Source organism: Streptomyces sp. NPDC004542 (assembly GCF_040610035.1).
Lineage (GTDB): Bacteria > Actinomycetota > Actinomycetes > Streptomycetales > Streptomycetaceae > Streptomyces.
On record NZ_JBEXLP010000022.1, the window covers coordinates 1 to 57,671 of the forward strand.

Sequence of the window (57,671 nt, forward strand, 5' to 3'; positions counted from 1 at the left end):
GGAGACGGTTCTCTTGGTCGAAAACCCATCTACCAGGGGCTTCACCATGTTGTCAGCCCAACGCCGCACCCAACAGCCAGGTTGGAAAGGGCTCACTGTCAAGCCGCCCGAAAAATGTGAACTGGCACATGGCCGGCGTACGTGTCATGCAGGGACGGCCGAGCGGAGTCCGAGACAGGGTCCGCACGCAGTCCGTCCAGACCTGTCAGCCTTTACGCAGAAGCTGAAATGCGCCTGCGCCCAAGGAGGAAACCGAAGTGGCCGAGCTGTTCTACGACGCCGACGCCGACCTGTCCATCATCCAGGGCCGCAAGGTCGCGGTCATCGGCTACGGCAGCCAGGGCCACGCCCACGCGCTGTCGCTGCGCGACTCGGGTGTCGACGTACGGGTCGGCCTGCACGAGGGCTCCAAGTCCAAGGCCAAGGCCGAGGAGCAGGGCCTGCGCGTGGTCACCCCGGCGGAGGCCGCCGCCGAAGCCGACGTCATCATGATCCTGGTACCGGACCCGATCCAGGCCCAGGTCTACGCGGAGTCCATCAAGGACAACCTCCAGGACGGCGACGCGCTGTTCTTCGGCCACGGCCTGAACATCCGCTTCGGCTTCATCAAGCCCCCGGCCGGCGTGGACGTCTGCATGGTCGCCCCGAAGGGCCCGGGCCACCTGGTCCGCCGTCAGTACGAGGAGGGCCGCGGCGTTCCGTGTCTCGCCGCCGTCGAGCAGGACGCTTCCGGCAACGCCTTCGCGCTCGCCCTGTCGTATGCCAAGGGCATCGGCGGCACCCGCGCCGGCGTCATCAAGACCACCTTCACCGAGGAGACCGAGACCGACCTCTTCGGTGAGCAGGCCGTCCTCGCCGGTGGCGCCTCCGCCCTGGTCAAGGCGGGCTTCGAGACGCTGACCGAGGCGGGTTACCAGCCGGAGATCGCCTACTTCGAGTGCCTGCACGAGCTGAAGCTGATCGTGGACCTCATGTACGAGGGCGGCCTGGAGAAGATGCGCTGGTCCATCTCCGAGACCGCCGAGTGGGGCGACTACGTCACCGGCCCGCGCATCATCACCGACGCCACCAAGGCCGAGATGAAGCAGGTCCTCGCAGAGATCCAGGACGGCACCTTCGCCCAGCAGTGGATGGACGAGTACCACGGGGGCCTGAAGAAGTACAACGAGTACAAGCAGCAGGACTCCGAGCACCTGCTGGAGACCACCGGCAAGCAGCTCCGCAAGCTCATGTCATGGGTCAGCGGAAACGAGTAGCCTTCCGCCCGGGATTGAGAAAGGCAAGTACAGAAGCCACGTTCCGAGCTCTTCGGGTCGCCTCAGGGCCGTCGCACGGTCATCCCGTCCGTGCGCAGACGGCCGGCTGGCTGCGGTCCTGCTTGCGGGAGGCCTGCTTGCGGGAGGCCTTGGTGGCGATGGCCGCACCGGCCTCCGCGGCGGCTGCCTGTCCCCAGGGACAGGTGGTCGGACAGCAGTGACTCACGAGAACGCCAGTGGGTCGAGGAGCGCGCCGGTGGAGGGACGGGGGCCACGGTGAACGTCGTGGATGACGCAGCCGTCGTACGGGGCGACAGACACTCGACGGACACGAACAGGCCAGCCGATCATGACCACCGCAAGCGGACGACACGACACCGACGGCCGTCGGAGCGGAGACGACGGCAGGGCGGTCCGGGAGTTCGTCGCCGCCCCGAAGGAGTTCCTGCGGAGCAACATGGTGTTGCTGCGGATGGCGGACGGCATGCGCGCGAGGAGCGCGTCGGGGCCGGGAGGTTCGGGGGACGCGGGGAGTTCGACGGTGGCCCGGGAGATGGATCACGCGGCCTTTCTGCGCTGGATGGACAAGCAGAACCGCCACTGGTTCACCCTGACAGCGCGTACGGCACCGGGAGACGGCCCCGGAAGCACGGGATACGTGCTGACGCCGGCCGTGGAGAAGTACGCCGAGGCGTTCCCTGGCGACCCGACTCTGGGCGCGCTGCTCCAGGGGCACTCCCTTCCCCCGGTCGGTCCCGCCGAGGACTACATCCCGGCGCACTACGTCCCTTACCTGCAAGGGAGTTCGGCGAACCCGGAACAGAACGTGGGCCATACCGTCGTACCGCTGGTGTCGTCGGCGGACTTCCGCGCGGACTTCGTCTTCACGGCAGCGATGAACGGATGCGCCCTCGCCGTCACCAAGGAGGGCGAGCGGGACGACTTCACCGCGTGGCACTACCAGTCCCCCTCGTCGAACCGTGCGGCGGCGGAGCAGTTCCGGTCGGAGGCAGGACCGGTCGACTGGTTCGGGGACGGGGAGTACCAGAGTCTGCGGCTGGAAGCGATCCCCGAGTCGACGAACCTGCTCTGGCGAGGTGGGCAGGGCTGGGAGTTCCTCAGCCAGGAGAACCACGCGGATTTCAGGAACTACGGCGACGTCCGCACCCATGGGACGACAAGCCGTCCGGTCCGACTCGAACCGGGAGAGGAGTGGCGGTACGTGGCACGGCACTACCTGCGCACCGTGGAGGAACATCTGGAGACGCTGCGGCGAGTTGAGCGAGACTATGTCGCCAAGTTGGGCGGGAGTACGGCCGATCTGCTGCTCAAGTCGTCGTTCGATCTGCTGAAGATGCGAACGGAGCGCGATGTGAGGTCCCTTCGAGGGGTGGGCGACGCGCGGCAACTGGCGCAGACCGCCGTGGAAATCCGGAACGACCACGAAGGCACCCGACGTGTGATGGCCCACTTCGACGACCAGCGAGTCAAAGCGGAGGAGAACACGCCGAAGGCGACTTCCTGGTTCCGCAGGCCGGCGAAAGGTACCAGGCCCGAGGCACAGTCCCGCCGGGCGAAGGTGAGCGGCTTCGTCTCCCGGCTGAGTGACGACGCCTGGATCTCGGCGCTGACCCGAGAGGCCCACGCCCTCACGACCCGCGCAGCTCCTTCCCGCCCCTCGTCGGCGCAGGCCGCCCCCGCGCAGAGCATCGCCGACGCGGCCCGCCGCCAGGTCCACGGCACCCAGCAGTCTCCCACCTCACAGCCGCCTCGGTCTCCGACCGCGCCCTGGGCGGGCAGCGGGGCCGCGGTCGGAAAGAGCCGGACCAGAGGGTTGTAGGCCGTCGCTGTTCCGACCGTCCGTCGTTACGGTTTGGCCGTATTCGGCCTCCGCCCCCACCGCGATCCCACCACCGGAAGTTCGTCCGCGAGCATCCACACACGGTGGCGGGCGCGGCGGTCGGCGCGTACCTCGGTGCCCCCGCCGGCCCCTGGGGATGGTGGGCGGCGCCCTGGTGGGCGCCGTGGTCGGTGCCGGGGCGCATGCCTACCTGGAGCGGCACGCAGCAAGCACGCCGGACACCAGGTCGGTACGGCGGTTCGGGGAGCCCGAGGAGCTGTGCGGACGTACGGCGTCCTGCCCGTGGCGGGCGGGGGAGCCGGATCCCGGGTTCCGGGCACCGGCGTGGCCGTCGGGCCGTGTCGCCGGCCTTCGGAGATGTCCTGGGGAGGACTCTGCGCCTCCGTGTGCTCCCCGGCGGCCACCTACGGCCGCAGCTCCGCCGACAGTTCACTCCCGGCTCCCGGATCCAGTTGATCGAAATTGAACTGCTGCGGCAGTGGGAGCCGTTGCCGAGCACGAAGAGAACCGTTCCCGGCGCCCGGGCGCGGGGACGGCCGTCGGGAGAGGTGGGAACGGTGAGCGGGAGCGTGGGTGACACCGAGAGGGACGGGCCCCGAGGGCATGGGGATCGCTGTGGAGGCCGGCGCGGAGGTGGGCGGCCGGGGCTGTCTGCTGTCCCTCGTCGCCATGGCCGTGGCGATCTCCTCCCCGCCAAGATCACCGGCATCATCCAGGGCGACCGGAACGGCGAGTTCGACCCGAAGTAGGTACCGGAGGGCATGGCTGACCCCATCAGCGAGGCGGGCGCGCTCCGCGTCGGCATCGGCCCGGCGGTCATCGCCGTCCACATCGACCAAGAGTCCGGCTTCCAGCACGAGTTCGCCACCCAGTGACGGTACTTCCCTGACGCCAGGCCACCTCTTTCGGAACACCCGCCCCGGACAGAAGTGGCCACGCGCGATTGCGCCGGGGACGGAACGCGAGTGACCAGGAGCGGCAGCACATGAGCAGAAGTGAGATGAAGGGGTACAGCGGCAGGACGGGAAGGCCGTTCGGAGTCCTGCTGGGGATGACAGCCGCCCTGCTGTTCGCCCTCATCGGCTGCCAGAAACCGCCCGCCGACACCCCGCGGGGGGTGGGCGAGTTCACCGAACCGGAGCCCTGGTCCTCGTCGGACATGGCTGCGGCCACCCCCTACGACATGCCGCTGCCCGACAAGGGCGACATCGACCCGAGGGAGTCCGATCCGGAGCCGAAGGCCGTCCCGGCACAGCCCGAACAGGCGCCCTACGTCGAGAACGCCGCCGTCCTGGGCAAGGTGTTCTTCGACACCCCGGGAGGCCACCGGGTCTGCTCCGGGACCGCAGTGACAGACCCTGGGGACCCCGGCGCATCGAGCCTGGTGTGGACGGCGGGCCACTGTGTGCACACCGGTCGGAGCGGCGCCTTCTACCGGAACATCGTGTTCGTGCCGTCATACAACAATGAGGCGCTGTCCGGGGTGAGCGGCACGGACAAGGACACGGGTGAGATCTCTCCGCTGGGTGTCTGGTGGGCGGACCGGGCAGCCGTCTCCACCGGCTGGGCACGGGAGGGGGAGGAGATCGGCGGGGCGGGCGCGGCCTACGACTACGCGGTCCTGCACGTCCGTCGCGCGGACGACCCCACGGCGTCCCTGGAGAAGGCCATCGGCTACGCGATCCCGGTGGCGCTCGACGCGCCGGCCATCGCCAAGATCCCCACCCTCAAGATCTGGGGGTATCCGGCGGAGGCACCGTTCGACGGCAACCTGCTTTTCTCCTGCCAGGACCGGCCGGGCCGATTCAACGTCGCCGAGAAGGACCCGACGCTGTACCGGATCGGTTGCACGATGAACGGCGGTGCGTCCGGGGGCGGTTGGTTAATCGGGCGGAACGACGGCACGCTCGCCCTCGTCAGCAACACCTCGGTCGGCCCGAGCAGCGCGCAGTGGCTTGCGGGACCCCGCCTCGGTGCCGAGGCGAAGAAGTTGCTCACCACCGTCGGCGCGGGCGCGGCGGATGCGAACGCGGGCTGAATTCGCCGAAAGGAGAGGGCACCGATAAGAGCGGGAGACCGTCCGCCGACAGCAAGGGCGAGGAGCAGCCGTGCCGCGGCGCCGGTAGCCCGGCCACCGACTGAGCACTACGTCGACCTGATCGCTCGTCGGTGTCGGACAAACCCAGTGCCGGCGCGCCGGGGAATACGTCCATGGGAATGGTCCCGCGTGGTCACACTGCCACCTTCCGCAGCTGAACATCATTGCCGGGCCTGCCCACATACACCTTGCGCAGGACCTTCAGCGCGTGATGCGCACGGGACTTGACCGTCCCCTCCGGGATACCCAGCCGGACCGCGGCCTCCGCCGCGCTGCGCCCGTGATAGTAGACAGCAATCTCGTCCGGAGTCACACACTCCCAACGCCACACCGAGCCCGGAAGACTCGCATCACCACAACCGACCTGACCAAGCACTACCAGGGGTGTGCGGTACGGTCCCGGGCGGCAGCCAGGTGCGGGATGGCCCGGGAGCTGTGGCCCTTGTCGCCCAGCACGTGCGCGGGGCCGTCCGGGGCCAACGCGGGGTAGGCCGGGACTGCGGGCGGTCGAAGATGCCGTCCAGCGCCCACCGGGGAGAGCGGGTGGGCAGCGTGGCCCACGGGCCGTACCGCTCTGGCACGTCCCGCCAGGCCGTCCACAAACTCCCCCTGGGCACTGGACGGTTCATGGCGACGAATCACCCGACCGTGATCCACCACCTGAGGTCATCGGAAGACACTGCCTACCGCGACTGCGCCCAGTCGTAGAGGCGGTGGGCGCTGTCACCGAGGCGCGTGGCGTAGAGCGTGGGGGCCGGTCCGCCCGCGAGTTCCTCGGTGGTGGTGGTGATGCCCACGACGGTGCCGGTGCCGGTGCGGGTGTCGAAGTGGGCCAGGTGAGGTCCACCGCTCGACCCGGCCGACATGTCGCAGGTCTCACCCCACAGCAGCGGGACCTTGGAACCAGGATGGCTCGTGCCCGCGCAGTGGATCATGCGGGATCCGACATACTTGTCCCCGGGGTCGTTGAGTCCGTAGTTCGGGTATCCGAAGGCATGGATGAACTCGTCCTCGACGGGCTGGCCGAACTCGATGTTTTGGCTTCCGGTGATGTCCGCGATCGGTTGTCCCCCGGCAGCCGGGTTCGCCACGAGGAGTCCCGCGTCGTAACCGGCAGCAGCGACGTCCGACGATTCCGTGGTGTCCGGATCTGCGTCCCAGCGGGAAGAGGTGGCCATGGTCCTGATGCTGAAGCCGCCGAGTGGCTTCGTCCCGTTGCGATAGCCGGGCACGAAGTAGAAATTGTGGTTCCAGGTGTCGTCGTCGGAAGGCGCGCCGACGCCTCTCAGACAGTGTGCTGCCGTGATGACGGTACTGCGGTTGGCGCTCGTGACGACCGTCGCGGTGCAGCTGCCGTCGTAGCCGTCGGCGAAGGTGAAGAACAGGCGGCCGACGTTCTTCTCCACCGCCCCGCCGTGAGTCCACACGGATCCGGAGTCCGGGGTGTTCGCCGGAAGCGGCCGCGGGTCGTCCGGCGTGTCGTCGTCCTCGGGTAGGGGGGTGATCTCGGGGACCATGGCGCCCGCCAGCTTCATCCGCTCAGGGCTCCAGTAGGCGTCGATCCGGTTGCGCTCTTGTGCGGTCGTGGCACCGGCGTGCGTGGTGGTGTCCGGTCCTGCCGCGCCACCGCTGCTGGACGACGGGTCGTGGGGTGCGGCGTTGGCGGCCGCGGACGGCGTGAACAGTGCGACGACGGCCGCCGACACTGTGACGGTGGTCCCGATCGCGCGGCGGAGGTTCCTGCTGGTACTGCCCTGCTGGCCGCATGGGCGATGACATGGTAGGGGCATGCGCCGGACAGTAGTCACGCAATGTCGGGAAGCGGTCAGGGAAGTGTGCAGACGGCGTCAGGCACAGCGCCGTTGCTTTATGGGGGTCTTGAGCTCGGCGAAGACCGCTTCCGCTCATCTGCTGACCGGCCCCGGCGCCGCCTGACGGCCACCGGTGATCCGTCGCAGCAACACCTCCGCGGGCCCGTAACGTACACGTCGCAACGGGCCTGCGCTGAGAGCGAGTTGGGCTGCCCACAGCGCCACGCAGCCGCAGGCCAGCGCGGCCGGGCCGACGGTACCGTAGCGGGCGAGGCCGTAGCCGGTGAAGACAAAGGCCAGGACTGCGGACTGGCAGAGGTAGTGCGACAGGGTCATGCGGCCCGCCGGTGCGAGTACCGCGGCGATCACCGGGCCCCGCCTGCCACGCAGCAGCGAGAGCAGTACCGTCGCGTAGGCGGCGCTGAGCAGGGGCGCGGTGAGGATGTCCATTGCCTGGCCGAGGTAGTAGTAGCGGGCGTCGAAGGGGCCGTTGCTGCACATCGCCGTGAGAACGCCTCCCGACAGTCCGATCAGCAGACCTACGGCGAGCCAACGACGGCAAACGGGTGACTTTGGCGTGCGGCGCGCGGGGTCCAGCCAGCCCCGGCGGCCCGCGGCGAGGCCGGTGAGCATGGCGGTGAAGAGATGCGGGCCGTAGAGGAGGGCGCCGGTGAACGCCTGCCGGTAGGCGGCGACGTTCGCGTGCACGATCGCACCGGCATCACCCCGGTACCAAGAGGTCTGGCGGGCCACGAGGAGCTGGTCGGCGGCCTGTCCGGGGTCGTCGAGGCTCAGCGCCAGTACGCCGACGACGGTGAACACCGCGGTGAGGAAGAGGACCAGGGCCCCGGCCGTGTACAGCAGGGCCCGTGTGCCGAGCCCCCGCAGGACGTAGAGGAGCGCGCCGAGAACGGCGTACGTCATGAGGATGTCGCCGGGGTAGAGCAGGACGGCGTGGGCGAGGCCCAGCAGGAACAGGCCCGCCAGACGGCGGGCGTGACGGCGGGCGAAGGGCACGCCGTCGTGGGCCGCCGCCTCCTGGAAGACGAAGCTGTAGCCGAAGAGGAACGCGAAGAGCAGATAGAACTTGGTCGTGAACAGGGCCGTGATGAGCCAGGTGGCCGTCCGGTCCCATGGGGGCACGGCCGGTCCCGCCGTCAAGGTCCACACTCCGGCGAGGACCGGGGCGTTGACCATGCAGATGCCGAGCAGGGCGAAGCCACGCAACACGTCGATGTGCGGCAACCGTGGCGGGGAGACGGTTCGTGTCAGGGTGCCTCTCATGGCAACCACCTACGGCTGCGGCTCGGCGCGCGGTTCACTCAGGCACGCGGGCCGCGCGCGGATGGGGGGATCGACGTCACCCCCGTCGACCTGGACGCCGCGCACATCCGCACGCGAAGAAGTCGAGTCGGTGAACGACTCGGCCGCCGCGGTGGGGATCGAGTGCACCACGTCCTGGCTGTCCGGCTACCGGCACCTGATCCCTCGCTGCGAGAGAACCCTCGCGACTACCTCGCGATCTCCTGTACCCGCGGGAAATCCGTCCTGCCGGTCTCTCAGCCGGTTCCGCTGCGGTGGCCCTCGCTGATTGCCAGCCGGTCACGGAGGGATTCGGCATCGGCGTGGCCGACCTCGTCCATGATGGTGAGGGCCTCGGTCCAGGCTCTGCGGGCTGCGACCGGGTCGTCCGCGCTGTGGTAGGTGTCGCCCAAGCGGGTCAGGGTGCCTGCGGTGAACCAGGGCAGGTCGCCCTGACGCCGGTACAGGCCGAGGGCGCGCTCGAAGGCGGTAACGGCCTCGGCGTACTGCCCGAGGTGGTGATGGGCGTGGCCGATGCTGTCCCAGGTGTGGGCCGCGTTGAGGTCGTCGCCCAGTTCCAGGCACAGGGTCAGCGCTTCCCGGCAGTGATCGAGGGCTTGGCGGTGTTGGCCGAGCAGCACGTGGTTCCAGCCGACGGCGTTGAGCGCCGACGCGATCGACGTGCGGACGCGTGCTCTGTCGGATGCCTGGCCCTCACACACGCGGAAGAGTTTGAGGGACTGCTGGGCGGCGTCCAGGGCGGCGTCCAGGTCACCGCTTTGCTCCACCGCCCAGGCCAGAGTGCGGTAGCTCTCGGCGGCTGCTCGCACGTCGCCGACATCGGTGAAGAGTTCGATGGCTCGCCGAGCTTCGGCCGCCGCCTGGCCGAAGTCCCCGAGGCCGGCTGTGGCCAGGCCTAGGCCGCGATGGGCGTAAGCCTGGGCGGCCGGGTCCGCCAGTCTGCGCGCTGAGTCGAGGGCAGCTCGCTGCATGGCTTCCTCGTCGTGCCAGCGGCCCCGCAGATGGAAGTGGTTGGCGACGGCCCAGGCAAGTTGCCACGTGTGGGTGTCGTGGTGGTGGGTGGCTGCCTGCGTCACGGCTGTGGTGAGGACCGCCTCTTCGGCGGTGAGCCAGGCCGTCGCCTTCGCCCCGTCGCCGCCGAAGTCCTCGGGTTCCACTCCCTCGGTTACCGGTGACAGCGGGATGAGCACGCGGGCACGGTTGGTGAGTCCGGCGGCCCCATGGGCGGTGTGGAGGTAGTGGTCGAGCACTCGGTGCCGGGCGGCCCGGACGTTCATGGGACGTTCGACGGACTCGGCGAGTTCGGCGGCATAGGCGCGGAGCAGGTCGTGGGAGGTGTAGCGGCCGGGTACGGACTCGTCGAGGAGATTGGCCTGGACGAGCTGGGTGATCAGGCGCCGGGTGTGCGCGAGGGGGCGGCCGACGAGGCTCGCGGCCGCGGGCGCGGTGATGTCGGGGCCGGAGTGCACGGCGAGGAGGCGGAACAGGCGCGCCGCCTCGGGGGCGAGAGCTTGGTACGACCACGAGAACACGGCGCGCACGTCGGCCGCGGTGTCGCTCTCGTCCTGAAAGGCGTCCAGGTCAGCCGCGCTTGCGCGGAGTTCGGCCACGAGGGCTGCGAGGGGGAGATCGGTGCGGACGGCTGCGCGGGCGGCGGTGACGGCGAGGGCGAGCGGGAGGCGCGCGCAGCGGATGATCATCTCGTCGATGGCGTCCGGCTCCGCTTCCACTCGGGCGGCGCCAAGGCGTCGGGCGAGCAGGGCACGTGCCTGGGCGGGGGTGAGGACGTCGAGGTGGAGAGGGTGAGCGCCGTCGATGGCGACGAGGCCGGTGAGTTGGTTGCGGCTGGTGACGATCGCAAGGCAGCCTGCGGCTGCCGGCAGCAGGGGACGTACCTGGGTGGCGTCCCGGGCATTGTCGAGAAGCAGGAGCAGCCTGCGGCCCGCGAGATGCGTGCGGTAGGCGGCGGCGAGGGCGTCGAGATCCTGGGGCAAGGTACGGAGGTCGACGCCGAGGGATGCCAGAAGGGTACGCAATGCCTCCTCGGAGGAGAGGGGCGCACCGACGGGGTCGAAACCGCGCAGGTTCAGGTAGAGCCTTCCGTCGGGGAAGCGGTGGGCGACGCGGTGGGCCCAGTGCACGGCGAACGCGGTCTTGCCGACGCCGGCCGTGCCGGCGATCGCGCTGACGACGACGGTGCCGTGGGGTGACAGCGATGTCGCCTGAGCGAGCTCGGCTTCTCTGCCGACGAACACCGGCAGCGGCGGAGGTAGCTGGGAGGGGGCCGGAGCGGCGGGCGGAGCGGGCGCGGACGTCGGGCCGGGCTGGGACGGTGGGTCGAAGAGGCCGGGGTCAGCTCGAAGAATGCGCTGGTGAAGGGTCCGCAGTGCCGGGCCGGGATCGACGCCCAGTTCTTCGGCGAGCAGGGTTCGTGCCTCCTGGTAGGTGTCCAATGCTGCGGCCTGTCGTCCCGAGCGGTAGTAGGCGAGCATGAGCAGTTCACGGAAGCGCTCGTCCAGAGGGTGTTCGACGACCAGTTCGGCCAGTTCGGCAGCTACCTGCACGGAGGTACCGATGTCCAGCTCAGCGGTGAGGCGGGCCGCCGTGACGGACAGCCACATCTCGGTGAGACGGTGACGCTGCCGCTGGATGTGCTCGCCGCGGAGTCCGGCCAGCGCGGTGCCGTGCCAGAGGGCCGCCGCCTCCCTGAAGAGGTTCGCCGCCCCCGCGAGGTCGCCCTCGCCCCGAGCACGTTCGGCCCCGATACTCAGTTCCCGGAACCGACGCAGATCAAAGTCGCCCGGGATGGGCAGCTGGTAGCCGTCTCGGACGGAACGGATCAGGGGTTCCGCAGAGTGTGCGCCTGCCTCGAGGGCTTTACGAAGCCGGTGGATATAGGTACGCAGGACGGCTGAGGCGGAGGGCGGCGCGTCGGTTCCCCACAGGGCGTCCGACAGACCGACGGTCGAAACCTGCGCGCCCTCCGCCAGCAGTAGTACGGCGAGCACGGCGCGCTGCTGCGGCGAGCCGAGCGGGATTTCGGTCAGGCCGCGCCAGGCCCGGACAGGGCCCAACACCGAGAACCGCAATGGCTGTTCCACCGTCGAAGTCTCTTCCCGATCGCCGTGCACGAGGTTCAGTCTCTCAAGCCGGGGAGCCTACCGAGCCGAGAGGTTGGGCGATCCGAAGGGCGAGGACCGGAAGGGGGCGCCGAACGCGACGGCGGTCAGCGTCCTGGCCCCACTCTTCAGCCGTCAACAGGTCATCAACGGCACGTATACAGGCGGCTGGTTGCCTTGGTCGAGCCATGACGACCGCCGAAGTCGGCGGCGTCGCCGTTCCGCCCCAGAAACTCGATGAACATGCCTGACGCGGCACTCGCGAACCCCGCCCTCGGTCCCAGCATGCTGGACGACCTGATGGTCAAGCATTCCTCCGCCGTCATCGCCTACGCGGAGAAGATTCTCCGGGACCGGCATCTCGCGGAAGACATCGCCCAGGAGGCGTTCATCCGGGCCTGGCCGCACATGGAGCGACTCTGTTCCACCGCGGGGTCCATCCGCGGGTGGCTGCTGACGGTGACACGTCACCTGATCATCGATCGGTCACGGAGTTCCATGGTGCGCAACGAGGTCGTCGGTGCGGACGAAACACGTGCCACGGACCACCGGGCGGAGGTGCTGCCGGACCATGCCGAATCCGTGGCCACGTCCATACATACACTCGCGCTCCTGCACGATCTCTCCCCCGAGCACCGGAGAGTGCTCCTCCACCTCTATGTGTTCGAGCACAGTCTCCGGGAAACCGCCGATCTGATCGGTATACCGGTCGGCACCGTGAAATCTCGGCACCACTACGCGCTCAGCGCCCTCCGCTCGAGGCTCGCCGCGGAGTGACAGACGCCCGTGTCGCCGAGCACCGCGCGCTGAAGACGGACGCTACGGACCACTGAACGCGGCCACAAGCCGCCGGTCGGACCGTGGCAGGTGGACGACAACGGCCGGCCCCAGGTGAGAGGCCAGGCCGAGAGACCTAAGCGGTCGGTTCCCTTGAGCTCTTGGTGGCGGCAAGTCGGTCGGTGACCTGAAATCCAGGTCAGGCCTCGACTTGCACATACTGTTCGCCTTTGTCATTTTCGACGGTCACGGACTTCACTCGGTCCAAAGGCACAGCCGCAGAGCCGGAAAGGTCCAGTTCCTCGCTCTGCGCCGACCCCTTCCGCTCTCCCACAACCCAACTGCCAGCGATCTCGCGCTCGCCGGACTTCGATCGGACGACCAGCCGGCACTTCTCGCCGGGCCGAAGACCGCCGACCGTCGCGTCGACCCGGACCCAGCCCGCAGCAGGTGTCAGGCTCACCTTCATCGTCGCCCGCGTCGCTGGGTCCGTCGTCGAGGCCGTCCACACCCCCTCCCCCGTGCCCTCGGCGGACCGAGACGCGAGCGTGTCGGATGACGTGTGCGCCTGGCCCACTACAAACCCGCCGGCAAGAAGTACCCCGGCCAGGGAGGCGACGGCGAGACCGATCACGACACCCCTTCGCCGGCGGTTCACCGCGTCCTCGGCGCGCACCTGACGCAGCGTTCGCTGCAGCAGCAGCTCACCGTCCTCGGGCGGACCCTCGAGAAAGAACTCGGGCGGCACCTCACCAAGTTCGGCCTCCAGGGCCTTCAGATCAGCCAGCTCCACTTGGCATACCTCGCACGCCTCGATCTGCTCTTCCAGCCTGGACTGCTCATCTGCGTCGAGAAGGCCCAGCGCATGCGCACCGAGGAGTACGTCATGGGAGTGCTCCTGCGTCGTCACACTGCCACCTTTCGAAGCTGAACATCGCTGCCGGGCTTGCCTACATACACCTTGCGCAGGGCCTTAAGAGCATGATGTGCCCGCGACTTGACCGTACCCTCCGGAATGCCCAGCCGAACCGCGGCCTCCGCCGCGCTGCGCCCGTGATAGTAAACCTCCATCAGCACGTTCCGCTGATCGGGTTTCAGCTGGGACAAAGCCTCCATCAGGACAACCGACTCCACCACGTTCTCCGCGTGGTCCTGCTGCACCGGGACCGTCGCCTCGCTCTCCCCCACCTCCGTCGGACGAGCCGCCTTCGCCCGATAGCGATCCGCGACGAGATTCCGTGTCACCGTGATCAACCAGCCCCTCAAGGAGCCCTGGGGGTCATTGACGACGTCTGGATGGCGCCAGGCACGTATCAGCGTCTCCTGCACGATGTCCTCCGCGATCAGCCTGTCCCCCGTCAGACGCGTCGCGTACGCCAGCAGCGCCTTCCCGTGCTCGACGTACAGGGCCCTGATGACCGCTTCATGACTCGTGGCCTTTGTGGCACGTGGTCGCAGGATCGCCATTCACTGTCTCCCATGTTTCCCCGCTGGTTTGATAGACACACCGAGTAGCTCGGCCCTGGGGTTCAACAGGTGCCGGTGATGTGGATCACTCGCCAACTGGTCCCTGACGGCAGGGTTGTGCCAGCTGACGAGTCTCTTGAGACACCCTCGGGAGCCGTCGATGTCGTAGGCCCATTGCTCGGGGCAGCGCCCTGGCCCGCTTCCGTCAGTACAGGACGGAAGCGGGCCACCGTCTTCCGGTCCCGGCAGGGGGGCCGGGCCATGAAGGGATGCCGGGGAGATGCGCCACCGTCCGCTGCGGGGGGGCTGGCCAGCAGCTCACCTCGGCAGACCGGCATCCATGCGCTACTACGGCGCCCAGGGCTTGACGGTTCGGTTCTCGTCCGAGCTGACCCGAAAGCAGCCACTTGACCAAATTCCGATGGTGCTCATCTCCATTCCCTGCAGCCCCCTGCGGCATCAAGTGAGCTTCGAATCCACGACGCCGCCCCCAGGTGGAGGGGTGCCCCTTCTCCTCTCGTCGGCGCTTCCTGGCGGTCATCGGGACAGCAGCCGGGCTTCCCTGCGGTCGCGTCCCGCGAAGTGGTGTAGCGACGTGGAGTTCACAACTCCGCAGGTCACAAGAGCCGACAGGGCCGACGCTCGAGCAGGGGCCGCTGCGGCGGCCGGGAACAGCATCGACGCCACCCGAGGGATCTCGACGGCGCTTGCCGAAGAAGCGGTCGCCGAGCGAGGTGGTCTCGCCGTGTCAGCTGCCCCATACCGGCCATCCACATCGCCCTGGCCTGCGACGTTCAGGACGGCAGCGGCGTAATGAACCCTGAGAGACGTCGCGCCGTAGAACGGATCGAGGATTCGGCTCGATGAATTGCGGAGGAATGGACGCCCATGACAGCTGAGGAAAACAGGGAGGTCGCGGAAAGGCCCGGCCGAGCCTATGGCCACGCAGTACCGGCGTACCCGTCGGCCCTCATTCCGTCGCGGCAGGCGTCACAGCGCCCGCAGGACGAGACCCCGAGAGCCGGAAGGCTTCCCCGGCCTGAGCAGGCAACCCCTTACATACCGCGACTACCCGACCCACAGGCTGTGGCACTCCCGTCCGCCCGGCAACCGATACGCGACGGCCCCGACCCCGTCAGGCGGTACCCTGCCTACGCCGAGAGGGCATACGCACTGCACGGCGCCCAGTACATCCCCCAGGTCGCGAACAACGGTAGCTACCGGACCGCAGCGCCTGCGGCCAGGACCGACCCGGTGACCAGTGTTCATGTCGCGGCACAGCAGGTACCGGTGGCCCGCCCAGCAGGAGCACGCCATGGCTCCCCGTCGGACGCACCCAAGCCGCATACCGAGTTCGTGGGCTCCTTGCAGCTGAGTGGGAACGACGTAGAGCAGGCTTTCAAGTCAATGGGGTTGGACCGTATAGAGAGTCCGCACCGTAGACAGCGGTAGCCGGTATCAGCAGGGGGCCTGCCCCCGAGAGGGACGCGCACACACCCGTCTCCAGCAACCGCCGGCTGCGGCCCGCGACCGTACGGCGTCACGGCCACCGCGGTCGCAGCACCACCCGGACCACAGCGGTTGCCTGGCGGGCAACTACCCCGGCTGACCACAACCACGATGACGTCCCGACAGGGGCTCCTTCCACTCACCCTTTCCAGGACACAGTTTCCGCAGGAGCCGAACGCGGTGCGCGCAATGAAGATCACTTTCCTCATACACAACGCCTACGGAATCGGAGGAACGATCACCACTACGTTCAATCTGGCCCGAGCGCTGGCCGACCGGCATGACGTGGAGATCATCTCCGCTCTCCGGCACCGGGAGCGTCCGAACCTGACACTCGACCCGCGCGTGAGGCTGCGCCCACTGGTGGACCTACGGCACGAGAAGGACGACCCCCGGCACCTGACACCGGCGAAGATCTTTCCCTCGTCCGAGTACCGCTACCGGCAGTACAGCGCTCTCACCGACGAACGTATAGGTGAAGCTTTGGCGTCACTCGACGCCGATGTCGTCGTGGGCACCCGCCCCGGTCTCAATGTCCACCTCGCTCTGCAGGCTCCCGCGCGGACAGTGCGGGTCGGACAAGAACACCTGACGCTCGGCAACCATCCGCCACGGCTTCGTAGCATGTTGCGGCGGGTGTATCCGCGCTTGGACGCCGTCACCACCGTCACGGAGGCCGATGCATCCGCGTACCGGCGCAGAATGCGGCTGCCGGGTGTACGGGTGCGGGCACTGCCCAATAGCGTCCCGGACCCCACTCTCCCGCCGTCGGACGGTCACGGGCGCGTTGTAGTGGCCGCTGGTCGGTTGGTGCCGGTGAAGCGCTTCGATCTGCTGATCGAGGCATTCGCCGCGGTCGTTGCCGAACATCCCGACTGGACGTTGCGCATCTACGGCAAGGGTGAGGAGCAGCCGCGGCTGCGCGCGCTCATCGACCGGCTCGGGCTGTACAACAACGTGTACCTGATGGGGGCGGTGACCCCGATGGAAGCCGAATGGGTGAAGGGTTCGCTCGCAGTGGCGACATCCAACTTCGAGCCGTTCGGCATGACCATCGTGGAGGCGATGCGCTGCGGTCTGCCCGTTGTGAGCACCGACTGCGCTTATGGTCCCGGTGAAATCATCACCCCCGGCCAGGACGGCCGACTGGTTCCCGTCGGAGACCGCAACGCGCTGTCTGCCGCCCTGCTGGATCTCGTACGCGACGACGGACTGCGCCGCCGAATGGGACGCAGGGCGCAGGAGAACTCTCGGCGTTACGCCCCAGCACCCGTGGTGGCGCAGGCAGAGCAACTGTTCGAGGAACTGATGGTGGCCCGCGACGAAGACCGATCGCCTGCCAGCCGAACAGACCACGCTCTGGTGAGCGCCGGTCACGCCCTCAAGGACACCGCGCTCGTCGCGGCCGGCAATGTCGTGAGAACCATGCGGAAGGCGCGGCGGTGACGGACGGTGGCCACAACGCCGTGGACGGAGCGGCGGAAGTGACAGAACAACCTCGTATGGACGTCTGTGCGGACGAGGGAGGACAACTGGTCGTACGCGTGCGCCTGCCGCTGCCTGCCCCGGTCCGCCCCCGTCTGATGCTGCAGCCGCGCCGGAGAAAGGGAGAGCCTCCGCGCGGCGGTCGTATCGTCGCGTTGGAGCCTACGGACCGGTACCACTGGCACGGCGTGCTGGGCACCGTCCCCGCCCTCGAGGAAGGCCGCTGGGACGCCTACCTCGTGGGTGCGTCGGAAGAGGACCGCACACCCTTGCTGCCGGGCCTACGCGAACTGCGAGCACTGGTAGCGGGCGGGGGAGACTCCCGTCCCGCGCCGCTGTCGGTCCGCATTCCCTACGTCACCAAGGACGGCCGCCTCGCCATACGTGCCTGGCATCGAGCCAGGCACGCGGAAGCCGGCCGGATCGTCGTCACAGACGGCTCGATCACCGTGGTGGCACGCCTCTTCGGCACCCGGCTCGGGGATGGCGCAGCAGTGTCGTTGAAGAGCCGGGGACCGGACACCGTCGTACAGCGGATCGCTCTACGGCCCGAAGGGGAACGGGACTTCTCCTTCACCATCAGCTGCCGGGAACTCGCGGCCGGCGGCGCGGAACCGGAAGCCGGGGCGGCGCCCACGGTATGGGATGTGTACGTCCACCCGTCTGCCGGGGCTCCGCGCATCAGGGTGGCTCGGCTGCTGGACGACCTCGCCGACCGCAAAGCGGTCTTCGTCTACCCGGCGGCCACACACGGCGAGGTGACGGCTCGCCCGTATTACACAGTCGACAACGACCTCTCACTGGAGGTCGCTTCGCCGTCCGTTCCATGAGCGCGGCCCACGCAACTCCTACTCGGCAGGTGGGCAGTCACGCCGTGCTGAGAGCCTCCGTCGGTGGGAGGCGGGCGGCGCGTACGGAAGGACAGCTCCCCGCGATGACGCCGATGGCCGTCGCGCGGCCCGTTCCCACAGCGAGGGCGGTCAGCGGGATCACCACCGGCCAGCCCTGGTAGGTGGCATAGGCGATGGCGGCGAGGGCACCCGTGCCCGTCCCCGCCACCCCGCCCAGCGGGGAGAGCACCACGGACTCCGTCATGAACTGGCCGCGGATCTGTCCGCGGTTGGCGCCCAGCGCTCGTCGCAGTCCGATATCGCCGCGGCGCTCCAGAACGGAGATGTACATGGTGTTGGCGACGCCTGTCCCGCCGACCAGCAGCGCCACTCCCGAGAGCGCCAGAAACAGCGCGGAGAGCGTGCTGTTGGCTGCACGTTTGGCGGCCAGTGCGTCGGACGGCCGGCTGACCTGCACAAGGCCGGGCAGCTGCGGGTACAAGGTGGCGGGCAGGACGTCGGCCACGGCTTCCATGGCGTCCTCGTCGGCCCGTATGTAGACGACTGTGGGGTGGCCGTCGAAGGCTAGTTCCCGCTTCGCTGCCGGCCAGCCGACCAGGACGGAGCGGTCGAGGTCTTGGGCCAGCGGTACCGGGTCGAGGATGCCGATGACGGTGAACCACGTGTGACCGATGACGACCTGTGACGGCTCCTGCCGGGAGGAGATTTCCGTGATGCCGAGCCGGGCCGCGGCCTGGTTCGCGCCCGGAAGGGCTCAAGCACGTCATGACGGCCAACGGCGGTTGGGTGCACCTCTCGCCGATCTTGAACCATGCCTCCAGCCTGGCGTCCTCCATGAAGTCCCGCCTTTCACGCGGGCTTTCCCGGCCAAGAACCTTCTGGGACACCGGCTCCGGGCGGCACGGTTCACAGATCAGTCACTGGTCGTCCACCGCGCCTGCGTAGCTTTAGGACCCGGACAGAAGCTTCCGCAGACGCTGCCGGCATGGCCGAGCCCCCGGCACAGCGCCAGGACCCGCATCAAGAACGAATTCATTTTCCCGGGAGACGCTATGACCAACAGCAAGGTGGCAGTCCAGCACCGCACCGCCACCGTAAAGGCGAGGAAGATTTTTTACCGCGAAGCGGGCGACCCGGACGCTCCGGCGATGGTGCTGCTGCATGGCTTTCCCGCATCGTCCCACATGTTCCGGAACCTCATTCCCGATCTGGCAGACCGCTATCACGTCATCGCACCCGATCACATCGGATTCGGGTTCTCCGACGCACCCCCTGTAGATGAGTTCGAGTACTCGTTCGAAAACCTGACCGCCCACACCCTGGAACTGCTCGACCAGCTCGGTCTCCAGGAGTTTGCCTTCTATATTCAGGACTACGGAGCTCCCATCGGGCTGCGTATCGCCAGTCGCAACCCCGACCGGGTCACAGCACTTGTCGTCCAGTCGGGAAACGCATACTTGGAAGGCTTCACATCCTTCGCAGACATTCTCATTGCATACACCCAGAATCGCCAGGAAAACGAGGCTGGGGCCCGTGAATACCTGAAGGCCGAGAAGACTCGGTGGCAGTACACGCACGGTGTCCCTGCCGATCGCCTGGACCGGGTCGCCCCGGACACGTGGACTCTCGACCAGGCATTGATGGACAGGCCTGGCAACAAGGAAGTTCAGCTCCAGATGTTCTGGGACTACCAGTTCAACCTCCCGCTTTACTCAGAATTTCAGGATTATTTCCGCAGATATCAGCCGGCCACGCTGATCGCTTGGGGAAAAAATGACGAGATCTTCGGCGCTGATGGCGCGCTCGCTTACAAGCGAGACCTGCCCGGGGCGGAGATCCACCTTCTCGACGCCGGGCACTTCGCTCTCGAATCCCATGGGCCCGAGATCGCCGCTCTGATCCGAGAGTTCCTTGGGCGAGTAATCGCTTGAGGCATCAGTGCTGTTGAATCAGCGCACGTGAAAAAAATGGTCAGAGATGTGTAGCGGCGAGTAGTCCATCCGATTCGTGTCCCGCCCGGACGAGGTTCGCTGAGGCGGGCAACATGCCGAGCGTGAGTAGCAGGCCGAGCCGCGACCGACGGGCCAACGAAATTAGACACCGCTTTCGAAGAAATTAGCTGCTGTCTTACATTTTTCGGAGTTCACGATGCCTGAATCCAACATGCCGACTTCTGCGAGGAAGGGCTCCACGCAAAAGCATACAGATGAAAGCTGGAGGTTCGCAGCGTCGGCGGATCATGAACCGGTAATTGTCCCGTCCGGGGCTGTATGGAGGCACAGCGCCCTGGAAGGGTTGCTGTCATGCGTCTTGCTGTTCGGAGTCACCAGCATCGTTCGGTGGTTCGTGGGTCCATCGTTCATCTCCAGTAAGATCGGCGGAGGACACCTGGGACTCTTGATTGTCGGATTGAGTGTGGGTCTGCTCATCTCTCTCCTCATTCTGAGTCGCCCAGGACGAATAAGCGGCGGTCATATGAATCCTGCAATTTCCTTCGCCATGTGGCGTTTCGGCATATTTCCTGGCCGTTTTGTTATCCCCTACGTCATCGCACAGTTTGGCGGCTCCATAGCCGGGGTGACAGTCGGCCGTCTCGTCTGGGGCGCGAGTGCCGAGAAGCCCCCTGTAAACTTTGCGGTGCTGCAGCCCGCAGCAGGTTGGACGCCGACCGGTTTGTTTGCCGTCGAGGCAGTGAGTACGGGCATCGTCATCTACGCCGTTGGGTACTTTCTGCAGTCCCCCCGACTTGCGCCCCTGGTCCCGTTGCTCGCAGGGCTGCTGATCGGAACGGCCATCGTGTTGCTGGGCAACGTCACAGGAGCTTCGATGAATCCGGTGCGCCAATTCGGGCCGGCACTGTTTTCCGCCGAGTACTCTTTTCTGTGGGTCTACTTGTTGGCGCCGATGGCGGGTGCCTTTGCAGCCGCCATTCTCCTAGGTACCACAAGAAGGCGTCGTGCCGTTCTGACACATCGTCTGTGCGGCACACAAGAGGACGGATCTTCCGTGTCCAGCAGTCATGCGGCGTAAATCAATGCGCGGGAACCCCCAGCCGCCATTCAGCGCTGACCCTCACATGCACAACCCGCAGGAGGCCGAGCCGAAGTCAGTACAAGGGACGTTGATTGCCGTTTCGTCGGTGAGCTGGCTGTCGCGCAGCATCGAGCTCATGGCAGCGAGCCCCCCTCGTGGTTGTCGGCCGGGTGGCCTCCGCACATGGTCACCTGCTCGTCTCCTTCGGTCTCTGACGTGGTCCCACTGTGGCACCTTCCAGTACGGCCGTCGGGTGATGTCACCGGGCCGGGTACGCGGCTCATGTGCGCCCCCGAGGGCTTCTGTCGTGGTGGGTAGCAGGGTCTTCGATGTCGGCGAGCAGAGTGATGCCGGGGTAGAGCTTGCGGTCGTTGTTCTTGATCATGTCAGCCGGTGAGGCGAGGCCGATTTCCTGGCGGATGCGGGAGGCGAACGCACGGGAGGTCGCGCGCTGGATGCCCTCATCAGCGCACCAGCGGCTGTAGGTCTCGTACAGCAGCTTCTGCTCCACGCGAAGTCTGGGATCGGGACGGCCTTCGTCGCCGGTGGAGCAGCGTTCGGTGAGGAAGCGGCCGATGTGGTCCTCGGTCTTCTCGTACGCCTCGGTGGCCAGTCGGACGGAGGCGGGGCCGGTCAGCGGGTCGCGGGTGGCCAGATAGCGGTGGGCGCCGTCGATCAGCCACTGCAGGATGCCTGGGCCTTCGTCGCGCACCAACTCGGCGGCAAGGTTGTCGATCTTGCGGTGGTCGGGGACCTTCCGCTCGAAAGGGATGAGCCGCATCCGCCGCCAGAACGCATATCCGCCGGTGCCGACCTCGGGTCGGTGGTTTCCCAGCAGCCACAGCTTGTGCGTGGGGTTGAAAGTGAAGAAGTCCTGGCGCATCCGGCGGGCCGTGATGGCATCTCCACCGGTCAGGAGCTTCACTCTGCTCTCGTTGAACTTGTCGTTGGGCTTCAGCTCACTGCAGACCACGATGCGCCGGCCGTGCAGCTCTGTCAGCTCGGTGGAGTGCTCGGCGAACTTCCCCTTCTCCATCAGGAATCCGGGAGGGGCGGCGTTGGCGTAGTCGCCGAGGATCTGCATCATGACATCCAGCAGTACGGACTTGCCGTTCGCACCGGAGCCGTAGAGGAAGGGCAGGACCTGGGCGCCGACATCGCCGGTGACCGAGTAGCCCAGCAGCAGGTGCAGGAACGCAATCGTCTCCGCACCCTTGTCGTCGTCTCCGAACGTGTCGGTCAGGAACTGGTGCCAGCGGGGCGTCGGCATGGCCTGCGGGGCGACGGTGGTGGCCCGGGAATGCATGTCGGTGAGGGGATCGGGCTTGCGCAGTTGACCGCCTTTGAGGTCGACCACCCCCGCCGGAGTACACAGGGCATAAATGTCGCCGTCCAGAACGTCCGGGTCCAGGCTCAGCCCAGGCGCAGCCTGAGCCTGTTGCAGTAAGGCCTTCAACCCTGCGGTGGACTGGGTACGGCGGCGGTGCGCCTGCAACTGTCCATTGCTGAACGTCCCCGACGGGTCGGTCAGCGGGATCTGTTCAGCCATGTCCCCGGCCGCCCACATGGCGGCCTTTTCACCACCGATACAGCGCCACCGGTAGACGTCCCAGGAGAACCAGCCAAGACCCTCCACATGGCGGAAGCGGTCACTGTACAGGCGGGCGAAGAGCTTGGCCATGGCGCGGTCGGTGAGTTCATCGGGGAACTGAGCTCTGTCGGAATCCACTTGAGCAGAGGAGACCTTCTCAGCCTGCTGGGCAGGAATCACCTGCGGTCCCACACCACCAAGCTGAAGACGCATCTGCTCAGCGACCCGCACCGGATCGAAGCCGCTCCGATCGAGACCGGTCATGAACGTCCTCGGGAAGCCGAGCGCCTGTCCGGGGCAAAGCATGCTGTCGGTGGCATGGAATGTCCTCAGGCCATAGTGGTCACCATCTGCTCCGCAGCAGGAAACTGCTGGTCAACGTACCGCAGCGCCTGCCAACGGGACTGACGGGACCGAAAAAGTTACTGTGCGTCGGCGAGACTAGCGCGCCGCGGGCAAGCCCGCGGCGGGGTGCGGTGTCCCGAAGTCTCAGTCCCGTCAGTCCCTAAGAACGGACCAGACCGCACGAACAGTTCACTGATGAGCGAAACAAAATCACCATCGTCGAGTCGATGTCCCAAAGGTGCTTCCCGCCGGCCGGCCGGCATCCTGGGGGCGGCCTTTACAGACGGCAGACCGGAACGCCGCAGTCGCACGCCGAGTGGTTTCCAGACCGGCCACAATCTCGACAGGATGTAGCGGATCCGGTCCCTTCAGTCCCTGGGTGTTGTGCCGTGTGCACCGAGGTCGAAGACAGGACCGGAGCGCAGCAGGAGGAGCCCGTGAGTCCCGCGGGTTTCAGTCCCGGCATCAGCCCGGCAGTAAACATGCAGGTCAGGCAACCTGCCTAACGGAGCACGGGACTGACGGGGCCAAACAATGCCGTTATATCCATCAGGTGCGTGTATGCGCGCACGCATGAACCCATCAACCTGGAGACCATAAGGGCGGCTGTCGGTCCCGTCAGTCCCGTTGACGTGACACGTGACCGTCTTGACGTGCAGTTTCCTCTCTGCGGGACTGACGGGACCGACTGCGAGCCGGGACCACAGAGGGCCATCGCCCGAAGGGCGGACGACAGTCCCGTCAGTCCCGTCAGCCACTGCGACGAGGTGACGCCGTTCCGGCGATGGTGACCGAGAGGACGGACTCCGCGTGTGCGGTAGTAACCTCCGGCGGATGGATCTCCGCGCATCGCTGTCCGTCCTGGGCAACCGCCCGTTCCGGGTCTTACTCCTGGCCAGGCTGATCTCGGCGAGTGGTTCGGCCATGGCCCCGGTCGCGCTGGCCTTCGCCGTCCTCGGGTTCGACGCCGGGCCGACTGCTCTGGCGATCGTGCTGGCGGGCAACACCCTGCCGCAGCTGGTGCTGCTGCTGGTGGGAGGAGTGATCGCGGACCGGGTCTCGCGTCGTGGGCTGATCGTCGCCGGCAATCTGGCGGCCGCGCTCTCCCAGGCCGGTGTCGCCGTCCTGGTCGCCGCCGACGCGGCCACCACCACCCGCGTGGCCCTGCTGGCCGCCGTCACGGGCGGCGCGAACGCGCTGATGAGTCCTGCGCTGAACAGTCTGCTGCCGCAGGTGGTGAACGCCGGCCAGCTGCAGGAAGCGAATGTGCTGCTGCGGCTTCCCACCAACTTCATCAAGATCCTCGCTCCTGCGGTCGGCGGCGGGATCGTCGCCCTGGCCGGTTCCCCGTGGGTGCTGGGCTGGGACGCCGCCAGCTTCGGCGTCGCGGCCCTGCTGTGCGCCCGCCTGGCCGTGCCCGGGCGCGCCGGCACGGGCCCTCGTACCTCGGTGCTGCACGACTTCCGCGGCGGCTGGCGGGAGTTCGCCCAGCGGCCGTGGCTGTGGTCCTACACGCTGTCCGGCACGGTCGTCGTCGCCCTGTGGCTCGGCGGGTACCAGCTCCTGGGACCCGTCGTCCTCGACAGCAACGGCCTGAACGCCGCCGCGTGGGGCACCGTGCAGGGCGGCTTCTCGGCAGGGCTCGTGCTGGGCGGTCTCATAGCCTTGCGGTGGAAGCCGGACCGGCTGATGGTCGCGTGTGTCGCCACCGGTCTGCCGCTGGCGCTGCCGCTCTTCGTGCTCGCCGGCAAACCGCATCTCCCCGTGCTCGCGGCGTCCGCGGTGCTGGCGGGGATCGGGCTGGATCTGTCGATCGTGTGCTGGACCACGGCGCTCCAGCAGCAGCTGGCGGACGAGGTCCTGGGCCGGGTCACCTCGTTCAGCTCCGTCGGGGAGCTCATGGCCGTCCCGCTCGGCTATCTCGTCGTCGGTCTGGCCGCCACCTCGGTCGGGGCGGCTCCCGTTCTGCTGGGCAGCGCCGTCCTCGTCGTCGTTTCATCGGTTGTCCTGTTCGCCGTGCCCGACCTGTGGAGGATCCGTCGCCTGCCTGTCCAGCCCGCTCCCGAGACCACTCCTGCGGGAAGATGACGAAAGGCGGTACCCCGCTCCTGGTTTCCGGCGGGTCACGAGGTACGGTGCTGTATAGTAGATCTTGAGGTCGCCGCTACAACAACGGGCGCCACTCGATGCGTTGGTGGTCCAAGGAAAGACGCCCCGCTTCCTGCGGGGAAATGCAGGTGCAAGGCCTGCCCGGCGCTCCGCGCGAAGAGACCCCGCTCCCGGGACACCGGGCGCGGGGTCTCTTCGCATCCAGTCACGTCACGGGAGTGCGGACGTCAGCATGGCGTTCACCGCGAAGGCTCTGGTCCCGCCCGCCGGGCAGGCGTGTTGTCAAGCAGTACCGAGATCGGCCTCAAGCGCCGCTGCTGGATCACGCTCAGCGGCTGAGTCGCTGAGCGAACCCTCAGGTCAGCAGGGATGCGCACGCCGCATCAGCGACTGAGGCGACTCAACCGCGGACTACGGCGTCGCGGACGCTATGGCAGTGGTGCGGCCCTGGGAGCGGTCGGTCTTGGCGCCGGGGTTCTTGGGCTGGATGGTCCGGGGGTCGACGGCCTCGCCGGGGGCGCCGACCGCGTAGGGGCCGTCCGGCTGGCTGTCCCGGTCGTGTGGGAGGAGGAAGAAGACGCGTCGCCGGTACAAGCCGCTGTCCGGATCGGGTTCGGCGTCGTCGTCGAGGACGGCGTAGCCGACCATGCGCCCGTCGCGTGCGTACCGGGGCTTGTTGGCACGTCGGGGGGTCTTGTCGATGGCCTGACGGACGTAGTCGAGCGCGTCGAGGCCGTCCTCCAGCCACACCACGTCCTGCTCGTGGGTGATCTCGCTTGCGTCCAACAGCGAGCTCATGGCCGCAGCCCCTCCTTCGTCAGCCGGCCCGTGTGACGGGGGGCCGGGTCTCCATCGTAGTTCGGCCGCGGACACGAGCGTAGCGCCGTGGGTGCGGTCGGGTGGGTCCGGTGGCTCGATCGGTGGCTCATTCGGTGGCCGCCAGGGCGAGGCCGGGGTAGTACTTGCGGCCGTTGGATTTGATCATTTCGGAGGGTGAGGTGAGGCCTACCTCCTGTCGGACACGGGTGGCGAAGGCGCGCGGGGTGGCGGGGCGGATACCTTCGCCGGACGCGCACCAGGCGCTGTACTCGGTGTAGAGCAGCCCCTGTTCGACACGCAGTTCGGTGTCGCCGTCCGTGCCGCGGGTGCAGCACTCGGCGAGGAACCGGCCGATGTGGTCTTCGGTGGTGGCGTACGCACTGGTGGCGATACGGACCCGGTCGGGGCCTTCCAGGGGATCCCGGGTGGTCAGGTAGCGGCGGGCGCCCTCGATGAGCCACTGCAGGATGCCGGGGCCTTCGTCACGGACGAGTTCGAAGGCGAGGTTGTCGATGCGGCGTTCGGCGGGAACGGTGCGGGTGAAGGGCACCAGGCGGATGCGCCGCCAGAAGGCGAAACCGCCGGTGGAGACCTCGGGGCGGTGGTTGCCGAGCAGCCACAGGTGGTGCGTGGGCGTGAAGGAGAAGTAGTCCTGCCGCATGCGACGGGCCTTGATCTTGTCACCGCCGGTGAGGAGACGTACGCGGGCCTCGTCGAACTTGTCGTTGGGCTTCAGCTCACTGCACACGATGAGGCGGCGCCCATGCAGTTCGGTGAGCTCGGTGGAGTGCTCGGCATACGCGCCGCGGTCCATCAGGAAGCCGGGGGGCGCGGCGTCCGCGTAGTCACCGAGGATCTGGATCATGGTGTCGAGCAGGACGCTCTTTCCGTTCTTTCCCTCACCGTGGAGGAAGGGCAGGACCTGGGCGCCGACGTCGCCGGTGAGGGAGTAGCCGAGCAGCAGGTGCAGGAAACCGATCATCTCGCGGCCTTCGGCGTCGTCGCCGAAGGTATCGGTAAGGAACCGGTCCCAGCGGGGCGTGGGCATCGACTGCGGCGCGACGGTGGTGGCCCTGGAGTGGAGGTCGTGCGCGGGATCCGGCTTGCGCAACTGTCCGGTGCAGAGGTCGACGACGCCCGCTGGAGTGCACAGGGCATGCGGGTCTCCGTCGAGGTCGTCGGGATCGACGGACAGGGCCGGAGCGGCCTTGGCCTGGGTGAGCAGGGCCTGCATCCCGGCGGTGGAGAGGGTCTTGCGCTTGTGCTGCGCGAGGGCACGGTCGCTGAAGACGCCGTGCGGATCGGTGGTGGGCATGTCCTCGGCCATTTCACCGGCCGCCCACAAGGCTGCCTTCTCTCCCCCGGTGCGCTTCCAGCGGTAGCCGTCCCACACGAACCAGCCCAGGCCTTCGGCGTGCCGGAACTGGTCACGGTAGAGCTGGATGAACAGCCGCGCGTTGCCGCGGTCGGAGAGCGAGGGCGGCAACGTCCCCATGGGGACCGGCCGGGGTGCGGCAGGGGCGTGCGGAACGCCGGTGGCCTGAGCGGGGAGCCGTGCGGCGGGCTCCTGGGTCGCCTCGAGGTCGAGCATCTGCTGGGCAGCGGCCTGTGCATCGAAACGCGGCATGTCGGCGCTGCTCATGAACGTCCTTGGGGGTGGAACGGGCGGGCGGATCCTGCGGCGAGAGCGGTGTCGACGATCTTCTCGTTGCGCCCGGTCTGCCACGGGCGGGCCTGGTGCGCGGCCTGGAGCAGGGGCGCGCGGGCGTCGGCCTCCGTCAGATGACCGGCCGCGACGAGTCCTCCGGCGGTGTAAGCGGCCCGGTTGAGCTTCTCGGTGAACCCAGTGCCTTCGGGAGCGGCCGCGCAGGCGGCGACCTGTTCCAGGAGCGGGGCGAGGACGGCGTTCGCCGCGGCAAGCCGGCGGCGGGGACGGCGGGCGGCGGGGACGGCCGGGAGGGACGGGGAAGGCGGAGGCGGCAGGGGTGCGATGAGGTGCCCGGTGCGCTCGAGTTCGTCGCGCAGCCAGCGTGGCAGGGGTGCGGGCTTCCGGACCGTTCCCTCCGCCTGATAACGACCGTCGGTGGTCCGGGTGGCCGGGGCGACGATGTAACCGCCGTCGGCCCGTACGTCGACCTGCCAGGCGAGGGCGACCTTGGTGCTCGAGCCGGTGGAGCAACGGAACCTCGTCTCCGGCCAGGGGTTGCGGTACCAGACGTGCAGCCCCCCGGAGGGGGTACGCACGCGCAGGGTCGACTCGTCGTGTGCCGGGTCGAGCTGACCCCGGTAGGCCGCGAGCAGCGCCAGGGTGTCGAAACCGGAGGCGAGCCCGGAGAGGTCCACGGCGGCCGGGATGGGGATCCCGGGCAGGAGCCGCGACCGGTCGGGGACGGTGGCGCGGTGGGCGTCGATGTCGATGACCACCAGGTCCGCCGGACCGCAGGCCACGCCCACGCCTGACGCCGGTTGGGCGCCCCACCACGCGTCGATGCGGCCGGGATCGGTCGTCGCCGCGTGGAAGCCGTGGCAGGGCCTCCCCGCGGGCAGGCAGGGGCAGCTCTTGGGCTCATGGTGCCGGTCCCTGCACTCGGGGCAGTTCGCGCCCGGAGTCTTCCGTCCTGGCGCCAGCGGGTGGACCGGCCAACCCTGGGCGGCACACCAGCGGGCCACGGCATGCGGCGACCTCGGTCTGCTGACGGCGGCAGACTCGGGGGTCTCGGCAGGGCGCGGCACGCGAACCGTCCTCGTGGCTTTCGTTTCGGTTCGGTCCCTGAAGCAAAGAAGCAGGCCAGTCCGATGGCTGACACGACTTCAGGGACCGAAGGGACTGTACTTCGGCAAGAGAGTCTAGGCCCCCACCGGTGGCGGGGGCGGCAGTGCACTCCGCGTGCCGCACACCCGTTCTTCGGTCCCTTGGGCCCCTTCGGCGCCTGGGCACCGGAAAGGGGTGTCCACGGGACGCCTGGCGCGGGGGCAGGCACATCAGGGTCTGAAGGGAGGCCTGGCCAGGGACCAGGGACTCATCGGTCCCTGGGGAGAATGCGCAGGTCAGAGGGCTGCTCCCCTCCGGGTCAGGGACTGGAGGGACTCAACTCGCTAATTATCAGCTACCTAGAGATAGTCATTTCATACACGCGCCCGCGCGTGATACATACTCTCCAGCCGCTTCATAATTAGGGAGTTGAGTCCCTCCAGTCCCTCTCTGGCTCTCTGCACGCCTCTGACCTGCGAGAATTCGTCAGGGACCAAAAGAAGCTCCGTCCCTGACGACAGTCCCTCACCGGGCTCGGTCCCTCCCGTACGCCCCGGGAGGGCGCGGCAGTGGTCCGCTCCCCCGCCGCGTCCTTCCGCCGCCCCCCGGGCCGCGCGTTGACGGACCGTGCGCCGCTCGGGAGACTCACCGCATGCAGCACAAGAAGATGATGGTGAGAATGCACCGGACGCGCCTGTGAGACTGACCATCGAAGGCGCCTCCCCCGAATTCGAACGCAAACTGCTCGCTCTCCTGATCGAGCATCGGCACGAGTTGACCCTCACCGCCGGAACGGAATGGACGCCCGACCGGGCGGAGCACTACCTGCGCTCCCTGCCGGCGGCAGCGCGAGTCTTCGCCCGTCTGGTGGTCGAGGCCGACGGTTCGAAGGATGCCGATGAACTCCGGGAGCACTTCAACGGCGCACTGCGCGGCCCCACCATCGCCCTGTCCCGTGCGGTACCACGCGGCGTGCGGAGCGGCCGGTGGCCGGAGGGCACCCCGGCACCCATCGCCCCGCTCTACGACCCGGACAACCCGTCCTGGCAACGCGCCGTCCGCTACGAGATGGCCGCCGAGCATCTTCCTGCCTTCCGCGAAGCGTTCGCCCGCCTGGGCACATGAAAGGCTGCCGTCTCAGGCTTCGACCTATTACGTCGTAATGGGCGGAGCTCTTGTCATTCACCTGCCCTGGCAGGTCAGCCCCCCTGCTGGTCCGCGAGGGAGGTGACCGGCTGGGACCTGCCGATGACGACCAGGGGGATGAAGAAGGTGATGCGCTCCGGACAGCAGTCGCCGACACCATGGGCGAACCGGAGGAGAGTCGGCATGGACGCAGCTGGGCCCCGGCGGAATGCCGGGGCCCAGGCGGACGGGCGTGACCGTGCCCGGTCGCGCTATTACGCCGTAATGGAGTCGAGGTCAGCTCTGGGATCCCTGGTCGGCGGACGCGCGCTGTACCTGGTGCTCGTTGAGGATGCGCAGCATCTTGTCGAACTCCGTGTCCGTCATCTTGCGGATGAGGTGCAGGGCGAGGAAGGCACCGTCGTCGTAGGGGAGCTTGGGAAGAGTGGTCGAGTCGGTCCGCGGTTCGGGAACCATGGCGGCCCGTTGCTCTGCCTCGGCTTGTTCTGCCTCGGCTTGCTTCGCCTCTGGGTTTTGCTCCTCTGCGTGTTCCAGTACCGGTTGGTGCGGTGCTGGTCGGTCTGAGGTCGGTCGTTCCGATGTCGGTCGTTCCGGTTCTGGTGGGGCCAGCGCCGGGTGTGCTGTGGGTGGCTCCTCCGGGGTCGGGTCTCCGGACGGTGCTTCCTCCATTACGTCGTCATAGACGGGCGGCTCGGGTGCGGCCGTCGGGCGCCTGCCTGGTCTCTGGGCGGGTCGCTCGGCCTCCTTGCGGGCACGTTCCGCTTTGAGTTCCTCCAGAGCGGTTTCCTGCTGTTCGGCCGGCTTGTTGCCGACCGCGCGCAGGAGGTCGATGGGCTCCTGGCCGATGCGGGACTGGAGTTCGGGGGTGAGGTTGAGAAGGGCGAGGCGTTGGGACACCCAGCCCTGCGAGCGGTGGAGGCGCTTGGCGAGGGCAGTCTGGCTGCCGTGGATGGCCAGGAGACGGTGGAGGGCCTTGGCCTCGTCCAGCTCGTCGAGGTCCTGGCGGTGGATGTTGGCGACGAGGGCGGATTCGAGGAGTTCCTCGGAGGTGCTGCCCTGGTCGTCACTCACCATGACCTTGATGGCGGCGAGGCCTGCCTCGCGAGCGGCGGCCAGCCGACTGCTGCCGTCGATGACGACGTAGTGGGTGTCGGGTTCAAGGTCGGTCTCGTGGTCGGGGTTGGCCTTGATGTAGGTGTCGCGGTTCATGACCGTGATCGCCTGCTTCTGGCCGTGGGTGCGCAGGCTCCCCGCCAGGTCGGTCAGGTCGCCGAGGGTGGAACGGGGGTTGTCGGGGTTGAGGCTGATGCGGTGGGTGGGGAGTTCGGTGGGCGGGGCGACGCCGTCCGTGGGGACTCCGGTGGCCGCCGCCACCGCGGCGCGGCGGGCGCTGACCGGGCGGGCGGAGCTGCCGAAGCGGCCCGAGCCCAGCTGGTCGGCCTTCTTGGTCATGAGATCTCCCGGGCCAGGGCGCGCATGCTGACCGACTGCTGGGACTTGGGAGCGTAGGACAGCAGGGGCTGCTTCACGCGGACGGCTTCCTTCTGTTCCTTCAGATCACCGATCAGGCCGACGACTCGAGGATCCTTTATGTCGACCCAGCCCTGGAGAGAGGAAGTGGCGATGTAGCCGCGGCGGCCGTCGTAGAGGTTGACGACGATGCCCAGGTAGTCGATCTCGAGGGAGAGGTCGGCGCGGAGGTCCTCGATCTGGGTGGTGAGGAGTTCGTAGGCGTCCGCGGAACTGTCCTCGGCCTGTACCACGACCAGGGCGCCGGACTGGCCGGGCTTCTCATTGTCACGGCGGCGGCCGTAGTAGGCGGCGGCGTCCATGCTCAGCCCGAGGCTGGGCGGGCAGTCGACGAGAATTACGTCGTAATAGGGCTCCAGGGGAGCGAGGGCCCGCTCGAGGGCGGCTTCCCGGGCGCGTACCGCGGACAGGCGTACGTCGAGGAGGAAGGCGTCGTTGCAGCCGGGCAGCAGGTGCAGGCGGCCGCCGAAGTTGTCCTCGTCGATGGAGACGACGAGGTCGCGCAGATCGCCCTTGGGGTCGCCCGCCATGTGGTTGGTGAGGCTGTCGCCGTTCATCGGCAAGGGAGCGGCGCCGAGTTGGTTGGTGAGGTGGCTCTGCGGGTCGAAGTCGACCAGGAGGACGCGCATGCCGAGCCCGGGGAGGCTCTCGATGTCGAGGGGGTCCTCGTCCTGGGCGGGGGTGTCGTCGCCCTCGCCGGCGCGGAGGGCGGCGACGAGCTGCTTGGCGACACGGACCGGATAGAGCTTGTTGGGGTCCTCGGCCATCGCTTCGCCGGTGCCGGCGGTGATGGCGGTCTTGCCGACGCCGCCCTTCTGGTTGCAGACGATGATGCGCCGGGTGACGGCCGGTCGCACGACGTCCGGCGCCGGGTTGGTGTCGAGCCAGAGATTGACGGACTGGGCGAGCCCCTGGATCAGGGAGACGCCGCGGTCGGCCGCGGTCTGCTTGAAGGCGTCCCACTGCCCCTGGGGGAGGAAGGTGGAGAAGGAGTCGGCACCGGAGGTGTCGATGTTTTCCAGGGCGGAGGCGAGGTCGCACCAGGCGGCGATGCCCTGCTCGACGGCGCTCTGGATCTCGAGGCCGTGCTGGGCGGCTCTGACTTTGAGGTCCTGCCGGAGCCATCCCGGCAGCTTGGACACGACCTTTTCGCGGTCGCTGGAGGTGGCTGGAGAACTCATGGGGGCTACCTTACTAACGTCCATGATCGATGACTGCCATTGGCACGTTAGTAAGGGAAAGTTGGCCCGGATGGCGGCCCATTACGGCGTAATAGCCCGGCGGGGGCGGGGGGAGCGGCTGCCGGGCTATTACGCCGTAATGGGCCGCGGGATGGAGGTGGGGGACGGGGAGCCCGAGCGTCAGGCGATGGCCCAAGGGCTGGGGTCCTGCGGGCCGGGGGAGGGGGGCCGGGCGGCGGAGACGATGTCCCAGAGCTGACCGGCGGTCAGCATGTGGCGAGGGATGACGACCTGGCCGGTGAGACTGATACCGAAGGCCGACTCCAGTTCGCTGACGATCCCGATGAGGGCCAGGGAGTCCAGTTCGTAGCGTTCCAGAGGCTCGTCGGCCGCGGGGATCCCGTCCTTGCCCAGGCCGGGCAGGCCCCGTTGGAGGATGGCCTCGAATGTCGGGTTCCACGGTGCTGAGGCCATCGAGGGGCTTCCTTCCGGTGACCGGGCGCGGTTGTGCGAGCAGCCTGACCGACAGGGCTCGAGTCCCGCTATTACGTCGTAATGGTGTGGCGGCGACCGAGCTTTCGTCGGTGGTTCCAGGAGCCCGACTCAGGGCAGGTCCTGACGGATGGCCTGGGCCACGAGTTCGCCTATGAGGACGGCGGTCGCCGCGGGGCCGCGCAGCGGGGCTGTGGGGAGGATCGACGTGTCCGCGACCCGGAGACCGGCCAGGCCGTGGACCCTGCCGTAGTGGTCAACGGCGGCATGGGGGTCCGCCGCGGGTCCCATGGGCACCGTGCCGCAGGTGTGGTGGGAGGTCCCCAGGCGGGCCGCAACCCACTCGTCCAGTGCGCGATCGTCGGCCAGCACCTCCGGTCCGGGCTGCGCGAGTCCGAGGGAGACCACGGAGAAGGCGCGGGTGTCGATGAGGGCCGCGGTCGTTCGGACCGCTTCGCGCAGGCGGCGTCTGTCGTCGGGAGTGCGCAGATAGCCGTAGTCGACTCCCGGGAGGCCCGTCGGATCGGCGGACGGAAGGAGCAGCCGTCCGTTGTTCCGCGGGGAGTGGACGGACACCAGGAACGCCAGGGGCACATCGACGCCGGCCTGGTCCCCGCTGACCAGGCCGGCGATCGGTGCGAGTGACTGGAGGATCTCCAGGTCCCCGGAGTGGGCGCCATCCGATGACGTCAGGTGCAGGGCCGCGCCGAGCCATGAGCCGACCGGCGCCTCGAGCAGGCGGCGTGGCATCCACTCCATCACCACTTGTGGGTGATCGCCGAACCGGGCGCCGACGGCAGGCAGGTCCATGACGACGGGAATACCGACGCGTTCGAGTTCGGCGCGCGGGCCGACGCCGGACAGGCGCAGCAGGTGCGGCGAGGCGAAGGCACCGGCACAGACGACGATCTCACCCGCCTCCAGGAGGCTGTCCGCCCCCTCGCGTTCCACCTCCACACCGGTCGCTCGACCATGCCTGATGACAACTCTGCGCACCGTGCAGCCGCCCTCCACCGTCAGGTTGGGGCGTTCGAAAGCGTCCAGGAGGTAGCTGATGCCGGTGTTGAAGCGCACCCCGTCCACGGTGTTGGACGGCACAGGCCCGATTCCCGGGGCGTCCTGGGCGTTCTTGTCGGGGTCGTCGGGAAAGCCCAGTTCGTGTGCGGCAGCCCGGAAGGCGGCGGCCGCCGGGTGCCCGAGATCCGTACGCCGTACGGGCACCGGTCCGCGGTCGCCGTGCAGGCCGTCGGCGCCGTAGTCGAGATCCTTCTCCAAGTGGCGCAGCAGGGGGAGCAGGCGGTCGTAGGACCATGCGGGGCCGCTCCTGGCCGACCACCGGTCGAAGTCGTCCCGTCGCGCGCGGATGAAGTAACCACCGTTGACGGTGGTCGAACCACCGAGGATGCGGCCTCGGGGCACCGTGTACGGGTGGTCCGGTGTGAGGTGTACCGGGTACGGCTGCACAGCGGCGTGCCCGGGCTGCGCGCCGGGGACGAGGCGGGCATCCAGCAAACGGGACCCGAACAGGTCCCTGCGGCGAGGAACAGCCCCGGCTTCGAGGAGAAGCACGGTCCGGCCGGGGTCCTCGCTGAGGCGCGCCGCGACCACGGCACCGCCGGCCCCCGCGCCCACGACGATGACGTCCGGGCGGTTCAAGGGCCGTGTGGCCGCTGGTGCCGGTGGACCGGCGGTAGTCGCTGTCATGAGGTCGTCCCCGCCGACCGGTCGTCCCCGCCCGGCGGACACTGAGCAGCCTGGCGGGCAGTACTTGAGCCGCGCTATTACGTCGTAATAGCGCCCGGATGGGGGGCGCTGATGCTGTTGTCGGCGTCCAGCGACCGAAGCGACCATGTGCCAGGGGCAGGGGCAGAGGCAAGGGCAGAGGCAAGGGCAAGGGCAAGGGCAAGGGCAAGGGCAAGGCATCGGGTGCAGATTTGCTTCAGAGTCGCTTGAGTCGCTGCACCGCGGTGCGGGGGCCCTCGGAGCCCGGCAGCGACTGAAGGGGAGCGACTGAGCAGCGGCTGGCCGTTTTCAGTCGCTGTGGGAAAACCCCAGGTCAGACGGGTTCCAGGGGCGGATCAGCGACTGAAGCGACTGAAGTCCCGGGTATATGAGGACATTCGCGCGTGTGCGCGTGTGCGCGTGTGTCTCATATATAGGGACCTTGAGTCGCTTCAGTCGCTGATCAGGATCCTCTATACCCTGTGACCTGCGCTTTCGTTGAGCGACCGAGACAGCTACCGAAGGAGCTCGGGTCGCTGCTGCTGTGGCGTTCGGTAGCTGGGGGGCAGAGGTCAGTACTTGGGTTTTATTTGTTTTCCCGTGTGTCCCCTCCTGTCTTCGTAGTTCGCTAATCTGTCTCAATCGTTGAGTCGCTTGGGTCGCTGATGGGGGATGCGGATGGCTCATGAGCTGCGGTTTCCACGCAGCGACTCATGGCAGCCGTCCGCCGTGGCGCAGGAGGCTGGCCAATCCTCGGCGGCCGCGCGGTGGTGTGCGTCCCGGTGCCGGCCGGTGCCCCCGCCGGCCCTGCGCGGTGAGCCGAGCCCGGCGGGCGACGAGCCCCTCCTGCGCGCGCGCACGCCCTCAGGAGGGCTCCATGTCTGCTTCCGGGCGAGGTACGTCCCGGCGCCGGGGATCGTGACGGAGGCAGGCCTGTACGGGCCGGACGGGCCGGTGCACGACCCGGCGTCCTTACCTGGCCGGCCGGCGAGCGGACTCGAGCGCACCGGCCAGCTGCCGCCCGCGCCCCTGCCGGTGCCGCGTCCGGTGCCGCCCAGGGCCGGGCAGGCCGTCCTGGCCGCCGGGGGAGGGTGTATTGCCGTGACACGTGCCCTGACCGCCGTGGCCGAAGTGGCCGCCTGCGCCGCCTTACCCGGGCGGGCGGGCTCCTCCGAGCCGCGCGACCGGGCCGCTTGCACCGTCGGGGGCCAGGCGGCGGCCTGGCCCCCGGCCGGGGAGGCGGCCGGACGGGTGCTGCCCGAGGTCGTGGATCTCGCCCGGCCGGGACAGGAGCGGCGCGACCGCGCCGTCATCCGCAGCGGTCTGGCCGCGGGGCGGCTTCGCCCGCTGTTCGCGGGGGGCCGCGGGTGATCACTGACGACGGCGCGTTCTTCGACGCGCAGGCGGTCGCCGCGCAGATCCTCACCCAGCCCACTCCGCAGATCCCCCAGCCGGCGATCGAGAGCTGGCCGCCTGCCGCCGGAGGGGACGGGGAGGCCACGGCCGGCGGGCTGCTGCCCGACACGCTCAGCGACCGGGGCAACGCCAAACTGTTCGTCAAGCTCTACTCCCACGACTACCGGCACGTCCCCGGGCTCGGCTGGTACCGCTGGGACAGCACCCGCTGGCAGATGGACGAGGACGACACGGTCCTGTGGGCCGCGGGCGACCTGGCAGAGTCCCTGGCCACCGACGACCCGCGGGGCGTGCACAGCACGAGCGCGCTGCAGCAGCACCGGCGGCGCGCGCTGAGCACCAGTGGCATGAACGCGATGCTCATGCAGGCCAGGTCCGCGCCCGGGATGGTGCTCAACCCCGCCCGGCTGGACGCCGATCCGTACGCCCTGTGCACGCCGGCGGGGGTCGTCGACCTGCGTACAGGGCTGATGCGTACGCCCGATCCGGAGAAGGACTTCCACTCCCGTTCCACTACGGCCGCCCCGCAGCCGATGCCCACTCCGCGCTGGGACCGGTTTCTCGCCGATACCTTCGGCGACGGGCCGGAGGGCGCGGAGATGATCGGCTTTCTGCACCTGCTGCTGGGGTACTCCATCACCGGGGACGTCGGCGGACAGGTGATGCCCTTTCTGTTCGGCTCGGGCAAGAACGGCAAGTCGGTGCTGCTGGACGTGCTGATGAAGCTGGTGGGGGACTACGCGGACGCGGCGCCGCCCGGTTTCCTGATGGCCCGGCCCTACGAGGGGCACCCCACGGACCTGGCGGAGCTGCACGGGCGGCGGGTGATCGTGTGCAGTGAGGTCAAGCCGGGGGACCGCTTCGACGAGGCGCGGGTGAAGCTGCTGACGGGTGGGGACCGGATCAAGGCACGGCGGATGCGGCAGGACTTCTTCAGTTTCCAGCCGACGCACAAGCTGTGGCTGCTGGGCAATCACCGTCCCGAGGTGGGTACGGGTGGTTTCGCCTTTTGGCGGCGGATGCGGTTGATCCCGTTCGAGCGGGTGGTGTCCGACGACCGGAAGATCGACAACCTTGCGGACGTCCTGGTCGCCGAGGAGGGCCCCGGTATCCTGAACTGGCTGATCCTGGGCGCCCGCCGCTATCTGGCCGGTGAGAGGGACCTCACCGGCCCGGAGCGGGTGCGGATCGCCACCACGGCGTACGCCGAGACCGAGGATGACACCGGCCGCTTCCTGGCGGAATCGTGCCGGCTCGAGCCGGCACTGAGGGCGGAACAGACACAGCTCTACGCGGTCTACAGGACGTGGTGTCAAAATGAAGGGGCTCCGGCGATCTCGTCCCGGGCTTTCGCGGCGCGGGTCCGCGAGGCGGTGGGACTGGCATCTCCGAAGGAGATGATCCTGTCCAACCAGCGCAAGTACTACCCGGGCATCGGACTGGTCGCCGACGAGGAGACAGCATGAGCGCTCTCATCGCCGAGGACGAGCTGGTCCACGAGGCCGACTTCGTCTGGCTCGAGGACATCAGCCCGCTCGACTACGTACGCCAGAGCCTGGACCGGCTGCCGACGCGCCGTGGCAGGCCCGCCTACCACCGTGACGGCCGCATGGTCGGCTACGCGCTGCTGGGGGCCGGCGCCAAGCCGTCCCGCTCCTCGGGCACCTTCCGCCGCCGGGTGTTCTGGCTGCTGCCCCACGACCGCGACACCGACCCCGAGGGCCTGTACGTGACGGGGGCGCCCGCCGAGGCCGTCGACCCGCGTACGCTCGCGCCGGGCAGCAAGGGGTGCAAGACCGAGAGGTCCGAGGGCGGGCCTCCGTCGATGGCCATGCGGGAGCTCGGCATCACGCTGCCGCTGTAGGGGTGTGCCCCTGAACTTTTCAGGGGTGTCGTCCCCGACCCCTGAACCTGCCCTGCCGGCCCCCTACTCGGGGTGCCGGTCCGTCTCCTCGATGGCCATGACTTCGTAAATTCCTTGTCGAGAAATAACCAACGGGCCTATCGGGGACGTGGATCATGGACAGGGAACAGGCAAGCAGTCAGTGGGCCGTACGGCTTGAGAACGTACACAAGGTCTACGGAGCGGCGAGCACCACCACTACGGCGCTGGACGGCGTCTCCGTCGGCTTCGCACCCGGCAGTTTCACCGCGGTCATGGGACCGTCCGGGTCAGGCAAGAGCACCTTCCTGCACTGTGCGGCGGGACTGGACCGCCCCACCTCGGGCAAGGTTCTGCTGGGAGGCCGTGACCTCGCCGAGCTCGACGAGACCCAGCTGACCAAGCTGCGGCGGGAGCAAGTCGGCTTCGTCTTCCAGGCGTTCAACCTGATGCCGGCGCTGACGGTCGAGCAGAACGTCATGCTGCCGCTGAAGCTGGCCGGCCGGAAGCCTGACCGCCACCGGATCCGGGAGGTCATCGAGCGGGTCGGCCTGGGTGAGCGCATCCGGCACCGCCCCTCCCAGCTCTCCGGCGGCCAGCAGCAGCGGGTGGCCATCGCCCGCGCCCTGGCGGTGCGGCCCACGGTGCTGTTCGCCGACGAACCGACCGGTGCGCTGGACACCACGACCGCCGCCGAAGTCCTCACTCTGCTCCGGGAGTCGGTGGCCACCGACGGCCAGACCATCGTCATGGTCACCCACGATCCGGTGGCCGCCTCCTACGCCGACACGGTCGTCTTCCTGGCGGACGGCCGGTTCGTCGACCAGCTGCACACGCCCACCCCGGACGCCGTCGCCGAGCGCATGACGCGGCTGGTCTCGCGGGCGCGGGACAGCCGGCGGGACGTTTCGCTGAGGGAGGCCGTCTGATGCTGACCATGGCGGCGCGCATGCTGCGCTTCAGGGTCGTCGCGTTCATCGCGACCTTCGTGGCGCTGTGCTTCGGCGCCCTCATCGTGCTGGTCTGCGGCGGACTGCTGGAGACCGCGATCCGGAACAACGCACCCCCGCAGCGGCTCGCCCGCGCCGAGATCCTGGTCACCGGGGACCGTTCCTACGTCGTTCCGACGAGCGGGGACGCCGAGACCGTCGTCCTGCCCGAGCAGGTGCCGCTGGCGGCCGGTACCGCGGCCGCCGTACGGGCCGTGGACGGTGTCGGCGAGGTCGTGGAGGAGCGGACCTTCGACGCGGCGGTGCTGCGCGACGGGCGGCCCGTGGGACCCGACGACGGCGAAGCCCAGGCCCACGGCTGGGAGTCGGCCGCACTGGCCCCCTACCAACTGCGCACCGGAGCCGCGCCGACCCGCGCCGGCGAGGTGGTCCTCGACACCCGGCTGGCCGACGCGGCCGGAGCGAAGGTGGGCGACGAGGTACGGGTCTCGGCGCACGGCACCGCCGACACCTACCGGCTGACCGGCATCGTCCGGCCCCAGCACGGCCAGGGCGCCATCGGATCGACGCTGTTCTTCTCCGCGCCCGACACCGCGCGGCTGGCGTACCCGGCCGGTGGTGTCCAGACCCTCGCTGTGGACACCACCTCCGGAGCCGACGTCAAGGAGGTCCGCGAGCGGATCGCCGAGGCCCTGAACGGGCAGCCGGTGAAGGTGGTCACCGGGGACGACCGGGGAGCCGTGGAGGATCCGCTGGTGCTCAGCGGCAGGAAGCAACTGATCGTGCTCAGCGCGGTGTTCGGTGGCATGGCGACCTTGGTGGCCATCTTCATCGTCTCCAGCACCATCGGGCTCGCCGTGCAGCAGCGTCGGCGCGAGTTCGCCCTGTTGCGGGCGATCGGCGCCACACCGGGCCAGCTGCGCCGCATGCTGCTCGGCGAGACGCTGCTGCTGTCCCTCGTCTCCGGAGCGGTGGCCTGGCTGCTCGGTCCACCGCTGGGACGGCTGCTGTTCGACGCGCTCGTGGACGCAGGGCTCGCCGCCGAGGTGCTGGACTTCTCCCTGGGCTGGATCCCGCGCGGCGCGGCCACCGGGGCGATGCTGCTGACCGCGCTGCTCGGCGGGTGGATCGGCGCCCGCCGAGCGGTGACCGCCAAGCCGACCGAGGCGCTGGCCGAGGCGGCGACACAGCAGCGGTGGTTCAACAAGACACGGCTCGTGCTCTCCGTGCTCTTCCTCAGTGGTACGGCGGCCCTGGCCACCCTGACCATCGTGCTGTTCGACGGCACCATCGCCGCCGTCACCGCGGGGCCCACCGTCATCGTGGCGGTGATCGGCATTGCGCTGCTGACGCCGGGCCTCACCAAGACCCTGGTGAAGGCGCTGGCCGTGCCGCTTCGCCGGCTCACCGGCGTCAACGGAGAGCTGGCGCTGCTCAACTCCACGGTGCGGGCGGTGCGGATGGCCTCCGTCGTCACCCCGGTGATGCTGGCCGTCGGCTACGCCACCGGCAACATCTATCTGCAGACCACCATGGTGGACGCGGCCGAGACGGCGTACGTGGAGAACCTGCGGGCCGACGCCGTGCTCACCACGGCATCGGGCGGCATCGATCCCGCGCTGCTGGAACGGGTGCGCGCCACCGACGGCGTCGCCGGCGCGAGCCTGTACACGGGGAGCCTCGGCTTCATCGAGAAGCCCCAGGACAGTTCGCAGTCCGAGGACGGGCTGCCGCTGCAGGGCGTCAGCGCCGACGGAGTCTCGGCCACGTTCGCGGCCGAGGTCACCCGAGGCGATCTGGGCAGACTGACGGGCACCTCGATCGCGCTGACCGAGGACAAGGCCGACCACCTGGACCTGGACATCGGCGACACGGTCACCGTGCGGCTGGGCGACCGCAGTGCGCGGGAACTGACAGTGGTGGCCGTCTACCAGGGGCGAACCGGCTACGACATGGGGCTCATGCCCGCGGCGACGCTGGCCGCGCACACCAGCGGCGGGCTGCCCTCGCAGATCATGGTGCGTGCGGACGAGGGCACCAGCGAGGCCCAACTGGCCGCCGCACTGGCCCCGTTGGCCGACTCCGTGCCGGGAACGATGGTCGTCGACCGCGACACCCTGGTGGAATCGCATGTGGAGTCCATGGAGGTGATGGCCTGGATCAACTACCTGCTGGGGGGCGCGATCGTCGGCTACGCCGCCATCTCCATGATCAACAGTCTGATCATGTCGACGAACAGCCGGCGCCGTGAGTTCGGGCTGCAGCGTCTGAACGGAGCGACCCGCGCACAGGTGCTGCGGATGGCCACGGGGGAGGCACTCCTGGTGACAGCGGTCGGGGTGATCCTGGGGACGGTGGCGGCCGCGATGTCGCTGATCCCGTTCAGCCTCTCCGCGGCCGACTCGTGGCTGCCGTCGGGCCCGCTCTGGATCTATCCCGGCACGATCGGTGTCGTCACCGCCGTCACCCTGGGGGCGACCCTGGCACCGACCTGGCTGGCACTGAGGGTACGGCCCGTGGTCGCGGCGACGGCCGGGACGGACTGAGGGCGCGACCCCACCGCCCCTCGGTGGGACGGAGGTGCCTGTGCGGCCGGCTTCAGTGCGGCCGCACAGGCACCCTTCATGAGCGGGCCGGAGCGGTTCGACCGCGCGCGGAAGCCGTCGAGCCGTTCCCGGCGGGGGAGCCGGTCTGCTTCCTTCGGACGCCGGCGTGCAGGTGACGCGCGTACCAGGAGGCGCAGGCCGCGAAGCGGTCCTCGAAGCCCGGGCCCGGATTCAGGCCGGTACGGCGCCACACCCGGTCCGTGTCGAACCAGTTGTCCTCGGTGAGCAGGGCGTACTGGTGGTCGGAGAGCTCCGGCATCGCACTCCTCACCAGCGACCGGTGGTCCTCGAGCGATATCCGCTGCGCTTCCGGCAGCCGCAGCAGGACGCGCATACGGGCGCACAGGCGGTGCATGGACAGCGGCCGGGGGTCGGCGACGTGGTAGGTCTCGCCGCCGCCGGGCTGCCCGGCCAGGGCGACGACGACCCGGGCGAGGTCCTCGACGGCGATCACGGAGGAACGGGCGGTGGCCGGGGCCGGCCAGGACGGCACCTGCCGCAGGAGCCGGGCGAGGGTCGGCACGAACCAGCGGTCGCCCGCGCCGTAGACGAGATGGGGGCGCAGGACGATGCCGCCCTCGGCGCGCACCTCGTCCTCGGCGCGCAGGCGCGTGGTGCTGGCCGGGGAGACAGGCGCGGGCCTGACCTGCCCTTCACGGGGGCCCCGCTGGGGGCCCATCCCGTAGACGGACGCCGTGCTGACATAGACGAAGTGCCGCACCCCCTGCCGGCGGGCCTCGTCCAGCAGGGCGCGCGTGCCCATGTGGTTCACGGCCCGGCACTGCTGCGGGTCCCGTCCCACATAACTGGCCGCGTGCACCACCGTGTCGACTCCCGAGCAGATGCCCTCCAGGCTGGCCGGTTCGGTCAGGTCGCCGACCACATGCCGGATCCGGTCGGTTCCGGCCGTCGGCTGCGCCCCGCGGGACAGGACGCGCGGGCGGGGCCCGTCGTCGGGCGATCGGCGGGAGCGCAGCAGCTCCCTGAGTACGGCGCTTCCGATGAATCCCGTGCCGCCCACCACCAGGACCTGGCCGAGGGCGTTCGTCCTGGGGGCCGTCACGGCGTTCGGGTTTTCGGGGCGTTCGGCATGCCGAGCAGCAGTCATCCCTGACCTCCTGGTGTGCGTGCCATTCGTGGCGAAGGATGTGAGCCGGGTGGGCGGTGACGCGGTCAGAGACGGGAGCCGCCGCTGGCGTCGAGGCACTGCCCGGTGATCCAGCGCGACGCGTCCGCCGCCAGGAAGGCGACGATCTCGGCGATGTCGGACGGCAGGCCCACCCGGTTGAAGACGGACCAGGCGGCGAGCGCCGCCCTGTTCTCCGGGGTGGTCCGCTTCTCCGCGTTCATGTCGGTCTCGACGAAACCGGGGCTGACCGCGTTCACCGTGATGCCGCGCGGCCCGAGTTCCTTGGCCAGGGCCAGGGTGAAGGTGTTCAGGGCGCCCTTCGTCATCGAGTACACGACGGACTCGGGGTAGGCGACCCGCGTGGACGCGGACGACACATTGATGATGCGGCCGCCGTCGCGCAGGTTCTTCAGGCCTCGCTGGACCAGGAAGAGCAGGGACCTGGTGTTCACGGCGAAGAGTCGGTCGAACAGTTCGGGCGTCACTTCGTGGATGCGCGCGGATCCGCTGATTCCCGCGTTGTTGACCAGGATGTCGATCTCGGGCCCCGCCCCCTGCCGCGCCAGCTCGTCCTCGAGCCGGGCGTACAGGGACTCGACGTCGCCCGGCACGCCCAGCTCGGCACGGACGGCGAAGGCCCGTCCGCCCTCCTGGGCGATCAGGTCCAGGGTCCGCTGCACGGCCGTCTCGTTGCCGCCGTAGTGGACCGCGACCAGGGCATCCTCCTGCGCCAGCCTGCGCGCGATCCCCCTGCCTATCCCGCGGCTGGCGCCCGTCACGAGAGCTGTCTTCCCCACCAGTGCACCCACGTTTCCACTCCCCCTTGTCGCAGGTCACTCGGGCATGGCCGCGGTCAGCCTGCCCGCTTCCTGTAGCAACGCACCTGCACCTGTACGGCCGGTGGACGGCAGGGTCCGCGGGGGATCCGGGACCTCAGGCGGTCTTCGGCGCGAGGTGGTCCAGCTGCACCATTCCCTTGCTCAGTAGTGCGGCCTCGTGTTCTTTCGTCAGCCGCACGGCTTCCTCGTACACCTCCGCTCCACGGGAGGCGGACATGTGCAGCGAGGCGATGACCGAGGGCTGCGCCACGCTGGGCAGCAGAAGGCGCATCAGGTCGCTGACCCGGTCCAGGAGGTCCGAGTAGTCGCTGAGCGCCTGGGACATGGACTGAACGCCACCGAAGGCGCCCACGATCACGTTCGCGGTCTCCTTGGTCGTGATGTGGGGCAGCAGTTCGCCCTGGGCCTGTGCCTGGTCCAGCAGGTCCTGGGCGAGTTCGCTCCAGCGCCGGAACGGGCCCGCCCGGTCCAGGCTGGTGGCCCGCTGGTCCATCGACAGGCGCACGCTCGCGCGCACCATGGGATCGGTCTGCAGTCGGTAGGCGTGCAGCATCGAGGCGTCCACGATCTCCTGCACCTTGCAGGCCCGCGCGGGGATGATGAATCCGCTGTCCTGCTCGTTGAGCACGCCCTGGGCCAGCTGCTCCTTGGACTGGAAGTGGAAGTACAGAGCGCCCTTGGTCACGCCCGCCTCGGCGAGGATCTCGCTGATGGTCGTGGCCTCGTAGCCGTATTCCTCGAAGATCTTCGCCGCCGCCCGGAGGATGGTCTGTCGTGTCCGGATGGCCCGGTCCTGCTTCGCCATTACGGCCTCCTCCATCTGGCAAGCCCAAAAAAACCGTCTAGTTTGTATATTACAGATGGCTGGGCTCGACGCAGTCCTCCGGGCCGTACCAGATGCAACGGACTGCTGAAAACGACCGGCGGCGAGGGGAGAGGCGGATGACTCACGGTGCTGCGGATGGGGCAGGCCTCCCGTGAACGGTGTTCCCTGTCCTTGAAAGGCCTGACCTGCGGCGGCGGTCCGGCCGGTCACTCCGTGATCGACGCCATGGTCACCGTGGACCGGAACACGGACACCCCTTGCTGATGGGCGGTCACCAGCACGGAGTCCTCGCGGTCCGTGCGGCCCGTGACGAGGCGGCAGGCCTCGATCATGCAGGGGGCGTCCAGCTCGACGTAGCGCGTGAACTCGCTGGTGATGTCGAACGGCAGGGACGCATGGCCGAGGGTCGCGGCCGCGGCCTGGCGGGCGGCCTCGAGCAGCACCATGCCGGGTACGTGGTCGACCATGTGCTCGAAGAGCACGGGATGGCGGGTGTCCACCCTCAGCTGCCAGCGGTGCGACTCGCCGATGGGGGAGAGGACGACGTCCATGGGGGAGGTGCGTCCGACGAGCTGCGGGGGTTCCGGCGCCGTCAGTCCGATGACCTGCGGCCGGCCGTTCTCGGGGAGGTGCCGGGCGCGCAGCCGCTGGTAGACCTTGGGGGCGATGGTCGTCAGGGAGCCCCCTCCCGTCGCGGCGAGGCAACCCTCGCGGTGTATCTCCACCGAGATGCGGAACCCCACCAGTTCGTCACCGCGCCACTTCACCTCCGAGCAGGTGACACGGAGGTCGAGCGTCGCGGGGGTCCAGTCGACGCGGATGTGCTGCGGGTCGACGTTCACGCTGAGGTCGCTCACCAGGAAGTGGTGGCCGAGGGGGACCTCGTATTCGGCGTGCGCCAGCAGGATGCCGGCCTGGCGAATGGTTTCGGCGGCGATCAGCGGGTCGTGGCAGCCGTCCACGTTGGCGAAGAAGCTGTGTCCGCGAGGCCACTGCGCGGCGACGGTGAAGCGGTCGTCGTCGAGGCGTGACCAGTCGGTGAGCATGACCTCGGAGACGCTGGCGCGATGGACGAATTCCTTGGGCACGGTGGTGGTGAGGGAGGGATAGCGGAAGGCCCCGCTCCCTGAGGACACCGCCGTGTCGTGCTCGGAGCGCGCCGCGCTGGGTATGGCGCGGTCGATGCGGAACGTGCTGATGCTGGCAGACATAGTTCCCCCTGGGCCGCGTGGCCTGATTTGTGAGGGGCAGCTCCCTCGGCATGTGAAGATACATACCAACCGGTTTCGTTTCCAGAGGGGGCGGGCCGTCCTGCCTGCAGGAAATGGAGCGCTTTGTTCCGTATGTGGCGGAGCGAAACAGCCGTTCCGGCTGGATCTTGCCTTCGACCGGCCGTTTCGAGGCTTCGCGGGGTCGGTGACCGGGTGGCGGACCTCCCTGTCGGACGGAAATTTTTTGCCATTCCATGGGGTCCGGGGGTGGCTCGTCCCGGGGGTCTCGAGTTGTCTCGTAGCGGTCCTTGAGGGGTTTGCCCGACCGTGGCCCAAAGCCCGAGAAAAAGGGGAATCGGTCGGATGAAGAGCGGAGAAACATTGCTCCGGGTGGAGCGCGGCAACCCTGACGACGTCGAACTCGCCGCCCTCACCGCGGTGTTGTGCGCGCTGCAGGCGGGCGGACAGGTGACGGGCGAGGAATCGCCGATGTCGGGCTTCCGTTGGTGGCGAGGGGCCGCTGCCTACATCGCCCCCGACAGCTGGCGCTGACCCGGCGGCGCGACCCTCGAAATTCCTTCACCTTTGCATCACATTACAAACCGCACATGCGGTTTGTTATAATGTTCTTCAACGGACCCGGGGCGGGACCTCCTCGGCCTTGTCCCAGGAAGGGACCTCACATGGCAATGACGACTGCCCCGGCGCCGACCGGGACGGCGCCGACCGGCATACGCGGGCGCGTGGCCGAACTGCACATGATCCGCGGCCAGGTGCTGACCGGACCCGGTGAGAAGGCGACCGAGGCGCAGCACGCCAAGGGCAAGCTGACCGCCCGTGAGCGCATCGAACTCCTCCTCGACGCGGGTTCGTTCAACGAGGTCGAGCAGCTGCGCCGGCACCGGGCGACCGGGTTCGGGCTGGAGGCCAAGAAGCCGTACACGGACGGTGTGATCACCGGCTGGGGCACGGTGGAGGGCCGTACGGTCTTCGTGTACGCGCACGACTTCCGGATCTTCGGCGGTGCCCTGGGCGAGGCCCACGCCATGAAGATCCACAAGATCATGGACATGGCCATCGCCACCGGGGCACCGCTCGTGTCCCTCAACGACGGCGCCGGTGCCCGCATCCAGGAGGGTGTCTCCGCCCTCGCCGGGTACGGCGGCATCTTCCAGCGCAACGCCAAGGCGTCAGGGGTCATCCCGCAGATCTCGGTCATGCTCGGCCCCTGCGCGGGCGGCGCGGCCTACAGCCCCGCCCTGACGGATTTCGTGTTCATGGTCCGTGACACCTCGCAGATGTTCATCACCGGCCCCGACGTCGTGAAGGCCGTGACCGGCGAGGAGATCTCGCAGAACGGCCTCGGCGGCGCGGACGTGCACGCCGCGACCAGCGGGGTGTGCCACTTCGCCTACGACGACGAGGAGACCTGCCTCGCCGAGGTGCGCTACCTGCTCTCCCTGCTCCCGCAGAACAACCGCGAGGCCCCGCCGAGGGTGCTCGGCTCCGACCCCGCGGACCGGCGCTCGGACGTCCTGCTGGACCTGGTGCCGGCCGACGGCAACCGGCCCTACGACATGGCCCGGGTCATCGAGGAGATCGTCGACGACGGCGAGTACCTGGAGGTCCACGAGCGCTGGGCGCGGAACGTCGTCTGCGCGCTGGCCCGGCTGGACGGACAGGTCGTCGGCATCGTCGCCAACCAGCCGCAGAGCCTCGCGGGTGTGCTGGACATCGAGGCTTCGGAGAAGGCTGCGCGCTTCGTTCAGATGTGCGACGCTTTCAATATTCCGATCGTCACGCTGCTGGACGTCCCCGGTTTCCTCCCGGGTGTCGACCAGGAACACGACGGGATCATCCGGCATGGCGCCAAGCTGCTGTACGCCTACTGCAACGCGACGGTGCCGCGGATCTCACTCGTCCTGCGCAAGGCGTACGGGGGCGCGTACATCGTGATGGACAGTCAGTCCATCGGTGCGGACCTCACCTACGCCTGGCCGACGAACGAGATCGCCGTGATGGGCGCGGAGGGTGCGGCCAACGTCATTTTCCGCCGTCAGATCGCCGCGGCCGAGGACCCCGAGGCGACGCGGGCACGCATGGTCAAGGAGTACAAGTCCGAGCTCATGCATCCCTACTACGCGGCGGAACGCGGACTGGTGGACGACGTCATCGATCCCGCGGACACCCGCGGGGTACTCGTTCGTTCCCTCGCGATGCTCCGCACGAAGCACGCCGACCTGCCCTCGCGCAAGCACGGCAACCCGCCGCAGTAGGCCGCGGCATCAGGAACGAGACGAGGGCCGGCCGGTGACGCACCGGCCGGCCCGGTCAGGAGAACCTTCATGGTGAAACAGGAGCGTGCCGTGCGCACGCGGCAGGCCTTGGTGCGAGCTGCCGCCCAGGTGTTCGCACACGACGGGTTCGTCCTGGCGTCACTCGCCTCCATCAGCAAGAGGGCCGGAGTGAGCAACGGCGCGCTGCACTTCCACTTCGAGAGCAAGCAGGCGCTGGCCCGTGCGGTGGAGGAGGAGGCGGTTGCCGTCGTCCGCACCATCGTCGACCCGGCCGAGGGCGGCGGGCCGGACCCGCTGCGGCGGCTCATCGACGCCACCCATGCCCTGATGGCACGGCTGGACCAGGACATCGTGGTCCGGGCCGGTTTCCAGCTGGGGAACGGTGCACCGCGCCGGGAGGACGCCGTGGACCTGCGCGGACTGTGGCAGAGCTGGGTCGAGGAGGTGCTCGAGGAGGCCGAACGCGAGGGCGTTCTCGCCGTGGGCGTGTCCGCGCCCGACGCGACGGTCGCCGTGGTGGCGGCGACGGTGGGCTTCGAGCAGCTCGGCGCGGACGACCGTATGTGGCTGTCCGAGGCCACGCTCCAGCAGTTCTGGGACCTGCTGCTGCCCCGGCTCGCGTCGGCCGAGGCCCTCGACGGGCTGCTGTCCAGCCGAGCGTAAACAGTACGGGTGGTCTGTTATATGGTCATCGGCTGCTCGAGTCCCGGTCGAGCCCCCCTGGAGCCTCGCCTCGGAGCCGGTTTCCGCAGCGTGCTGTCCAGTGGGTGACGGCAGCGTTTTTACTGGTGGTGTGAGGTCTGGCCGGACTTGAGGGCCGGTCTAGCGGCGGACAATAAAACAGTCTGGACGGTTTGATGTTGACAAACCGGCCATGCTGTTTTGTAATCGTAGAGCCGGACACCACAGAAGAAACCAGGGGGAGACGGCGTGGACATCGACGTACTGGGCGCACTGGACGTCCGGGAGAACGGGGTGTCGATCGCCCCGACGGCACCGAAGCCTCGGCAGGTCCTCACCCTTCTGGCGCTGCACGCCGACCAGGTGGTGCCGGTCGCCGGACTGATCGAGGAGCTGTGGGCGGGCAAACCGCCGCGCAGCGCCCGCACCACCCTGCAGACGTACGTGCTGCAGCTGCGCGAACTCATCACCGTCGCGCTGGCGAAGGACACGCCCGGCGGGGCCGTGCCGGCCCGCAGTGCCAAGGAGGTCCTGGTGACCTCGCCCGGCGGCTATCTGCTCGTCACCGGCGGCGGCACCAGCGACCTGCGGGAGTTCGAGCGGCTGGCGGGCACGGGCTACCGGGCCATGGACGCGGGGGACTTCCCGGGCGCCGCCCGCAAACTGCGCGAGGCACTGAGTCTGTGGACCGGCTCCGCCTTCGCCGACGTACAGACCGGTGCGCAGCTGCAGATGGAGGCCAAGCGGCTGGAGGAGAGCCGGCTGTGCGCTCTCGACCAGCGCATCGAGGCCGACCTGCGGCTCGGCCGCCACCGCGAACTCCTCGCCGAGCTGACCGTGCTGACGAGCCGTTACCGCACCCACGAGAACCTGCACGCCCAGTTCATGATGGCCCTGCACCGCTCGGGCCGGCGCGGTGAGGCGCTCGACGTCTACCACCGGCTGCGCGGCACACTCGTGCGCGACCTGGGCCTCGAGCCCTCGGCGCGGCTGCGCCGGCTGCAGCAGTCGATCCTGATGGCCGCACCCGAGACCCCGCTGGCCACGGACCAGCGGATACCCGCGACGAACCAGCTGCCACCGGCCGGAGCGGACCGGGGGCGTATGGCGCAGGTGTGAACCGACGACGGGGTCTCACTCCTGCGGAGTAGGCGCAGGGGACGGGCCCCCTCCCACGAGCCATCTCGTGGGCCCGGGTTCACCACGGACGGCGATGTACGGCCGCACCGCCGAGCGGACAATCTTCCACGGCAGACCGGGACCGACCCTTGGAGAAGCCCACCATGACCAGCGACCCGCGTACGGCCTCACAGCCGGCGTTCCCGGCGCCCGGTGGTGCCGACCTGCTCGGCGAGCTCATCACCGTGCTGGCCGACGCCCTGGGCGTCAAGGCCGAGGCGATCGACCCCGAGCAGCCCTTCCAGGTGCTCGGCCTGGACTCCATGCTGACGGTCGAGTTCGTGGCCGTCGTCAACGCCCGCTACGGCACCCGCGTCAAGGTCACGGCCCTGTACGACCACCCGACGCCCGCGGCGTTCGCCCGTCATGTGGCCACCCGGCTCGGCGTCCTGGGCCCGCCGCCCGCACTCGAGCCGGCACCCGGGCCCGCACCCGGGCCCGCGCCGGCGGCCGGCGCGGAGCAGGTCGACGACGTGCTGCGCAGGGAGCTCGCCCGGATCCTGTGCTGCGAGCCGTGGGACATCGACGCCGACGCCGCCTTCCACCTGCTCGGCCTCGACTCGATCCTCGGCGCCGAGTTCGTGGCCGTCGTCAACCGCACCTACGGCCTCGACGAACGGGCCGTGACGCTCTACGACCACCCGAGCCTGAACGCCATGGCCGCCTACGTCGCCTCCCGCACCGGTTCGCCGGCCGCGGCGCCCGCCCCGCGGCCCGTACCAGGTCCGGCACCGTACCTCCCGGCACAGGCGGGCGGGCCGCGCTCGGCGGACCTGGAGGCGCTGCTCGACGCGGTCCGCGACGACCTGCTCGGCGTCGACGAGGCGGCCGCCCTGCTGGCGGCGCGGGCTGCCTGAGACGGAGCGCACGGCGGCATGGACAACAGGGAGATCCTGACCCGATTCAAGAACGGCAGCCTGGACCGGCAGAGCGCGGTGGCACTGCTCACGGGCGGGCCCCCGGCCCCCGCGGAGCCGGGGCCGCCCGCCGTGGACGCCCCCGCCGTGGACGCCCCCGCCGTGGACGCGGCCGCCGTGGACGCGGCCGTGGGGGCCGGCGCACCGGCGGCCGCCGGTACTCCCCCGGCCGTCGACGCGCCGCCGAAGAGCGCGGCCGCAGCTCCGCAGCCGGTGGTGGAGGACCGTGGAGGCCCTCCCGGCGTGCGTGACGGGATCGCCGTCATCGGCATCGCGGGCCGCTATCCGCAGGCCCCGGACCTGGAGACGTTCTGGCAGAACATGCTCGACGGGCGGGACACCGCGGCCGCCCCGGCCGGACGCGAAGCGCCGGGTGCCGAGGACCGCGGCCACTTCCTGGAGCACGTGGACCAGTTCGACGCCGCGTTCTTCCGGCTGACCGACCGGGAAGCCGCCCTGACCGACCCCCAGGAGCGGCTGTTCCTGCACACCGCCTGGCAGACGCTCGAGAGCGCCGGCTGCACCGGGGCCCGGCTCGACACCCTGATCTCGCGGGACGGCCGTCCGCGCAGCCTCGGTGTCTATGTCGCGGCCGGCTCCCGCGACTACCTGCTGCTCGCCGCCGGGCAGTGGGCACCCGGACGCGGCGCCCTGCCCGCCGACGGCCACTGGAGCCTGCCCAACCGGCTGTCGGCGCTGCTGGACCTCAGCGGGCCGAGCCAGTGCGTCGACACCGGTGAGTCCTCTTTCCTGGTGGCCCTGCACCAGGCGCTCGGCGCGCTGCGCGCGGGCGAGTGTGCGGCGGCCCTCGTCGCCGGCGTGGACCTGCGCCTCCATCCCGCGCGCCAGGTGCCCGGCGGGGGCGAGGGGGTCGGTGCGGTGCTGCTCAAGCCGCTCGCCGCGGCGACCGGGGACGGCGACACCGTGCACGCCGTGGTCCGCTCCAGCGCGGTCGCTCACCTCGGCCGGAGCGGGTACGGCGACCTCGGCGGGGGCGTGCACGACGGTGCCGTGGAGCTGCCCGTAGCCGAAGACGGCACGGCCTGTGACGACCATGACCGAGGAGTGGACGGTGGAGCGGCGGGACCGTCCGCCGCCGAGGGCGGCACGCTGTGCGAGACCGCCCGGACGGCGCGGGGCAGCGTCGGGGCGGCCGGGACCGCCACCGCGGCCGCGGCACTGACCCGGGCCGTGCTCCAGCTCCGCCACGGCACCGTCGTCGCCGGGCGGGACGGGGACGGGCGCTGGGAGCGGCCCCGGCGGGCCGACGGGGCCGAACTGCCCCGCAGGGCCCGGGTGGTGGTGCGCGGCTCGGGCGGCACCGAGGCGCGGGCGATCCTGGAGGAGTACCTGCCCGCCACCGCCCCGGAGGCGGACCGGGTCCGGGGCGCCGTGGCGGAGGAGGACAACGGGGAGCCCCAGCTGGTGCTGCTCTCGGCGCCCACCCCGGACCATCTGGTCGACACCGCGCGGCGGCTCGCGCACTGGCTCACCGCGCGCGGCCGCCCGTCCGGACCCGAGTCCGACCTCACCGCGCTGGCCCGGGAACTGCGCTCCGGGCGCGCCGCCCACGACTGCCGGCTCGCGGTCACGGCCCCGAGCGCCGCCCAACTGGTCACCGCCCTCGACGACTTCGTGCACGACCCGCGGGCCGCCGCGGACCGCGCGCGGCAGCCGGGACCGGTGCGCGGGCTCGCCCGCACCGGCGACACCCGGCCGGGACGCGACCGCCCACCCCTGCCACCGCTCCTCGACGACCTGCCGGAGACCCGCGACTACCTGACCGCTCTGTGGCACGGCCACCGCTTCGAGCAGCTGACCCGGCTGTGGCTGGCCGGCGTCGACGTCACGCGGGCCGCGATTCCGGCCGGGCCGGTGGTGCCGCTGCCCACGAGCGCGCTGCGCCCGCGGTCGCTGTGGCTCGCGGGGGACGGCACGGCCGGACCGGACCCGGCGGCGGAGCGGACCCGGTGACGGTCACCGCACAGCACCGGGAGGTGGCCGCGCCCAGCCCGGTGAAGCTGTGGATCTGTGCCAACGACGATCTGCCGCCCGCCATCGCCGGGGTGCTGGCCACCCACTGGCTCGACGAGCACGAGCAGCAGATCGCGGGCCGGTTCCTGTTCGAACGGGACCGACGCCAGTACCTGGTCGCGCACACCCTGGTGCGCCGCGCGCTCGCGCTGGAGGCGGGACTGGCCGAGGCCGAACTCGTCATCTTCCGCTCCTCCCGGGGGCGGCCCTTTCTGCAGACGCCGGACGGCGGACTGCCCCGGGGCGGACCCGAACTCGATTTCAACCTCTCCCATGCGAGCGGCTACAACCTGCTCGGCGTGGTGCGTGGGCACCGGATCGGCGTGGACGTCGAGCGCCTTGACCGGGACGCGCAGGCCATCGACACCATCGTGGAGACGTTCGCGCCCGAGGAACAGCGGTGGGTGGCCAGGGCCGCGCAGGGACGCCCGCGTGACCGGCGCGTGCTGCGACTGTGGACGCTGAAGGAGGCCTACTCCAAGGCGCGCGGCCTCGGACTCGGGCTGCCCTTCGACGAGTTCGCCTTCGACCTGGCCGAGGACCGCGGCGTGCGCGGATTCCGGCCGCCCCCGGACGATGCGACGGGACGGTGGCGGTTCGTCGAGCTGGAACCCGTACCCGATGTGCTGGCCGCCGTCGCGGTGCAGGCCGCCGACGGGCAGGACCCGGTGCTGCAACTGCACCACGGATTCCCCTGGGGCCGGGCCGCACCGCGCCGGATCGCGCTGCCCGAGCCCCTGCACGGCACCTCCGCGGCCGGGGATGCCGCGCGCTGAGCGCCGAGCCGGTCAGCGGCGGGGGGCCGGTGGCAGGGAGTCGGCCGGAGTGGGCCGGTCCGCTGCCAGAGCCTCGAAACGGCTTGTCAGTTCCCGCAGTTCGCGGGACAGCTCGGTCAGCCGCCTGCCGATGCGCCTCATCTCGGCCTCCCTGGCCGCCGCGCCGTCGCGGTCCGCGCGCTCCGGGAAGCGGTCCGTTCCTCCTGCGTGGCCCGGCCGTTGTGGTGAGGCGGGGAAGGGGGGCGGGCCCGGGGCGTGGCGCAGCAGGGCCTCGCGGCGGCCGCGCAGGGAGGGACCGGGCGCCACGCCGAGTTCGCTGGCGAGACGCAGACGGACCCGTTCGTAGACCGCGAGCGCCTCGGAGCGGCGGTCGGCCTGGTGCAGGGCCACCATCAACAGATCGGAGAAACGTTCCCGCAGGGGGTGTTCCTCCGCCAGCCGCTCCAGCTCGCCGGTCACTCCCTCGGGCCGGGACGAGCGCAGCCGGGCCTCGTACAGCGCCTCCAGCACCGTCAGCCGCTGCTCCTCCAGACGGTCGGCCTCGGCCGCGCAGACCGCGCTGCCAGGGCAGTCCGCCAGCGCCGGGCCGCGCCACAGCGACAGCGCGCGGTCGAGGAGTTCAGCGGCCCGGTCCGGGTCCTCGGCGGCGACGGCACGGCCCTCGGCCGACAGCCGACGGAAGCGCTCGGCATCGGTGGTCGCCGTCCCGAGCCGCAGGACATAACCGCCCGGGCCGGTGGCGATCCATGCGTGCGCCGGGACGGTGGCGGCCGGCGGGTGCGGCAGGGGGGCGTCGGTGACGGGTGGGTGCAGCAGGCGGCGCAGCCGGGCGATGTGTGCCTGGACCGCGTTGGCCGCGCGGCGCGGTGGGTCGTGGCCCCACAGTTCGTCCGCGAGCCGCTCGGTGGTGACGGTGTGGCCCGCCTCGGTGACGAGCACCGCGAGCAGGACCCGCTGTTTGGCGCCCGGCGGCACGACACGCCACCCGGTGCGCGGGTCGTGGACCTCCACCGGTCCCAGGACGCGGAACTCGGGGCCCGCGCCGCTCATCGCAGGCCCGCGGCGGCCCGCCCGGACCGCAGGGCGCCGCGGACGTCGGCGGTGACACGGCCGGCGAGCCGGGCGGCGGCGTCGGGGCCGTCCTGGAAGTAGAAGTGGCCCCCGTCGAAGACGTGCAGGCCGAGGAAGTGCTCGGTGTGCTCGGCCCACGAGGCGACCCGCGCCGGGAGCGCCGCCGCATCCCGCGTGCCCGCGAACGCCGACAGCGCCACTGGCAGGGGAGCGGCGGGCGGGGCCGGCCGCCAGGTCCGCAGCAGTGTCAGATCGGCGCGGATCGCCGGCGCGAACACCTGCCACAGTTCCTCCGTCCGCAGCACCTGGGCGGGGGTACCGCCCAACGCGGCCAGCGTGCGGCGCAGTTCGGCGTCCGACAACTCGCCGGGGTGCGGCGGGGTCGGCTCGTCCGTGTGCCCCCGCGGGGCTCCGCAGGCCGAGACCCCCAGCCATACGGGTGCGGGGGCGCCCTCGGCGAGGAGCCGGCGGGTGAGCTCGTATGCCACGAGGGCGCCCATGCTGTGGCCGAAGAACGCGAACGGAGTGCCGTTCGCGGACAGTTCCGGCACCAGCCGGTCGAAGAAATGGCCGATCAGGGCATTGCCGTCGGTGAGCGGGGCAGCGTCCAGCAGCGGGCCGTGGCCCGGAGCGTCCAGTGCGCGCACCTGCCAGCCGACGGGGAAACGATCCGGCCAGTCCTGGTACGTCAGGCTCGACCCGCCCGCGTGCGGGAACACGAACAGGCGCAGCCCGTCGCGCGGCTCGGACCCCTGGTCGTGGCCCGGAGCGGGGCTGGTGAATTCCATCCTGTCTCCGTCCGTTTCTCCGTCCGGTCTCATTTCGCGCAGCGGTTTGCGAGGGTGTACGGGACTGCCTCGACGATACCGCCGCAGGCGCGCCACCAGCGGAATCAACAGTTCGATTCAAGCGTTCGTGCAGGTTCCCCATAGCGGATCGGCTGCCCTCGGCAACACCGCGCTTGGAAGCCGGCTAAAGGTCCGCTACAGAAAAATGCTTGACAAGGACGGACCCCGCTAGCGTGCGAGCCGGTGCAGATTTCTGGCCAACGAAAGGAACTGGACAGAGAGCTCGACCACTACGGAGGAGACCGTGAAGATTCAGGTTCTGGGTCCGTTGAGTGCCGAGGTCAACGGGGGGTCGATCGTTCCTACGGCGGCCAAGCCACGGCAGATTCTGTCGCTGATGGCGCTCTACCCGGGGCGGGTCATACCCGTCCCGATGCTCATGGAGGAGATCTGGGGGAGCGAACCGCCGCAGAGCGCGCTCACCACGCTCCAGACGTACATCCTCCAGTTGCGCAGAAGACTGGGCACCGCGATGGGGCCCAGTGCGCCGGGCAGCGCCAAGGAGGTGCTGGCGACCCGGCACGGGGGATATCTGCTGCAGATCCCCGACGGCAGCGTGGACGTTCACGACTACGAGCGGCTGATGAGGGAGGGGCAGGCCGCTTTCGAGGTGGGGAACAACGCCGTGTCGGCCGAGCGGTTCCGGGCGGCACTCGACCTGTGGTCGGGACCGGCGCTGGTCGACGTACGCGTCGGACCGATCCTGCAGATCGAGGTGTTGCGACTGGAGGAGAGCCGGCTGGTGACCGTGGAGCGGCGCATAGACGCCGACCTGCGGCTCGGCCGGCACGCCGAACTCCTCGCCGAACTGACGGACCTGACGGCGCGGCACCCGCAGCACGAGGGCCTGCACTCGCAGGTCATGGTGGCGCTGTACCGGTCGGGGCGGCAGGCGGCCGCGCTCGAGGTCTACCGCAAGCTGCGGGTGCGGCTGATCGACGAGCTGGGCGTCGAGCCCTCGCCGCAGCTGCAACGGCTGCATCAGGCGATGCTCACCGTGGATCCGCAGCTGGACGTACTGGCGGGACCGCGGCGCAGCTCCACGTTCGACCTGTTCGCGGCGTGACGCGGGGCGGGGCCCCCGTCATCGCCCGCAGGAGCGCGGGCCGTCTCCCGCGACACCTCCTGCCCCCGGGGCGGCGTACACCGGTACCACGCCGGTGAACGCCGCCCCTTCGGCGTTCCCGGCCGACCGGTGGGGCAGACGGTGGGCCGAGCGGAGACCGACGGGTTCTCGAGTGCTTCTCCAGGGGGGTTGGTCAGCCTCGAAAGGCGATGGGGCGCCTCTTGCGGGGCGGTGATCTCGGGGAAGGGAGTCGCGGTATGGGCGACGGGCGGCCGGTGACTCTCTACTGTTTCGCGCACGCCGGAGCCGGTGTCGACTGCTTCCACCGGTGGCCCCTTCTCACCGGGGCGGGTGTCGACGTCGTGCCCTTGGTGCTGCCGGGCCGCGGGCCCAGGCGGCGCGAGGCCCCGGCGGTCGGACGCGCTGAGCTCGTCGGGGCCCTTCTCGAGGTGTTCCGGCGCAGGGGGCCCGACCAGGGGCCGTTCGCGCTGTACGGGCACAGCCTCGGAGGCCTCGTCGCCTACACGCTCGCCCGGGTGCTCGCCGACAAGGGGCTGCCCCAGCCGTCGTTCGTCGGCCTCGGCGCCACTCCGACACCGGACCGGCCGCCCGCCCTGATCGACGCGGCCGACGCCCCCGCCGACGAACTGCTGCGGCACCTGGCCGAGCTGGGGGCGCTGCCCGGCGAGGAGGCCATCGCACCGGGCGGGGTGTGGCACCGGGCCGTGCTGCCCGTCCTGCGCGACGACCTGCGCCTGGGCGCCGCCCTGCGCGCCGCCGCCGTCGACCCTTCCACCGGCGGGCCGCTCGACGTGCCGCTGCTCGTGCTCGGCGGCACGGACGATCCCGCCGTACCGGTGGGGTCGCTCGAGGGCTGGCGCCGCTGGAGCACCGCTGAAGTCGCCCTGCGCACCGTCGCCGGCGACCACTTCTTCGTACGGGGGACCCGGGCGCCCGGGACGGTGGGGCGCGCCTGCCGTGTCGTACGGCGTCTGCGGCCCGAAGTCCCGCCGCCCGTCCGGACCACTGTGAGGAACAGCCGATGAGGCGTGTCGTCATCACCGGGATCGGTGTCGTCGCCCCGGGAGCGACCGGAACCGTGGCGTTCTGGGATCTGCTCACCTCGGGCCGCACCGCCACCCGTCCCATCTCCCTGTTCGACGCGACGGGCTACCGCTCGCGCATCGCCGCCGAGGCCGACTTCGACCCCGCCGACCACGGCTTCGGCCCCGAAGAGGCGCAACGGCTCGACCGGGCCGCCCAGTTCGCGCTCGTCGCCGCCCGCGAGGCGCTCACCGACAGCGGCGCTGCCGACGGCCTCGACCCGCTCCGCACCGGGGTGACGCTCGGCAGCGCCGTCGGCTGCACCACCGGACTCGACCGCGAGTACGCCGTCGTCAGTGACCGAGGCGCCCACTGGAACGTCGACCACACCCGGGCCGTACCGCAGCTGTTCGACTACTTCGTGCCCAGCTCGATGGCGGCCGGCGTCGCCCGGGACGCCGGCGTGCAGGGGCCCGTCGCCATGGTGTCCACCGGCTGCACCTCCGGGCTCGACTCGGTCGGGCACGCCGTCGAGCTGATCCGGGAGGGCAGCACCGACGTCATGCTCGCCGGGGCCACCGAGGCGCCGATCTCCCCGATCTCCGTCGCGTCCTTCGACGCC

At 69.6% G+C, this 57,671-nt stretch carries 45 protein-coding genes and 2 pseudogenes (1 of these 47 running past the window's edge); 25 read left to right on the top strand and 22 right to left on the bottom strand.

Features of this window, described 5'->3' with window-relative positions; translation table 11 throughout:
* Positions 1-257 precede the first annotated feature (257 nt).
* The 3 genes from ilvC to ABZX30_RS15080 all read left to right on the top strand — a co-directional run bounded on the left by ilvC (position 258) and on the right by ABZX30_RS15080 (position 5,155).
* A complete protein-coding gene (gene ilvC / locus ABZX30_RS15070; protein WP_355933438.1) occupies positions 258-1,256 on the top strand; it encodes a ketol-acid reductoisomerase in 999 nt (332 codons plus the stop codon).
* Positions 1,257-1,605: 349 nt separating this feature from the next.
* A complete protein-coding gene (locus ABZX30_RS15075) occupies positions 1,606-3,096 on the top strand; it encodes a hypothetical protein (protein WP_355933440.1) in 1,491 nt (496 codons plus the stop codon).
* A 1,006-nt stretch (positions 3,097-4,102) separates the two neighbouring features.
* Positions 4,103-5,155: a hypothetical protein gene (locus ABZX30_RS15080; protein WP_355933442.1), complete on the top strand. Its 1,053-nt coding sequence runs from the start codon at positions 4,103-4,105 to the stop codon at positions 5,153-5,155.
* A gap of 193 nt (positions 5,156-5,348) precedes the next feature.
* Here ABZX30_RS15080 and ABZX30_RS15085 read toward each other — a convergent pair.
* The 4 genes and pseudogenes from ABZX30_RS15085 to ABZX30_RS15100 all read right to left on the bottom strand — a co-directional run.
* Positions 5,349-5,513, bottom strand: a pseudogene (locus tag ABZX30_RS15085) (sigma factor-like helix-turn-helix DNA-binding protein); the annotation flags it as partial.
* A 385-nt stretch (positions 5,514-5,898) separates the two neighbouring features.
* Positions 5,899-6,921: a hypothetical protein gene (locus ABZX30_RS15090; RefSeq protein ID WP_355933445.1), complete on the bottom strand. Its 1,023-nt coding sequence runs from the start codon at positions 6,919-6,921 to the stop codon at positions 5,899-5,901.
* A gap of 198 nt (positions 6,922-7,119) precedes the next feature.
* The gene (locus tag ABZX30_RS15095) at positions 7,120-8,310 is read right to left on the bottom strand and encodes a DUF418 domain-containing protein (RefSeq protein ID WP_355933446.1); all 1,191 of its coding nucleotides are present in this window, start codon (positions 8,308-8,310) and stop codon (positions 7,120-7,122) included.
* A gap of 275 nt (positions 8,311-8,585) precedes the next feature.
* Positions 8,586-11,450: a BTAD domain-containing putative transcriptional regulator gene (locus tag ABZX30_RS15100; protein ID WP_355933448.1), complete on the bottom strand. Its 2,865-nt coding sequence runs from the start codon at positions 11,448-11,450 to the stop codon at positions 8,586-8,588.
* 261 nt (positions 11,451-11,711) lie between these two features.
* Between ABZX30_RS15100 and ABZX30_RS15105 the strand changes: the two genes are divergently transcribed.
* A complete protein-coding gene (locus ABZX30_RS15105; RefSeq protein WP_355933451.1) occupies positions 11,712-12,245 on the top strand; it encodes a sigma-70 family RNA polymerase sigma factor in 534 nt (177 codons plus the stop codon).
* A gap of 199 nt (positions 12,246-12,444) precedes the next feature.
* Here ABZX30_RS15105 and ABZX30_RS15110 read toward each other — a convergent pair whose 3' ends face one another.
* Both ABZX30_RS15110 and ABZX30_RS15115 read right to left on the bottom strand, forming a co-directional pair.
* Positions 12,445-13,155 (bottom strand): anti-sigma factor, encoded by a 711-nt coding sequence (locus ABZX30_RS15110; protein ID WP_355933453.1) that lies wholly within the window; start codon positions 13,153-13,155, stop codon positions 12,445-12,447.
* On the bottom strand, positions 13,152-13,712 hold the full coding sequence (locus ABZX30_RS15115; RefSeq protein ID WP_355933456.1) for a sigma-70 family RNA polymerase sigma factor: 561 nt from the start codon (positions 13,710-13,712) through the stop codon (positions 13,152-13,154). Before ABZX30_RS15115 ends, ABZX30_RS15110 begins: the two co-directional genes overlap by 4 nt.
* 1,698 nt (positions 13,713-15,410) lie before the next feature.
* On the opposite strand from ABZX30_RS15115, the gene ABZX30_RS15120 reads away from it, so the two are divergent.
* Positions 15,411-16,667, top strand: coding sequence for a glycosyltransferase family 4 protein (locus ABZX30_RS15120; protein ID WP_355933458.1), 1,257 nt, complete (start codon positions 15,411-15,413; stop codon positions 16,665-16,667).
* A gap of 38 nt (positions 16,668-16,705) precedes the next feature.
* Positions 16,706-17,536 (top strand): hypothetical protein, encoded by an 831-nt coding sequence (locus ABZX30_RS15125; RefSeq protein ID WP_355933460.1) that lies wholly within the window; start codon positions 16,706-16,708, stop codon positions 17,534-17,536.
* A 37-nt stretch (positions 17,537-17,573) separates the two neighbouring features.
* Here the strand turns inward: ABZX30_RS15125 and ABZX30_RS15130 are convergent.
* Positions 17,574-18,311 (bottom strand): annotated as a pseudogene (locus tag ABZX30_RS15130) (FtsX-like permease family protein); the annotation flags it as partial.
* 298 nt (positions 18,312-18,609) lie between these two features.
* On the opposite strand from ABZX30_RS15130, the gene ABZX30_RS15135 reads away from it, so the two are divergent.
* The gene (locus ABZX30_RS15135) at positions 18,610-19,488 is read left to right on the top strand and encodes an alpha/beta hydrolase (protein ID WP_355933463.1); all 879 of its coding nucleotides are present in this window, start codon (positions 18,610-18,612) and stop codon (positions 19,486-19,488) included.
* 217 nt (positions 19,489-19,705) lie between these two features.
* The gene (locus tag ABZX30_RS15140; RefSeq protein WP_355933466.1) at positions 19,706-20,587 is read left to right on the top strand and encodes an aquaporin; all 882 of its coding nucleotides are present in this window, start codon (positions 19,706-19,708) and stop codon (positions 20,585-20,587) included.
* A gap of 283 nt (positions 20,588-20,870) precedes the next feature.
* Here the strand turns inward: ABZX30_RS15140 and ABZX30_RS15145 are convergent, their stop codons facing one another.
* On the bottom strand, positions 20,871-22,445 hold the full coding sequence (locus ABZX30_RS15145) for a phage/plasmid primase, P4 family (protein WP_355933469.1): 1,575 nt from the start codon (positions 22,443-22,445) through the stop codon (positions 20,871-20,873).
* Between the two features lie 915 nt (positions 22,446-23,360).
* Here ABZX30_RS15145 and ABZX30_RS15150 point away from each other — a divergent pair.
* Positions 23,361-24,614: an MFS transporter gene (locus tag ABZX30_RS15150; protein WP_355933472.1), complete on the top strand. Its 1,254-nt coding sequence runs from the start codon at positions 23,361-23,363 to the stop codon at positions 24,612-24,614.
* A 432-nt stretch (positions 24,615-25,046) separates the two neighbouring features.
* Here the strand turns inward: ABZX30_RS15150 and ABZX30_RS15155 are convergent, their stop codons facing one another.
* From ABZX30_RS15155 to ABZX30_RS15165, 3 genes are all read right to left on the bottom strand, one after another.
* A complete protein-coding gene (locus ABZX30_RS15155) occupies positions 25,047-25,433 on the bottom strand; it encodes a DUF6009 family protein (RefSeq protein ID WP_355933474.1) in 387 nt (128 codons plus the stop codon).
* Positions 25,434-25,560: 127 nt separating this feature from the next.
* Positions 25,561-27,096: a phage/plasmid primase, P4 family gene (locus tag ABZX30_RS15160; protein WP_355933477.1), complete on the bottom strand. Its 1,536-nt coding sequence runs from the start codon at positions 27,094-27,096 to the stop codon at positions 25,561-25,563.
* The gene (locus ABZX30_RS15165; RefSeq protein ID WP_355933610.1) at positions 27,093-28,124 is read right to left on the bottom strand and encodes a bifunctional DNA primase/polymerase; all 1,032 of its coding nucleotides are present in this window, start codon (positions 28,122-28,124) and stop codon (positions 27,093-27,095) included. Before ABZX30_RS15165 ends, ABZX30_RS15160 begins: the two co-directional genes overlap by 4 nt.
* Before the next feature lie 778 nt (positions 28,125-28,902).
* Between ABZX30_RS15165 and ABZX30_RS15170 the strand changes: the two genes are divergently transcribed.
* The gene (locus ABZX30_RS15170) at positions 28,903-29,331 is read left to right on the top strand and encodes a hypothetical protein (protein ID WP_355933480.1); all 429 of its coding nucleotides are present in this window, start codon (positions 28,903-28,905) and stop codon (positions 29,329-29,331) included.
* A gap of 74 nt (positions 29,332-29,405) precedes the next feature.
* On the opposite strand, the gene ABZX30_RS15175 is transcribed toward ABZX30_RS15170, so the two are convergent.
* From ABZX30_RS15175 to mftG, 5 genes are all read right to left on the bottom strand, one after another.
* Positions 29,406-29,537 carry a hypothetical protein gene (locus ABZX30_RS15175; protein ID WP_355933482.1) on the bottom strand — a complete coding sequence of 44 codons (132 nt, stop codon included), beginning with the start codon at positions 29,535-29,537 and terminating at the stop codon, positions 29,406-29,408.
* 91 nt (positions 29,538-29,628) lie between these two features.
* Entirely contained in the window at positions 29,629-30,804 is a 1,176-nt protein-coding gene (locus tag ABZX30_RS15180; RefSeq protein WP_355933485.1) for a ParB/RepB/Spo0J family partition protein, read from the bottom strand.
* Positions 30,801-32,063, bottom strand: coding sequence for an AAA family ATPase (locus ABZX30_RS15185; protein ID WP_355933488.1), 1,263 nt, complete (start codon positions 32,061-32,063; stop codon positions 30,801-30,803). The genes ABZX30_RS15180 and ABZX30_RS15185 overlap by 4 nt, the downstream gene beginning before the upstream one ends.
* A 180-nt stretch (positions 32,064-32,243) precedes the next feature.
* Complete coding sequence (locus ABZX30_RS15190) at positions 32,244-32,537, bottom strand: acyl carrier protein (protein ID WP_355933491.1); 294 nt, start codon at positions 32,535-32,537, stop codon at positions 32,244-32,246.
* 129 nt (positions 32,538-32,666) lie between these two features.
* The gene (mftG, locus tag ABZX30_RS15195) at positions 32,667-34,211 is read right to left on the bottom strand and encodes a mycofactocin system GMC family oxidoreductase MftG (RefSeq protein WP_355933493.1); all 1,545 of its coding nucleotides are present in this window, start codon (positions 34,209-34,211) and stop codon (positions 32,667-32,669) included.
* A 1,167-nt stretch (positions 34,212-35,378) separates the two neighbouring features.
* Between mftG and ABZX30_RS15200 the strand changes: the two genes are divergently transcribed.
* The 5 genes from ABZX30_RS15200 (at position 35,379) to ABZX30_RS15220 (ending at position 41,071) form a co-directional block, all read left to right on the top strand.
* Complete coding sequence (locus tag ABZX30_RS15200; RefSeq protein WP_355933496.1) at positions 35,379-35,648, top strand: hypothetical protein; 270 nt, start codon at positions 35,379-35,381, stop codon at positions 35,646-35,648.
* Positions 35,645-37,159, top strand: coding sequence for a phage/plasmid primase, P4 family (locus ABZX30_RS15205; protein WP_355933497.1), 1,515 nt, complete (start codon positions 35,645-35,647; stop codon positions 37,157-37,159). The genes ABZX30_RS15200 and ABZX30_RS15205 overlap by 4 nt, the downstream gene beginning before the upstream one ends.
* Positions 37,156-37,557 (top strand): DUF6009 family protein, encoded by a 402-nt coding sequence (locus tag ABZX30_RS15210; protein ID WP_355933499.1) that lies wholly within the window; start codon positions 37,156-37,158, stop codon positions 37,555-37,557. Before ABZX30_RS15205 ends, ABZX30_RS15210 begins: the two co-directional genes overlap by 4 nt.
* Before the next feature lie 155 nt (positions 37,558-37,712).
* A complete protein-coding gene (locus ABZX30_RS15215) occupies positions 37,713-38,504 on the top strand; it encodes an ABC transporter ATP-binding protein (RefSeq protein ID WP_355933502.1) in 792 nt (263 codons plus the stop codon).
* Complete coding sequence (locus ABZX30_RS15220) at positions 38,504-41,071, top strand: ABC transporter permease (protein WP_355933503.1); 2,568 nt, start codon at positions 38,504-38,506, stop codon at positions 41,069-41,071. The genes ABZX30_RS15215 and ABZX30_RS15220 overlap by 1 nt, the downstream gene beginning before the upstream one ends.
* Positions 41,072-41,147: 76 nt before the next feature.
* Here ABZX30_RS15220 and ABZX30_RS15225 read toward each other — a convergent pair whose 3' ends face one another.
* From ABZX30_RS15225 to ABZX30_RS15240, 4 genes are all read right to left on the bottom strand, one after another.
* Entirely contained in the window at positions 41,148-42,239 is a 1,092-nt protein-coding gene (locus tag ABZX30_RS15225) for an NAD-dependent epimerase/dehydratase family protein (protein ID WP_355933506.1), read from the bottom strand.
* Positions 42,240-42,304: 65 nt separating this feature from the next.
* Positions 42,305-43,069 carry an SDR family oxidoreductase gene (locus tag ABZX30_RS15230; protein ID WP_355933508.1) on the bottom strand — a complete coding sequence of 255 codons (765 nt, stop codon included), beginning with the start codon at positions 43,067-43,069 and terminating at the stop codon, positions 42,305-42,307.
* A 124-nt stretch (positions 43,070-43,193) separates the two neighbouring features.
* The gene (locus tag ABZX30_RS15235; RefSeq protein ID WP_355933510.1) at positions 43,194-43,904 is read right to left on the bottom strand and encodes a ScbR family autoregulator-binding transcription factor; all 711 of its coding nucleotides are present in this window, start codon (positions 43,902-43,904) and stop codon (positions 43,194-43,196) included.
* A 227-nt stretch (positions 43,905-44,131) separates the two neighbouring features.
* Complete coding sequence (locus tag ABZX30_RS15240) at positions 44,132-45,136, bottom strand: ScbA/BarX family gamma-butyrolactone biosynthesis protein (protein ID WP_355933513.1); 1,005 nt, start codon at positions 45,134-45,136, stop codon at positions 44,132-44,134.
* Positions 45,137-45,499: 363 nt separating this feature from the next.
* On the opposite strand from ABZX30_RS15240, the gene ABZX30_RS15245 reads away from it, so the two are divergent.
* The 7 genes from ABZX30_RS15245 to ABZX30_RS15275 all read left to right on the top strand — a co-directional run bounded on the left by ABZX30_RS15245 (position 45,500) and on the right by ABZX30_RS15275 (position 53,020).
* Positions 45,500-45,688, top strand: a complete 189-nt coding sequence (locus ABZX30_RS15245; protein ID WP_355933514.1) for an acyl-CoA carboxylase subunit epsilon — start codon at positions 45,500-45,502, stop codon at positions 45,686-45,688.
* Positions 45,689-45,819: 131 nt separating this feature from the next.
* On the top strand, positions 45,820-47,412 hold the full coding sequence (locus tag ABZX30_RS15250; RefSeq protein WP_355933517.1) for an acyl-CoA carboxylase subunit beta: 1,593 nt from the start codon (positions 45,820-45,822) through the stop codon (positions 47,410-47,412).
* A 69-nt stretch (positions 47,413-47,481) separates the two neighbouring features.
* Positions 47,482-48,096, top strand: coding sequence for a ScbR family autoregulator-binding transcription factor (locus tag ABZX30_RS15255; RefSeq protein ID WP_355933520.1), 615 nt, complete (start codon positions 47,482-47,484; stop codon positions 48,094-48,096).
* A 267-nt stretch (positions 48,097-48,363) separates the two neighbouring features.
* Positions 48,364-49,233, top strand: coding sequence for an AfsR/SARP family transcriptional regulator (locus ABZX30_RS15260; protein WP_355933522.1), 870 nt, complete (start codon positions 48,364-48,366; stop codon positions 49,231-49,233).
* 164 nt (positions 49,234-49,397) lie between these two features.
* Positions 49,398-50,150 (top strand): acyl carrier protein, encoded by a 753-nt coding sequence (locus ABZX30_RS15265; RefSeq protein WP_355933525.1) that lies wholly within the window; start codon positions 49,398-49,400, stop codon positions 50,148-50,150.
* Between the two features lie 18 nt (positions 50,151-50,168).
* Positions 50,169-52,184 (top strand): beta-ketoacyl synthase N-terminal-like domain-containing protein, encoded by a 2,016-nt coding sequence (locus ABZX30_RS15270; RefSeq protein WP_355933528.1) that lies wholly within the window; start codon positions 50,169-50,171, stop codon positions 52,182-52,184.
* Positions 52,181-53,020, top strand: a complete 840-nt coding sequence (locus tag ABZX30_RS15275; RefSeq protein WP_355933531.1) for a 4'-phosphopantetheinyl transferase superfamily protein — start codon at positions 52,181-52,183, stop codon at positions 53,018-53,020. Before ABZX30_RS15270 ends, ABZX30_RS15275 begins: the two co-directional genes overlap by 4 nt.
* A gap of 12 nt (positions 53,021-53,032) precedes the next feature.
* On the opposite strand, the gene ABZX30_RS15280 is transcribed toward ABZX30_RS15275, so the two are convergent.
* Both ABZX30_RS15280 and ABZX30_RS15285 read right to left on the bottom strand, forming a co-directional pair.
* The gene (locus tag ABZX30_RS15280; protein WP_355933534.1) at positions 53,033-54,070 is read right to left on the bottom strand and encodes an AfsR/SARP family transcriptional regulator; all 1,038 of its coding nucleotides are present in this window, start codon (positions 54,068-54,070) and stop codon (positions 53,033-53,035) included.
* Positions 54,067-54,879: an alpha/beta fold hydrolase gene (locus tag ABZX30_RS15285; RefSeq protein ID WP_355933535.1), complete on the bottom strand. Its 813-nt coding sequence runs from the start codon at positions 54,877-54,879 to the stop codon at positions 54,067-54,069. The genes ABZX30_RS15280 and ABZX30_RS15285 overlap by 4 nt, the downstream gene beginning before the upstream one ends.
* 304 nt (positions 54,880-55,183) lie before the next feature.
* Here ABZX30_RS15285 and ABZX30_RS15290 point away from each other — a divergent pair, with 304 nt between their 5' ends.
* From ABZX30_RS15290 to ABZX30_RS15300, 3 genes are all read left to right on the top strand, one after another.
* Positions 55,184-56,005 (top strand): AfsR/SARP family transcriptional regulator, encoded by an 822-nt coding sequence (locus ABZX30_RS15290; RefSeq protein WP_355933538.1) that lies wholly within the window; start codon positions 55,184-55,186, stop codon positions 56,003-56,005.
* A gap of 257 nt (positions 56,006-56,262) precedes the next feature.
* Entirely contained in the window at positions 56,263-57,051 is a 789-nt protein-coding gene (locus tag ABZX30_RS15295; RefSeq protein WP_355933540.1) for an alpha/beta fold hydrolase, read from the top strand.
* Positions 57,048-57,671, top strand: partial view of a beta-ketoacyl-[acyl-carrier-protein] synthase family protein gene (locus ABZX30_RS15300; protein ID WP_355933543.1) — the 5' portion only. Its footprint extends 642 nt past the window's final position; only the first 624 of its 1,266 coding nucleotides appear in the window; its start codon is at positions 57,048-57,050; the stop codon falls past the right edge of the window. Before ABZX30_RS15295 ends, ABZX30_RS15300 begins: the two co-directional genes overlap by 4 nt.

Coding starts and splice junctions, on each gene's coding strand:
- ABZX30_RS15150 (WP_355933472.1), top strand. CDS start 23,361: ATGGATCTCCGCGCATCGCTGTCCGTCCTGGGCAACCGCCCGTTCCGG.
- ABZX30_RS15080 (WP_355933442.1), top strand. CDS start 4,103: ATGAGCAGAAGTGAGATGAAGGGGTACAGCGGCAGGACGGGAAGGCCG.
- ABZX30_RS15160 (WP_355933477.1), bottom strand. CDS start 27,096: ATGAGCAGCGCCGACATGCCGCGTTTCGATGCACAGGCCGCTGCCCAG.
- ABZX30_RS15115 (WP_355933456.1), bottom strand. CDS start 13,712: ATGGCGATCCTGCGACCACGTGCCACAAAGGCCACGAGTCATGAAGCG.
- ABZX30_RS15235 (WP_355933510.1), bottom strand. CDS start 43,904: ATGGCGAAGCAGGACCGGGCCATCCGGACACGACAGACCATCCTCCGG.
- ABZX30_RS15075 (WP_355933440.1), top strand. CDS start 1,606: ATGACCACCGCAAGCGGACGACACGACACCGACGGCCGTCGGAGCGGA.
- ABZX30_RS15185 (WP_355933488.1), bottom strand. CDS start 32,063: ATGAGTTCTCCAGCCACCTCCAGCGACCGCGAAAAGGTCGTGTCCAAG.
- ABZX30_RS15245 (WP_355933514.1), top strand. CDS start 45,500: ATGAAGAGCGGAGAAACATTGCTCCGGGTGGAGCGCGGCAACCCTGAC.
- ABZX30_RS15285 (WP_355933535.1), bottom strand. CDS start 54,879: ATGGAATTCACCAGCCCCGCTCCGGGCCACGACCAGGGGTCCGAGCCG.
- ABZX30_RS15105 (WP_355933451.1), top strand. CDS start 11,712: ATGCCTGACGCGGCACTCGCGAACCCCGCCCTCGGTCCCAGCATGCTG.
- ABZX30_RS15190 (WP_355933491.1), bottom strand. CDS start 32,537: ATGGCCTCAGCACCGTGGAACCCGACATTCGAGGCCATCCTCCAACGG.
- ABZX30_RS15295 (WP_355933540.1), top strand. CDS start 56,263: ATGGGCGACGGGCGGCCGGTGACTCTCTACTGTTTCGCGCACGCCGGA.
- ABZX30_RS15225 (WP_355933506.1), bottom strand. CDS start 42,239: ATGACTGCTGCTCGGCATGCCGAACGCCCCGAAAACCCGAACGCCGTG.
- ABZX30_RS15145 (WP_355933469.1), bottom strand. CDS start 22,445: ATGACCGGTCTCGATCGGAGCGGCTTCGATCCGGTGCGGGTCGCTGAG.
- ABZX30_RS15250 (WP_355933517.1), top strand. CDS start 45,820: ATGGCAATGACGACTGCCCCGGCGCCGACCGGGACGGCGCCGACCGGC.
- ABZX30_RS15095 (WP_355933446.1), bottom strand. CDS start 8,310: ATGAGAGGCACCCTGACACGAACCGTCTCCCCGCCACGGTTGCCGCAC.
- ABZX30_RS15140 (WP_355933466.1), top strand. CDS start 19,706: ATGCCTGAATCCAACATGCCGACTTCTGCGAGGAAGGGCTCCACGCAA.
- ABZX30_RS15255 (WP_355933520.1), top strand. CDS start 47,482: ATGGTGAAACAGGAGCGTGCCGTGCGCACGCGGCAGGCCTTGGTGCGA.
- ABZX30_RS15135 (WP_355933463.1), top strand. CDS start 18,610: ATGACCAACAGCAAGGTGGCAGTCCAGCACCGCACCGCCACCGTAAAG.
- ABZX30_RS15240 (WP_355933513.1), bottom strand. CDS start 45,136: ATGTCTGCCAGCATCAGCACGTTCCGCATCGACCGCGCCATACCCAGC.
- ABZX30_RS15120 (WP_355933458.1), top strand. CDS start 15,411: ATGAAGATCACTTTCCTCATACACAACGCCTACGGAATCGGAGGAACG.
- ABZX30_RS15280 (WP_355933534.1), bottom strand. CDS start 54,070: ATGAGCGGCGCGGGCCCCGAGTTCCGCGTCCTGGGACCGGTGGAGGTC.
- ABZX30_RS15180 (WP_355933485.1), bottom strand. CDS start 30,804: ATGACCAAGAAGGCCGACCAGCTGGGCTCGGGCCGCTTCGGCAGCTCC.
- ABZX30_RS15210 (WP_355933499.1), top strand. CDS start 37,156: ATGAGCGCTCTCATCGCCGAGGACGAGCTGGTCCACGAGGCCGACTTC.
- ABZX30_RS15270 (WP_355933528.1), top strand. CDS start 50,169: ATGGACAACAGGGAGATCCTGACCCGATTCAAGAACGGCAGCCTGGAC.
- ABZX30_RS15215 (WP_355933502.1), top strand. CDS start 37,713: ATGGACAGGGAACAGGCAAGCAGTCAGTGGGCCGTACGGCTTGAGAAC.
- ABZX30_RS15175 (WP_355933482.1), bottom strand. CDS start 29,537: ATGCCGACTCTCCTCCGGTTCGCCCATGGTGTCGGCGACTGCTGTCCG.
- ABZX30_RS15155 (WP_355933474.1), bottom strand. CDS start 25,433: ATGAGCTCGCTGTTGGACGCAAGCGAGATCACCCACGAGCAGGACGTG.
- ABZX30_RS15220 (WP_355933503.1), top strand. CDS start 38,504: ATGCTGACCATGGCGGCGCGCATGCTGCGCTTCAGGGTCGTCGCGTTC.
- ABZX30_RS15265 (WP_355933525.1), top strand. CDS start 49,398: ATGACCAGCGACCCGCGTACGGCCTCACAGCCGGCGTTCCCGGCGCCC.